This is a genomic window from Prochlorococcus marinus str. MIT 0919 (assembly GCF_027359375.1).
Taxonomy (GTDB): domain Bacteria; phylum Cyanobacteriota; class Cyanobacteriia; order PCC-6307; family Cyanobiaceae; genus Prochlorococcus_D.
The window spans coordinates 913,049-970,719 of record NZ_CP114779.1 but is presented as its reverse complement, the minus strand read 5'-3'; the positions used below and the strand labels follow the sequence as shown (position 1 = coordinate 970,719).

Annotated in this window: 50 protein-coding genes and 1 tRNA gene (2 of these 51 running past the window's edge); 32 read left to right on the top strand and 19 right to left on the bottom strand. The window is 39.5% G+C overall.

The annotated features are described in order from the left end of the window. Positions 1 to 185, top strand: the 3' portion of a protein-coding gene (gene lipA / locus O5635_RS05415; RefSeq protein WP_036901057.1) for a lipoyl synthase. The gene continues 685 nt to the left of window position 1, outside the view; only the last 185 of its 870 coding nucleotides appear in the window; the start codon falls outside the window, past its left edge; the stop codon is at positions 183 to 185. Here lipA and O5635_RS05410 read toward each other — a convergent pair. Next, positions 182 to 490, bottom strand: a complete 309-nt coding sequence (locus tag O5635_RS05410; protein ID WP_036900599.1) for a YciI family protein — start codon at positions 488 to 490, stop codon at positions 182 to 184. The genes lipA and O5635_RS05410 overlap by 4 nt on opposite strands. Before the next feature lie 3 nt (positions 491 to 493). Continuing rightward, positions 494 to 5,080, bottom strand: coding sequence for a glutamate synthase large subunit (gene gltB / locus O5635_RS05405; RefSeq protein WP_036900598.1), 4,587 nt, complete (start codon positions 5,078 to 5,080; stop codon positions 494 to 496). 268 nt (positions 5,081 to 5,348) lie between these two features. On the opposite strand from gltB, the gene rpsL reads away from it, so the two are divergent. The 7 genes from rpsL (at position 5,349) to O5635_RS05370 (ending at position 11,766) form a co-directional block, all read left to right on the top strand. Further along, positions 5,349 to 5,726 carry a 30S ribosomal protein S12 gene (gene rpsL, locus O5635_RS05400; protein WP_036900597.1) on the top strand — a complete coding sequence of 126 codons (378 nt, stop codon included), beginning with the start codon at positions 5,349 to 5,351 and terminating at the stop codon, positions 5,724 to 5,726. A gap of 34 nt (positions 5,727 to 5,760) precedes the next feature. Continuing rightward, positions 5,761 to 6,231: a 30S ribosomal protein S7 gene (gene rpsG / locus O5635_RS05395; RefSeq protein WP_036900596.1), complete on the top strand. Its 471-nt coding sequence runs from the start codon at positions 5,761 to 5,763 to the stop codon at positions 6,229 to 6,231. Positions 6,232 to 6,325: 94 nt separating this feature from the next. Beyond that, positions 6,326 to 8,401 (top strand): elongation factor G, encoded by a 2,076-nt coding sequence (gene fusA, locus O5635_RS05390; protein ID WP_036901054.1) that lies wholly within the window; start codon positions 6,326 to 6,328, stop codon positions 8,399 to 8,401. A 42-nt stretch (positions 8,402 to 8,443) separates the two neighbouring features. Then, the gene (tuf, locus tag O5635_RS05385; RefSeq protein WP_036900595.1) at positions 8,444 to 9,643 is read left to right on the top strand and encodes an elongation factor Tu; all 1,200 of its coding nucleotides are present in this window, start codon (positions 8,444 to 8,446) and stop codon (positions 9,641 to 9,643) included. A gap of 153 nt (positions 9,644 to 9,796) precedes the next feature. Then, entirely contained in the window at positions 9,797 to 10,117 is a 321-nt protein-coding gene (rpsJ, locus tag O5635_RS05380) for a 30S ribosomal protein S10 (RefSeq protein ID WP_036900594.1), read from the top strand. A 60-nt stretch (positions 10,118 to 10,177) separates the two neighbouring features. Next, positions 10,178 to 10,843: an LON peptidase substrate-binding domain-containing protein gene (locus O5635_RS05375; RefSeq protein WP_036900593.1), complete on the top strand. Its 666-nt coding sequence runs from the start codon at positions 10,178 to 10,180 to the stop codon at positions 10,841 to 10,843. Continuing rightward, complete coding sequence (locus tag O5635_RS05370; protein ID WP_036900592.1) at positions 10,843 to 11,766, top strand: methyltransferase domain-containing protein; 924 nt, start codon at positions 10,843 to 10,845, stop codon at positions 11,764 to 11,766. The genes O5635_RS05375 and O5635_RS05370 overlap by 1 nt, the downstream gene beginning before the upstream one ends. On the opposite strand, the gene pheA is transcribed toward O5635_RS05370, so the two are convergent. Further along, positions 11,763 to 12,614, bottom strand: coding sequence for a prephenate dehydratase (pheA, locus tag O5635_RS05365; protein ID WP_036900591.1), 852 nt, complete (start codon positions 12,612 to 12,614; stop codon positions 11,763 to 11,765). The two genes, O5635_RS05370 and pheA, sit on opposite strands and share 4 nt — an antisense overlap. A 53-nt stretch (positions 12,615 to 12,667) precedes the next feature. Here pheA and O5635_RS05360 point away from each other — a divergent pair, with 53 nt between their 5' ends. Beyond that, positions 12,668 to 13,180, top strand: coding sequence for a DUF1997 domain-containing protein (locus tag O5635_RS05360; RefSeq protein ID WP_036901051.1), 513 nt, complete (start codon positions 12,668 to 12,670; stop codon positions 13,178 to 13,180). A 26-nt stretch (positions 13,181 to 13,206) separates the two neighbouring features. Here the strand turns inward: O5635_RS05360 and O5635_RS05355 are convergent, their stop codons facing one another. The 3 genes from O5635_RS05355 to O5635_RS05345 form a co-directional block, all read right to left on the bottom strand. Beyond that, positions 13,207 to 13,794, bottom strand: coding sequence for a ribonuclease HII (locus tag O5635_RS05355; protein ID WP_152557254.1), 588 nt, complete (start codon positions 13,792 to 13,794; stop codon positions 13,207 to 13,209). A 9-nt stretch (positions 13,795 to 13,803) separates the two neighbouring features. Further along, on the bottom strand, positions 13,804 to 15,744 hold the full coding sequence (locus O5635_RS05350) for an Rne/Rng family ribonuclease (RefSeq protein WP_036900589.1): 1,941 nt from the start codon (positions 15,742 to 15,744) through the stop codon (positions 13,804 to 13,806). A gap of 246 nt (positions 15,745 to 15,990) precedes the next feature. Beyond that, positions 15,991 to 18,672, bottom strand: a complete 2,682-nt coding sequence (locus O5635_RS05345) for a TIGR03960 family B12-binding radical SAM protein (RefSeq protein WP_269607146.1) — start codon at positions 18,670 to 18,672, stop codon at positions 15,991 to 15,993. Positions 18,673 to 18,769: 97 nt separating this feature from the next. Here O5635_RS05345 and O5635_RS05340 point away from each other — a divergent pair, with 97 nt between their 5' ends. From O5635_RS05340 to O5635_RS05330, 3 genes are read left to right on the top strand one after another with little or no spacing between them, the layout of a single operon-like run. Continuing rightward, positions 18,770 to 19,996 (top strand): LL-diaminopimelate aminotransferase, encoded by a 1,227-nt coding sequence (locus O5635_RS05340; RefSeq protein ID WP_036900588.1) that lies wholly within the window; start codon positions 18,770 to 18,772, stop codon positions 19,994 to 19,996. 59 nt (positions 19,997 to 20,055) lie between these two features. Beyond that, positions 20,056 to 20,370: an ATP-dependent Clp protease adapter ClpS gene (clpS, locus tag O5635_RS05335; RefSeq protein WP_036900587.1), complete on the top strand. Its 315-nt coding sequence runs from the start codon at positions 20,056 to 20,058 to the stop codon at positions 20,368 to 20,370. An 8-nt stretch (positions 20,371 to 20,378) separates the two neighbouring features. Beyond that, on the top strand, positions 20,379 to 21,266 hold the full coding sequence (locus O5635_RS05330; protein WP_052042627.1) for a CPBP family intramembrane glutamic endopeptidase: 888 nt from the start codon (positions 20,379 to 20,381) through the stop codon (positions 21,264 to 21,266). Here the strand turns inward: O5635_RS05330 and O5635_RS05325 are convergent. Continuing rightward, on the bottom strand, positions 21,188 to 22,813 hold the full coding sequence (locus O5635_RS05325; RefSeq protein WP_036900585.1) for a photosystem II high light acclimation radical SAM protein: 1,626 nt from the start codon (positions 22,811 to 22,813) through the stop codon (positions 21,188 to 21,190). The genes O5635_RS05330 and O5635_RS05325 overlap by 79 nt on opposite strands. A 73-nt stretch (positions 22,814 to 22,886) precedes the next feature. Further along, positions 22,887 to 22,958, bottom strand: a tRNA-Thr gene (locus O5635_RS05320). 68 nt (positions 22,959 to 23,026) lie between these two features. On the opposite strand from O5635_RS05320, the gene O5635_RS05315 reads away from it, so the two are divergent. Beyond that, on the top strand, positions 23,027 to 23,263 hold the full coding sequence (locus O5635_RS05315) for a DUF3493 domain-containing protein (protein WP_036901047.1): 237 nt from the start codon (positions 23,027 to 23,029) through the stop codon (positions 23,261 to 23,263). Positions 23,264 to 23,419: 156 nt separating this feature from the next. Here the strand turns inward: O5635_RS05315 and infB are convergent, their stop codons facing one another. From infB to O5635_RS05295, 4 genes are all read right to left on the bottom strand, one after another. Next, positions 23,420 to 26,821: a translation initiation factor IF-2 gene (gene infB / locus O5635_RS05310; protein WP_036900584.1), complete on the bottom strand. Its 3,402-nt coding sequence runs from the start codon at positions 26,819 to 26,821 to the stop codon at positions 23,420 to 23,422. A gap of 63 nt (positions 26,822 to 26,884) precedes the next feature. Next, entirely contained in the window at positions 26,885 to 27,163 is a 279-nt protein-coding gene (locus tag O5635_RS05305; RefSeq protein ID WP_036900583.1) for a YlxR family protein, read from the bottom strand. Continuing rightward, a complete protein-coding gene (gene nusA / locus O5635_RS05300; RefSeq protein ID WP_036900582.1) occupies positions 27,160 to 28,611 on the bottom strand; it encodes a transcription termination factor NusA in 1,452 nt (483 codons plus the stop codon). Before nusA ends, O5635_RS05305 begins: the two co-directional genes overlap by 4 nt. Positions 28,612 to 28,667: 56 nt before the next feature. Beyond that, the gene (locus O5635_RS05295) at positions 28,668 to 29,138 is read right to left on the bottom strand and encodes a ribosome assembly cofactor RimP (RefSeq protein WP_036900581.1); all 471 of its coding nucleotides are present in this window, start codon (positions 29,136 to 29,138) and stop codon (positions 28,668 to 28,670) included. A gap of 214 nt (positions 29,139 to 29,352) precedes the next feature. On the opposite strand from O5635_RS05295, the gene O5635_RS05290 reads away from it, so the two are divergent. Further along, positions 29,353 to 30,465 (top strand): trypsin-like peptidase domain-containing protein, encoded by a 1,113-nt coding sequence (locus O5635_RS05290; RefSeq protein WP_036900580.1) that lies wholly within the window; start codon positions 29,353 to 29,355, stop codon positions 30,463 to 30,465. A 35-nt stretch (positions 30,466 to 30,500) separates the two neighbouring features. After that, positions 30,501 to 31,214: a ribose-5-phosphate isomerase RpiA gene (gene rpiA / locus O5635_RS05285; protein ID WP_036900579.1), complete on the top strand. Its 714-nt coding sequence runs from the start codon at positions 30,501 to 30,503 to the stop codon at positions 31,212 to 31,214. On the opposite strand, the gene hisD is transcribed toward rpiA, so the two are convergent. Then, positions 31,192 to 32,463, bottom strand: coding sequence for a histidinol dehydrogenase (hisD, locus tag O5635_RS05280; RefSeq protein ID WP_052042682.1), 1,272 nt, complete (start codon positions 32,461 to 32,463; stop codon positions 31,192 to 31,194). The genes rpiA and hisD overlap by 23 nt on opposite strands. Positions 32,464 to 32,643: 180 nt before the next feature. Between hisD and rpsT the strand changes: the two genes are divergently transcribed. The 14 genes from rpsT (at position 32,644) to O5635_RS05210 (ending at position 49,876) form a co-directional block, all read left to right on the top strand. Beyond that, the gene (rpsT, locus tag O5635_RS05275) at positions 32,644 to 32,946 is read left to right on the top strand and encodes a 30S ribosomal protein S20 (protein WP_036900578.1); all 303 of its coding nucleotides are present in this window, start codon (positions 32,644 to 32,646) and stop codon (positions 32,944 to 32,946) included. Between the two features lie 66 nt (positions 32,947 to 33,012). Next, a complete protein-coding gene (locus tag O5635_RS05270) occupies positions 33,013 to 33,798 on the top strand; it encodes a TatD family hydrolase (protein WP_036900577.1) in 786 nt (261 codons plus the stop codon). Between the two features lie 282 nt (positions 33,799 to 34,080). Further along, positions 34,081 to 37,371: a DNA-directed RNA polymerase subunit beta gene (gene rpoB, locus O5635_RS05265; protein ID WP_036900576.1), complete on the top strand. Its 3,291-nt coding sequence runs from the start codon at positions 34,081 to 34,083 to the stop codon at positions 37,369 to 37,371. Positions 37,372 to 37,420: 49 nt separating this feature from the next. Beyond that, on the top strand, positions 37,421 to 39,325 hold the full coding sequence (locus tag O5635_RS05260; protein WP_036900575.1) for a DNA-directed RNA polymerase subunit gamma: 1,905 nt from the start codon (positions 37,421 to 37,423) through the stop codon (positions 39,323 to 39,325). A 49-nt stretch (positions 39,326 to 39,374) separates the two neighbouring features. Beyond that, on the top strand, positions 39,375 to 43,472 hold the full coding sequence (locus O5635_RS05255; RefSeq protein ID WP_036900574.1) for a DNA-directed RNA polymerase subunit beta': 4,098 nt from the start codon (positions 39,375 to 39,377) through the stop codon (positions 43,470 to 43,472). 64 nt (positions 43,473 to 43,536) lie between these two features. Then, positions 43,537 to 43,689, top strand: a complete 153-nt coding sequence (locus O5635_RS05250; RefSeq protein ID WP_036900573.1) for a high light inducible protein — start codon at positions 43,537 to 43,539, stop codon at positions 43,687 to 43,689. Beyond that, entirely contained in the window at positions 43,686 to 44,756 is a 1,071-nt protein-coding gene (gene rlmN, locus O5635_RS05245; protein WP_152557253.1) for a 23S rRNA (adenine(2503)-C(2))-methyltransferase RlmN, read from the top strand. The genes O5635_RS05250 and rlmN overlap by 4 nt, the downstream gene beginning before the upstream one ends. 44 nt (positions 44,757 to 44,800) lie before the next feature. After that, a complete protein-coding gene (locus O5635_RS05240; protein WP_036900571.1) occupies positions 44,801 to 46,564 on the top strand; it encodes a sodium:solute symporter family protein in 1,764 nt (587 codons plus the stop codon). 51 nt (positions 46,565 to 46,615) lie between these two features. Beyond that, positions 46,616 to 46,741 carry a hypothetical protein gene (locus tag O5635_RS05235; protein ID WP_269607137.1) on the top strand — a complete coding sequence of 42 codons (126 nt, stop codon included), beginning with the start codon at positions 46,616 to 46,618 and terminating at the stop codon, positions 46,739 to 46,741. Between the two features lie 26 nt (positions 46,742 to 46,767). Next, on the top strand, positions 46,768 to 47,577 hold the full coding sequence (locus O5635_RS05230; protein ID WP_036900570.1) for a HEAT repeat domain-containing protein: 810 nt from the start codon (positions 46,768 to 46,770) through the stop codon (positions 47,575 to 47,577). A gap of 88 nt (positions 47,578 to 47,665) precedes the next feature. Beyond that, positions 47,666 to 47,869 (top strand): DUF2997 domain-containing protein, encoded by a 204-nt coding sequence (locus tag O5635_RS05225; protein ID WP_036900568.1) that lies wholly within the window; start codon positions 47,666 to 47,668, stop codon positions 47,867 to 47,869. Beyond that, positions 47,869 to 48,261: a DUF1257 domain-containing protein gene (locus O5635_RS05220; protein WP_269607136.1), complete on the top strand. Its 393-nt coding sequence runs from the start codon at positions 47,869 to 47,871 to the stop codon at positions 48,259 to 48,261. Before O5635_RS05225 ends, O5635_RS05220 begins: the two co-directional genes overlap by 1 nt. 9 nt (positions 48,262 to 48,270) lie before the next feature. Then, the gene (locus O5635_RS05215; protein ID WP_036900564.1) at positions 48,271 to 48,657 is read left to right on the top strand and encodes a ferredoxin; all 387 of its coding nucleotides are present in this window, start codon (positions 48,271 to 48,273) and stop codon (positions 48,655 to 48,657) included. Positions 48,658 to 48,670: 13 nt separating this feature from the next. Continuing rightward, positions 48,671 to 49,876 (top strand): aldo/keto reductase, encoded by a 1,206-nt coding sequence (locus tag O5635_RS05210; protein ID WP_036900562.1) that lies wholly within the window; start codon positions 48,671 to 48,673, stop codon positions 49,874 to 49,876. Here O5635_RS05210 and rsmG read toward each other — a convergent pair. Continuing rightward, entirely contained in the window at positions 49,865 to 50,605 is a 741-nt protein-coding gene (gene rsmG / locus O5635_RS05205) for a 16S rRNA (guanine(527)-N(7))-methyltransferase RsmG (RefSeq protein ID WP_036900560.1), read from the bottom strand. The two genes, O5635_RS05210 and rsmG, sit on opposite strands and share 12 nt — an antisense overlap. 56 nt (positions 50,606 to 50,661) lie before the next feature. On the opposite strand from rsmG, the gene O5635_RS05200 reads away from it, so the two are divergent. Further along, positions 50,662 to 51,168, top strand: a complete 507-nt coding sequence (locus O5635_RS05200; RefSeq protein ID WP_081934251.1) for a DnaJ domain-containing protein — start codon at positions 50,662 to 50,664, stop codon at positions 51,166 to 51,168. After that, positions 51,146 to 51,412, top strand: coding sequence for a DUF3143 domain-containing protein (locus O5635_RS05195; protein WP_036900559.1), 267 nt, complete (start codon positions 51,146 to 51,148; stop codon positions 51,410 to 51,412). The genes O5635_RS05200 and O5635_RS05195 overlap by 23 nt, the downstream gene beginning before the upstream one ends. Positions 51,413 to 51,420: 8 nt before the next feature. Here O5635_RS05195 and bioA read toward each other — a convergent pair whose 3' ends face one another. From bioA to O5635_RS05170, 5 genes are all read right to left on the bottom strand, one after another. Then, positions 51,421 to 52,692 (bottom strand): adenosylmethionine--8-amino-7-oxononanoate transaminase, encoded by a 1,272-nt coding sequence (gene bioA, locus O5635_RS05190; RefSeq protein WP_036900557.1) that lies wholly within the window; start codon positions 52,690 to 52,692, stop codon positions 51,421 to 51,423. 138 nt (positions 52,693 to 52,830) lie between these two features. Further along, a complete protein-coding gene (bioD, locus tag O5635_RS05185) occupies positions 52,831 to 53,481 on the bottom strand; it encodes a dethiobiotin synthase (protein ID WP_036901037.1) in 651 nt (216 codons plus the stop codon). Next, positions 53,478 to 54,236 (bottom strand): methyltransferase domain-containing protein, encoded by a 759-nt coding sequence (locus O5635_RS05180; RefSeq protein ID WP_036900555.1) that lies wholly within the window; start codon positions 54,234 to 54,236, stop codon positions 53,478 to 53,480. The genes bioD and O5635_RS05180 overlap by 4 nt, the downstream gene beginning before the upstream one ends. A gap of 2 nt (positions 54,237 to 54,238) precedes the next feature. Then, positions 54,239 to 54,949: a hypothetical protein gene (locus tag O5635_RS05175; protein WP_036900553.1), complete on the bottom strand. Its 711-nt coding sequence runs from the start codon at positions 54,947 to 54,949 to the stop codon at positions 54,239 to 54,241. Then, positions 54,946 to 56,076, bottom strand: coding sequence for an aminotransferase class I/II-fold pyridoxal phosphate-dependent enzyme (locus O5635_RS05170; RefSeq protein ID WP_036900552.1), 1,131 nt, complete (start codon positions 56,074 to 56,076; stop codon positions 54,946 to 54,948). Before O5635_RS05170 ends, O5635_RS05175 begins: the two co-directional genes overlap by 4 nt. Before the next feature lie 124 nt (positions 56,077 to 56,200). Here O5635_RS05170 and O5635_RS05165 point away from each other — a divergent pair, with 124 nt between their 5' ends. Then, a protein-coding gene (locus O5635_RS05165; RefSeq protein ID WP_036900550.1) for a DEAD/DEAH box helicase crosses the window boundary here: on the top strand, positions 56,201 to 57,671 show its 5' portion. The gene runs 1,316 nt beyond the window's last position; the window shows 1,471 of its 2,787 coding nt (coding positions 1–1,471); the start codon lies at positions 56,201 to 56,203; its stop codon lies beyond the right edge, outside the window.

Below are 57,671 nucleotides of genomic sequence, written 5' to 3'. Positions count from 1 at the left end.
AATACTTGTCTCCAGGCCCAAAACATTTACCTGTCGATAGATTTGTAACCCCAGATCAGTTTAAGAAATATCAACGAGAAGGAGAACGTCGATATGGTTTCCTGCAGGTAGTTAGCTCGCCTTTGACTCGTAGCAGCTACCATGCGGGAGAGGTTCAACGCCTTATGGCTACCCACCCACGTTAATTAAAGAAACTGCCTGCTACTGGTATCCATTCATGCAGCTCCCAAGTTACTAAATTGTTTTTGATCATAGGGTCTTGCTCAATCAGGGACTTTGCTTCCTCAAAAGAGGTTGCTTCTAACACCAGAAAACCACCACCACCTGGGTCTCTATTTCTATCTGCTAAATAGCCACTTGATAATTTCGCTCCAGAAGAAATTAGAGTTTTAACCCAATCTTTATGCTCCCGTAGAGATTTAATGAGTTGATCATTCGATAGAGCAGAGGTTTTTTTAGAAAACTTCTCTGTTTTGATAAATATCGGCATTACTTATTTGACGGCTGTTTCGATTGTTGCCAAGCCTACCTGAGCCTTTTCGCTAGGAGGAACTATTACCTTAAATAATTTTTTCCAATGATGCCAATCATTGAGAATTATTCCTGCCTTCGTACTTTTTGTTAAATCATAATGTTCTTTTAGTAAAGGCTTTAAAAGTTCTTCTTGCTCATTGGTAGATAACTGATGAATCTCAACAATTTCCTTGTTGATACGAGTATGAACTTTTTGATCTTCATCGAGTAGAAAGGCTACTCCTCCAGTCATTCCTGCTCCTACATTCCTTCCAGTAGGTCCAATTACAATCACTATCCCTCCAGTCATGTACTCACAGCAATGGTCACCTGCTCCTTCTATCACTGCTTTTACTCCACTATTTCTCACTCCAAAACGTTCTCCAGCACTGCCGAGTGCATATAATTTCCCACCAGTTCCTCCATAGAGGCATGTATTCCCAAGAATAACTTGGGTTGAGCAATTTCGACTATTAGGAGGAGGTATTAGTGTAAGTACGCCTCCATTGATACCTTTGCCTACATAATCATTCGCTTCACCTATTAGCAGGACATTCATCCCTTGCAATAAGAATGCTCCAAAGCTTTGTCCGGCAGAACCTTTAAAGATTAGTTCAAGCTTGCCTTGGAAACCTTTGTTACCATGCAATTCAGCAATCTCCCCAGATACTCGAGCGCATACACTTCGATCAGTATTAAGAATACGAAGCGTTTTACTAATAGTTCCATGAGAGACCATTGCATTCAAAAATTCCTTATCATTCAATAACTGGTCTTCAAGAATAGGCCCATTACTATGTGGCTTGATATTGTGCTTTAGCCAGGATCTATCATTAGAAGACTTTGCTGGTATCAAGAGAGATGACAAATCGACTTGTTGTGTTTTCGCAAGAGTTATTTCTCTAGGTTCAAGGAGCTCTGCTCTTCCAATTAAATCTTCTAGTCTTCTTATACCAAGCGTGCTTAAGATTTGCCTAACTTCCTCTGCAATAAAAAGGAAAAAATTCACTACATGTTCGGGTATGCCGGGAAAACGTTTTCTAAGAGCTTCTTGTTGAGTTGCTACACCTACTGGACATTTATTTGTGTGGCAAATACGAGCCATGATGCAGCCTTCCGCAATCATTGCGATTGATCCGAAACCATATTCTTCGGCGCCAAGCAGAGCTGCTATCACTACATCCCAGCCAGTTTTTAACCCGCCGTCCGTTCTAAGTAAAACTCTATTTCTTAAGCCATTTTCGAGTAGGGATTGGTGTACTTCTGTTAAGCCTAATTCCCAGGGTAAGCCAGCATGCTTAATAGAGCTAAGTGGCGACGCACCAGTTCCACCATCATGACCAGATATCTGTATTACATCTGCATTCGCTTTGGCAACTCCTGCAGCAATAGTGCCAATACCAATTTCAGCCACGAGTTTAACGCTTACTTTTGCTGCAGGATGTACTTGATGAAGGTCATGGATTAACTGGGCTAAGTCTTCTATTGAATAAATATCATGATGAGGGGGTGGAGATATCAAAGCGACTCCAGGCTTGCTGTTCCGGAGCTTTGCGATGTAAGAATCTACTTTAGGTCCAGGCAATTGCCCTCCTTCACCTGGCTTGGCTCCCTGGGCCATTTTAATCTCAAGCTGCTTGCCGCTGCGTAGATATTCAGGTGTAACGCCAAAGCGTCCGGATGCTATTTGTTTTATGGCAGAGCAGGCTGTATCTCCGTTTTGAAGACCTTTTAAATTAGGTAACGTTTGGGAAAGACTGTGATCATCTACATCATTAAGGATTTTAAATCTATCTGGATCTTCTCCTCCTTCACCACTATTGCTTTTCCCTCCTATCCGGTTCATAGCTATGGCTAGGACTTCATGAGCTTCTCTTGAGAGTGCTCCTAAACTCATTCCACCGGTACAGAATCTTTTGCAAATATTTTCTACACTTTCGACTTCATCAATAGGAATTGCTTTTTTAGTGAGACGTAGTGTCAGTAAGTCTCTCAAAGCAGTTGCTGGTCTGTTTTCTAGAAGTGATTTGTAAGTATTGAAGTGATCATATTGAGGCCCTTTCTTGACTGCATTATGAAGAGCTTTGGACATGTCAGGATTATTTAAGTGGTATTCTGCTCCACTTCTGTATTGAACAAAACCTAAAAATTCAAGTTTTTTTCGATCTAGTTCTGGGTAAGCTTTTGCATGAAACAAAAGAGTTTCAATTGCTAACTCTTTAAGACTTAGGCCAGCTATTCTACTAGTCGTTCCTTTAAAGGCTAAATCAATTATATCCGATCCTATTCCTACTGCTTCAAAGATCTGTGCACCATGATAGCTAGCTAAAAGAGATATACCTATCTTAGACAAGATTTTGCGGAGACCATCTTCAAGGGCTTGTTTTAAATTTCCTTGTGCTTTTTCAATGGTTAAACCAGGAAGTTTTTTGGTTTCAATCAGCTTTTGAGTCTTAGGGTGATTCCACCAATGCCTAGTACTTTCCCATGTCAACCAAGGGCATACTGCACTGGCACCATAGCCTATGAGGCATGCCAAATGATGAGTACTCCAGCACTGTGCAGTCTCAATAATGATGGATGTATCTAGGCGTAGTTGGTGCTTTAGCAAGTGATGATGGACTGCTCCTACGGCAAGTAAAGGAGGGATGTAAGTTTTGGTTGGACTTACTCCACGGTCAGATAAGACTAAAATTCTTACACCATTTTTGACTGCAGTTTCTGCTTCATTGCAGAGCTCTTGCAGACGCTGATTTAACCCCAGTACACCTTGGTTAATATCAACTAACGTTAATAACGTTTCTGAGGGGAGATTTTGCTTTGTTAATTCAATTAATTCATTCTCGTTTAAGATTGGTGATTTTAGATGGATGACGGAGAATGCATTCTCTTTTGGAGAAAGAGGAGAACCTTTTTTCCCTATATGCATATCAAGGCTCATCACGAGCTTTTCTCTTAGGGGATCTATAGGTGGATTGGTGACTTGTGCAAATCTTTGCTTAAAGTAGTCGTATAAAAGATGAGGCTTGTTTGAAAGAATTGCGAGTGGGATATCGTCTCCCATGCAATAAGTTGGCTCTTTGGCACTGCTTGCCATTGCATCCAAAATTAGATCTAAATCTTCAGCTGAAAAACCAAATGATGTTTGCAGTTGCAACAGATCTAGCTGATTGAAATGTGCTTTGATCTCCCAAGGTTGTTGCCTAAGAGTTACTCTATTTTTCAAGAGCCAATTCTTATAAGGATATTTATCAGCAACTTCTTTTTTGACATCCCAATTTCGAAGTAGACGTCCTTTGGTAAGATCTACTGCAAGCATTTGCCCTGGCCCAAGTCTGCCTTTTTCAATAATTCGGTCTTCGTCAATATCAACTACACCTGTTTCAGAGCCCATGATCACAAAATTGTCTTTTGTGACGCAATACCGTGCAGGGCGTAAACCATTCCTATCTAGTGTCGCACCTACTAAACAACCATCTGAAAAAACTAGGAGCGCAGGTCCATCCCACGATTCTTGTGTGCAGGCTGAGTATTCGTAGAATGCATTGATTTCCGTTTGCTCATTGAGTTCAGGTTGATCTCTAAAGGCTTCTGGAACAAGTGTTAGCAGACTTTCCGATATTGGTCTTCCGCTCCTTACTAGTAATTCTAGAGTTGCATCTAAATTTGCCGAATCACTATAAGTCTCATTGACAATAGGCTTTAAGTCTTCTGTCGCATTCCCCCATACTTCTTTTAGGTACACTTCTCTTGCTTTTGCCCAATTGAGATTCCCAAGTAATGTATTAATTTCTCCATTGTGACCTAGAAGTCGCATTGGTTGAGCAAGCTGCCATCTGGGGAGTGTGTTCGTGCTAAATCTTCGGTGGTATACAGCAAAAGCAACTTCAAATCTAGGGTCAACGAGGTCTTTGTAGAAAGCCGACAGAACCTCTGATCTCACCATCCCTTTGTAAACTACAGTTCGGCTACTTAAAGAAGCTATATAGATTTCAGTAGCTTTATCGCCTAAAGCCTCTAGACAATGTTTTTGAATTCTCTTTCTTAACTGATATAAAGTTCCCTCTAGATTGTCTTCAGTTACAAACCCTCCAACTAGCCATTGTTCAATAAATGGGGCTGTTTCTTTTGCTAAAGGTCCTAAAACTGATGGATCAATAGGCACATCTCGCCATCCTTCAGAGACCAGACCCAGGCTTTCAGCTTCCTTTACAAAAATATCTTTTACAACCTTTCTTTCCTTTTCATGAGATGGCATGAAAACCATACCAAGACCATAGGCTCTATCATTGCTTAGTCTTACTGAAGGCCAAATATTTTCAAGGTATTTCCAAGGTATTTCACATAAAATTCCTGCGCCATCTCCAGAATCACTATCCCCTCCACAGCCCCCTCTATGCTCCATGCATTCCAATCCGCGTAGAGCTTGTTGTAAGACCCAATGACTTGGATTGCCATCAATCTGCGCTAGGAACCCAACTCCACAAGCATCTCTTTCCCCGGTTAAGGCTTCTGGGGAGCTGCTATCGCAGTAGGGGAAATTAGTACTACAGGAGTCGAGAGGCATAAATTCAACTAAACTGTCTGCTTGAGGGAAACAAATCGAAAAGCAGTGCTAGGCGTATCAAATGATCCTATAAGCCTGTTAAAGAAATTATTTGACGCTGTGAGGGCTCCAAATAATTCTCTAGTGGCTTACTTAAATTAATAGCCCTTTATGAACATAAGTGCTTTTGATCAATTTAAATTAGAAAAATTGTTATTTAGGGAGGTTGACCGAGTAATGTGGAAGTTTGTGAATAAAGGTCCATTTCCTGGCCTCATGCCAATCGTCGATGCCAACCATTCAACAGCTAATTAGATCTGAGCGTAAGCGGCTCACTCGTAAGACCAAGTCACCTGCACTGCGCTCTTGCCCAGAGCGAAGAGGTGTTTGCACTAGGGTCTATACTTCCACTCCTAAAAAGCCCAATTCAGCGTTGCGAAAGGTCGCACGTGTGCGATTGACTTCTGGGTTCGAAGTAACAGCCTACATACCTGGCATTGGTCATAACCTTCAGGAGCACTCCGTCGTATTGCTTAGAGGAGGGAGAGTCAAAGACTTACCCGGAGTTCGTTATCACATTATTCGTGGCACATTGGATGCAGCAGGTGTAAAAGATCGTCGGCAATCACGATCTAAGTATGGTGCTAAGTCCCCTAAAAAAGATTAATTTTCACTCAATTATTCAAATTTAAAAATCACTTATGTCTAGACGTAACGCGGCAGAGAAAAGGCCAGTCTTGCCAGACCCACAATTTAATAATCGTTTGGCAACAATGATGATTGCGAGGCTTATGAAGCATGGCAAGAAATCAACTGCTCAAAGGATTTTGTCAGAGGCTTTTGGTTTGATTAATGAACGAACTGGTAACGATCCAATTGAATTATTTGAAACGGCTGTAAAAAATGCGACTCCTTTAGTTGAAGTTAGAGCCAGACGCGTTGGTGGAGCAACTTATCAAGTGCCGATGGAAGTAAGACAGGAAAGAGGAACTGCAATGGCCTTGAGATGGCTTGTCAACTTTTCTAGATCCAGAAATGGCAGGAGCATGGCTCACAAACTTGCTGGTGAACTTATGGATGCTGCTAATGAAGCTGGCAGTGCAGTCAGGAAGAGGGAAGAGACCCATAAAATGGCAGAAGCTAATAAAGCTTTTGCCCATTACCGTTATTGAGTTTTCTCCATATAGCGATGAAAAACTTCCATTTTTTGCCTGCTGACCTGTAGAGTCACATCCCCTTTTTTAATATTCCTACGGAGCGTTGATTGTGGCTCGCCCCTTTCCTTTAGAACGAGTAAGAAATATTGGTATTGCAGCGCACATAGACGCTGGAAAGACCACTACTACTGAAAGGATTCTCTTTTATTCAGGAGTTGTTCACAAAATTGGTGAAGTGCACGATGGTGCAGCAGTTACTGATTGGATGGCTCAGGAGAGAGAGAGAGGTATCACGATTACAGCCGCTGCTATTTCAACGAGTTGGCAGGATCACAGGATCAATATTATTGATACTCCTGGCCATGTTGACTTCACTATCGAGGTCGAAAGGTCAATGAGGGTGCTCGATGGTGTGATAGCAGTTTTTTGTGCAGTAGGCGGAGTCCAGCCCCAGTCTGAGACCGTTTGGCGCCAAGCTGATAGATATTCAGTCCCTAGGATGGTCTTTGTAAATAAGATGGATAGAACTGGGGCAGATTTTCTAAAGGTTTATGAACAAATTAAAGATCGATTGAAAGCAAATGCTGCACCAATTCAATTGCCAATAGGTGCTGAAGGAGAGCTCAAGGGAATTATTGATCTTGTCGGAAATAAAGCATATATCTACAAAAATGACTTAGGCACAGATATTGAGGAGGCAGAAATTCCTTCAGATATGTCATCTCAGGCAGCTGAATGGAGAGCTAAGTTAATGGAAACAGTTGCAGAGAATGATGAAGAATTAATTGAACACTTTCTCGAGAATGGAGAACTTACTGAAGAACAATTAAAACGAGGGATTCGAGAAGGAGTTTTAAAACATGGTTTGGTTCCTTTGTTATGTGGTTCTGCCTTTAAGAATAAAGGGGTTCAATTAGTTCTTGATGCAGTAGTTGACTATCTTCCTGCACCTGTAGATGTACCACCCATACAAGGTCTTTTGCCTAATGGTAAGGAAGCCAGTCGTCCTTCTGATGATTCCGAACCATTTAGCGCATTAGCTTTTAAGGTTATGGCAGATCCCTATGGGAAGCTGACATTCGTGAGGATGTACTCCGGAGTATTGGAAAAGGGAAGTTATGTTCTGAATTCGACAAAAGATGCGAAAGAACGTATTTCTCGATTGGTTGTATTAAAAGCAGATGATAGAGAAGAAGTAGATCAGCTTAGAGCTGGAGATTTAGGAGCTGTATTGGGTTTAAAAAATACAACTACTGGGGATACTTTGTGTACTACTGACGATCCAATAGTTTTAGAAACATTATTTATTCCTGAGCCTGTTATTTCAGTTGCAGTGGAACCTAAAACAAAAGGCGATATGGAAAAACTTTCCAAAGCACTTATTTCCTTAGCAGAAGAAGACCCTACTTTCCGAGTCAGTACCGATCAAGAAACCAACCAGACTGTAATAGCAGGTATGGGTGAGTTACATCTTGAAATTCTTGTTGATCGAATGTTGAGAGAATTTAAAGTTGAAGCAAATATTGGTGCACCCCAGGTTTCCTATCGAGAGACTATTCGTTCAAGCTCTAAAGGTGAAGGTAAATATGCTCGTCAGACAGGAGGAAAAGGTCAATATGGTCATGTTGTTATAGAAATGGAACCTGGGGAACCAGGCTCTGGTTTTGAATTTGTTAATAAAATTGTTGGTGGGGTTGTGCCCAAGGAATATATCGGTCCAGCCTCTAATGGTATGAAAGAAACATGTGAGTCTGGTGTCCTTGCTGGATACCCGCTGATTGATGTCAAGGTCACCATGGTAGATGGTTCTTTCCATGATGTTGACTCATCAGAAATGGCATTTAAGATTGCCGGCTCAATGGCTTTTAAAGATGGCGTCAAAAAATGTAATCCTGTACTTCTTGAGCCAATGATGAAAGTGGAAGTAGAAGTCCCAGAGGATTTCTTAGGTTCTATTATTGGGGACCTGTCCTCTAGAAGAGGACAGGTTGAAGGACAGTCCATTGATGAAGGACAATCTAAAGTTCAGGCAAAAGTGCCTTTGGCTGAAATGTTCGGTTATGCCACCCAGCTTCGATCCATGACGCAAGGTCGGGGTGTATTCTCAATGGAGTTCAGTAATTACGAGGAAGTTCCTCGTAATGTCGCTGAAGCGATTATTTCCAAGAATCAGGGCAATTCCTGATCTCTACACAATCAACTATTATTTCCCTGATTCTTTAAACAAATGGCCCGCGAGAAGTTCGAAAGAAACAAGCCTCACGTCAACATTGGCACTATCGGTCATGTTGACCATGGCAAAACAACCCTTACTGCAGCTATTACAAATGTTTTAGCTAAAAAGGGTCAAGCCCAAGCTCAAGATTATGGAGATATTGATGGTGCTCCTGAAGAGCGAGAGCGTGGTATCACAATTAACACCGCTCATGTTGAGTATGAAACAGATGGGCGCCACTATGCCCATGTTGACTGCCCAGGTCATGCTGACTATGTGAAAAATATGATCACTGGTGCAGCTCAGATGGACGGTGCAATTATCGTTGTTGCTGCAACTGATGGTGCAATGGCACAAACGAAAGAGCATATTCTCCTTGCTAAACAGGTCGGAGTCCCATCACTCGTTGTTGCTTTGAACAAATGTGACATGGTTGATGATGCAGAAATGATTGAACTTGTAGAGATGGAGATTCGTGAGCTCCTAAGTAGTTATGACTTCCCAGGCGATGATATTCCTGTAGTTCAAGTTTCAGCTCTAAAAGCTTTAGAAGGCGATTCTAAATGGGAAGAGAAGATTGATGAATTGATGAAATCTGTGGATGATTCAATCCCAGAGCCAGAAAGAGAAGTTGACAAGCCTTTCTTGATGGCAGTAGAAGATGTCTTTTCTATTACAGGTAGAGGAACAGTTGCAACTGGAAGAATCGAAAGAGGCAAAGTAAAGGTTGGTGAGGAAGTTGAGATAGTTGGCATCAAAGAGACTCGTTTGACAACAGTTACTGGAGTTGAGATGTTCCGGAAACTGCTAGACGAAGGAATGGCTGGTGACAATGTTGGATTACTTCTTCGTGGTATTCAAAAGGAAGATATTGAAAGAGGTATGGTTTTAGTCAAAAAAGGTTCTATTACACCTCATACCAAGTTTGAAGGCGAAGTTTATGTTTTAAAGAAGGAGGAAGGCGGACGACATACTCCATTCTTTGCTGGTTATAGACCTCAGTTTTATATAAGAACTACTGATGTTACCGGACAAATTACAGCCTTTACGGGTGATGATGGAAGTAATGTTGAAATGGTTATGCCAGGGGACAGAATTAAAATGACTGGAGAACTTATCTGCCCTGTGGCTATTGAGCAAGGGATGAGATTTGCTATCCGTGAAGGAGGCAGGACAATTGGTGCAGGTGTAGTGTCTAAGATTATTGAATGATCTTTTGCTAAATGATTGCTAGGTTTTTTGCCTGGCAATCATTTAGAGTTAGAAAGCTGGTCATTTAAGAAGTCCAGTTCTTCTTAAAGTTCTTTCTGAACCTTGAAAATCAACTTTTATTGCTTCTTATAGAGCAAGCTCGCAGGAAACCTTATGTCAACGGCTATTGCACAGCAGAAGATAAGAATCCGCCTTAAAGCTTTTGATAGGCGTATGCTTGATCTTTCTTGTGAAAAAATTATTGAGACCGCAGATAATACTGCTGCTACTGCTATTGGTCCTATCCCATTGCCAACCAAGAGAAAAATTTATTGTGTTCTTAGGTCCCCTCATGTTGATAAGGATTCCAGAGAGCATTTTGAAACAAGAACTCATAGAAGGATTATTGATATCTATAACCCTTCAGCCAAAACAATAGATGCTTTGATGAAGCTTGATTTGCCTAGTGGTGTAGACATTGAAGTTAAGCTCTAAATTGCAAAACCTCAATATCCCGAACATTTTATTAGGATTATTACAGTAGAGAGGTTACCTGTGGCAGATCTTGCAGTCAGGGAGTTACCGTTATTCCCTCTCCCTGAGGTTGTTTTATTCCCTCAGGAGTTCCTTCCATTACATATTTTTGAGTCAAGATACAGAATGATGCTTAAGAGCGTCCTAGAGGCCGATAGCCGTTTCGGAGTGGTTAGATTTGATCCAAACACAAAAAGGCTTGCTGAAGTTGGTTGTTGTGCGGAAATAATTAAACATCAAACTTCAGAAGATGGTCGCAGTAACATTATTACTTTGGGACAGCAAAGGTTTAGAGTTTTAGAGATAACAAGGAAAGCCCCTTTCTATACAGCTTTAGTTACATGGATAGATGATTATCCCGTAGAAAATGAAAATGAATTAAAAATTCTCTCCGAAAAAGTTTTAACTGCTTTACGAGATGTTGTTTCCCTTACTGGAAAGTTAACTGACTCTGAAAGGAATTTGCCTGAAGAATTGCCTGATATCCCTAGAGAGCTATCATTTTGGATTGCTGCTCATTTGGGGGGCCCCGTAGCTAATGAGCAACAGCATTTATTAGAAATTCAAGATACTACAAAAAGACTTCTTCGTGAGTATGAGATGCTTGATCAAACTCGAAAGCAACTCGCTGCTCGAACAGCTTTGAAAGATACTTTGAAAAACCCAGATGAGGCAAGCAGTACTTGATGTTTAGTTTGATTCTTTTATTATTAATAATTCTTTTAATATTCCTATTATGGAATAAAACTAATAGAAAATATAAGTCAAAAGAAAGTGTTTCTAAAGCATATGATTCTTGGACTAATGATCAACTTTTAGAGAAACTTTGGGGTGATCATATACATCTTGGCTACTACAATCAAAAACCTCATCAAACTTCTTTTCAGCAAGCCAAAGTTGAATTTGTTCATCAATTGGTAAGGTGGAGCGGACTTGATCAGTTGCCCAAAGGGTCAAGGATTTTGGATGTTGGGTGTGGGATAGGAGGAAGTTCTAGGATCTTGGCGAGAGATTACAATTTTGATGTCTTGGGAATAACTATCAGTAATGCGCAAGTTCAAAGAGCTAGACAGTTAACCCCAAATGATTTGATGTGTAGTTTCCAGGTTATGGATGCTCTTAATCTTGATTTTTCCAACGGGAGTTTTGACGGAATCTGGAGTGTAGAAGCTGGCCCTCATATGCCTGATAAGCAACTTTATGCAGACGAAATGCTTAGGGTATTACGTCCGGGCGGCATACTGGCGGTAGCTGATTGGAATAGAAGAGAGGAAAGTAGTAATAGTTTTGCATTTATGGAAAAAATGGTTCTTGAACAATTACTACATCAATGGTCTCATCCTCATTTTTCTTCCATTGAAGGCTTTAAAGAAAATTTGTCGAATAGTTCTTTCTCTGCAGGTTTGGTAGAAGTGGAAGATTGGACTAAATTTACAATTCCTTCTTGGAAAGATTCAATATTAGAGGGTATTAGAAGACCAAAAGTGTTTTTTGATCTAGGGCCTAAATCGCTATACCAAGGCCTTAGAGAGGTTCCAACTATTCTATTGATGCAATGGGCTTTTTCGACCGGGTTGATGAGATTTGGAGTATTTAGGACAAGAGGTTAAATTGATTCTAAATTCAATTCAGTGCTTTCATATGAGCCGAAATTAATTATATTTTCACAAAGAGGTTTTAATGCCTTGCAAAGTTTTTCATTGATATCTCTTGATGTATTATCTATTTCAATATCGATAAAAAATATATATTCACCTAGTTCTCTTTTTGAAGGGCGTGATTCTATCCGACTCATATTTAATCCTAAATTTGCAATACACTTTAGAACATTTAATAATGATCCTGGAGTATTCGAATGCAATGAAAATGCAATGCTAGCTACTGCTCCTTGCGTTTCATTTTTTATATTTTGTAAAAAAACGAATCTTGTACAGTTTCCTGGTACATCATTAATTGGATATGCAACTTGATTAAGACCTCCTATTTCGCTAGCAGCTTTTGAAGAACCTATTGCTGCACGAAATTTACTTCCTTTGACCATCCTCACTGCTTCTGAGGTCGAGCTAGTAGGCAATTGCAATGCATCTGGAAGATTGGTGCTTAGCCAAGTACTGCATTGGGCTAGTGCTTGGGGATGAGATAGTACTTCGGAGATTTCTTTGAGAGAGCCATTGCTGATTAGAGCGTGACGTATTGGAATTACTAAGGCTCTTTTTATGAACAAGTTTGGGTGATTCCATAGTGCATCAAGAGTGGTTGTAACCCCGCCTTCTACAGAATTCTCTATGGGGACTACTGCTGCTTCACAATGTTTTGTTGCAACATTTTCAATGACTGATCTGATTCCTAAACAAGGTAAAAACGTTGCAGCATCATGTTTTTCTAGCTTTGCCAACGCAAAAGCTGCTTTTTCTGCATAGGACCCTTTTGGTCCGAGATAGGCCACTTTAGTTGGCATTAGTTGAAAAAAGTGCGAGTGTCGATAGGATCATGTCGCGTCAGTTGCCAATTATGCCTCTGGCCTTCGATGCCCGGCAAAAATTAGATTTGCCAGTAAAAAACAATTCAGAGCGACTTCCTGATTATCTCCTACAGCAGGAAAGAGTTGTAGGTGCAATGCTTGATTCGAAAAAACTTATTTCCTTAGGGGATGGTAATTATCGCTATACAGTGACAAGCTTTAAGGTTTTTCAGTTGGAAGTTAATCCAATTGTTTCTATAGCAGTTCTTAATACTGAAAACACTTTGCAGATGAGTGCAACTGATAGCACCTTAGATGGATTGGGCTTGGTTGATGATTTTGAATTAATGCTTGATGCGACACTTACTGCCTCATCAAATGGTTTGGAGGGGATTGCTCATTTAGGTGTCACGGTTAGTCAACCACCTTTATTGAAATTTGTTCCATCCAAAATCCTTGAATCAACTGGTCAATCTATTTTAAACGGAATTTTACTTGGTATAAAAGCAAGGGTGGGTCAGCAATTAGTTCAAGATTTTGCACTCTGGTGCACTGAAAATTAACACCTTGTTCAATACAAAATATTCTTTTACGAGATAATTCTGCTGAGAAAAGATTTTCTATGAAGATCTGTAGTCCCAAGTTCTCTTAAAGCTTTTCTATGGTCCTTAGTGCCGTACCCCATATTTGTTTCAAGGCTATATTTAGGAATTTTTATTGCTAAACGTTTAATTAAAACATCTCTAGCTTCTTTGGCTAAAACGCTTGCAGCCGCGATCGAAGGTGACTTGCTTTCACCTCTAATTAAGTTGATTTGTTGGCCTGCCCATAAGCGAATAGGTAATGGTCCGTCTACCAATAGAAGCTCTGGCGTCATCAGTAAACCATCGATTGCTCTAAGCATTGCTTTCTCTGTTGCGCGCCGAATTCCGTAGAGGTCTATTTCTCTTGCGGATGCCTGACCAATTGCCCAACTTGCCGAAAGGCTTTTAATCAAAGGAACTAGCAGGCCTCTTTTTTTACTTGATAGCTTCTTGCTATCTTTTAGTCCCGCATTTAGCAATTCTTGTTCTGTTGAACTTTTTAATACAACAGCAGAAGCAAAAACTGGACCAAATAGACATCCTTTGCCAACCTCATCTATGCCAGCTATAACTTTTTGCCTTTCTTTATCCAAAATTATGCATTACGTTGCTGAAGACCTTCTTCTGCGTCTTCGGGGATCTTCAGCTTCAGCTTCAGCTTCTTTTTGAACAGGATCTTCTAATTCTCTTGAGTTTTCTTTTTGAGTTACATCTTTTTTTTCAATAGCTTCTTTTTTAGCAGCATCTTGCTCAATACCTTCTTGCTCAATAACTTCTTTCTGAATAGTATCTTCTTTATGCATTAGCTTTTCATTTGACGGTTCTTCTGTCGCAAAAGTAGAATTATTATCCGTTTCCTTATTGCTTGATTCTAGGGTTTCTAAGTTAGATTTATTGGATGCTCTATTAACTACATTTTTAGATTTCTTTTTTCGTTTATTACCAATAGAAGTAATTCTTTGCTTGGCTTCGTCAAGGATGATTTTCTCATCTTCTCCAGGCCTAACTATATGAACTAATAAATTTTCATTTTCTGGATCTTTATCTAATAATAATGTAGGATTTATTCCTAAAGAACTAAATACATATTCTTCATCTTGACTCATTTTAATTGCAATTAGATCTGGCTCTTGCTTTATAGAATTTTGCTCTAATTCATTTTCTTGATTATTAACTTCTGAATTATTTTGAGAACTTATAGCGTCATTAATTTGGGCAGACTCAATATTCTTACCCTTGCTAACTTCTTTCAAAGGCTGAAATTTTTTAGATGATTCTTCTTTTTGTATTAAACCTCCAATAGAAGCCAAAGGCTGTATTTCTTCTTTGATAGGTATTTCAGGAGTATGTCCCAACCCATTGCAATTAGAACATGGCTTGCTAAATAACTCATAGATATTTTGCCCTTGTCTTTTTCTTGTTAGTTCAACTAATCCAAGCTCAGTGAGCTGTGCTATTTGGGGCCTAGATTTATCATCTTTAATTGCTGATGAAAAATACTCTAATAATTGAAGTTGATCTCTTCTGGAATCCATATCAATAAAATCTATAATAATGACTCCTCCAATATTTCTTAATTTTAGTTGTCTTGCTATTTCGATAGCTGCTTCACAATTTGTCCAAAGTACTGTTTCTCTTGAATTGGCAGAGCTTGTAAATGAACCCGAGTTGACATCTATAACTGTTAGAGCTTCTGTAGGTTCAATTATTATATATCCACCTGAAGGGAGATCTACTCTTGGCTTTAGAGCATTAAAAATAGCGGCATTTATTTTATAATGCTCTAGCAGGTCTATGGGTTGATCATGACATTCAACAATTACATTTGTATGAGAACCTAGGAAATTTTTAGCTCGTTCGACTGCTTTAGAAGTTTCTACAATAATCTTGGAAAGCTCAGGACTAGAGTGGTCTCTAAGTATTCTATTTACAAAGTCTTCTTCTCTATTTAGAAGTATAGGTGGAGAGGAATTTTCTGCCGCTTGTTGTATTGATTCCCATTGCTTTAAAAGATTCTCTAGATCTGTAATTAATAACTCTTCGTTTACACCATCTGCTTCTGAACGCATTAGCAGGCCTGTTCCTGGAGGCTTAACTAAGACACCTAAAGCTCTTAGCCGGTTTCGTTCATTTTCAGAGTTAATTCGACGAGAAATATTCACCCCTTGCCCATTGGGTTGCAGGACAAGATATCTTCCAGGTAAAGCAAGATTTCCTGTCAGTCTTGGCCCTTTAGTACCCGTTGGTTCTTTCATTACTTGTACTAGAACCTTTTGTCGTGGCTCTAATAATTCAGTAATGCCTGCAGCATTCTTTTTTTTCTTTAATGGACCTAAATCTGTTACATGTATAAAGCCATTTTTTTCACTTGCGCCAATATTTACAAATGCTGCATCTATACCAGGCAGGACATTTTCTATTGTTCCTAGGTATACGTCGCCAATTTGGTAGCGACCTTGGGCGACGATTAACTCGTCTACTCGCTCATCGGTAAGCAAGGCTGCTATGCGCAGTTGCTCTGCGATGACAACTTTCTGCGGCATTTAATCAAAAGTGATAATTCTGCTTAGCTAAGTTCTTTCAAAACTTGCAGTATTGCAGCGATGAGCTAGATAAAAATAATGACCAAAGATCTTTGGAAGAAATAGAAAGAACCTCTTAACTGAGACTTTGCTCGAGAGTCTGCCTGGTTAAAGTAACCAGGCTCAATAAGGAGAGAACTACAACTTCCTTCCTAAAAACTAAGGTTGTAAGCTCAGGAGGAGCCTTTTACTAACCCTTTTATTATTTTAGCATCTTTTTAAGACCAATTGATCCCTTTTCAGTTCTGTTATCTCTAAAGGCTCTTCTAAATATTCTTCTATCCAGTGCTTTATATAGCTTGGTTTGATGCTTGTACCTTGAGGACTGATAAATGTATTTAATTGCAGTTTTATTTTGTTTAGAGAATTAGATGTATTTTTTTCATTGATACTTTGCTTTATAAAAAGGTCTTTTAATTCAGGCTTAAAATTCCTTGCACGCTTTCTACCTTTTTTATCAAGATCACACCATTCAAGTCTATTCTTATTTGAAATATAATTTATAGCTTCTTGGTATTTATCTATTGGTATTTGTCTTCCTGAAGTTAAATTTAAATTAAAAGACCAAATAGCTTCAGATAGTTCCTGAGAAAGACTAGTTTTGTTTATTGTTATTTTATTTGCATTAAGTAAATTGATTCCTATAGGCAGAAACTTTTGCATTACTTGCTTTATCACTTTTGGTTCAATATCTTCATGGAAATCAATATCCATCCACTCACCTTCAGCTTCTATCCCTAGTGGAAGTGCGAGTGCAACTTGCAATCTAGGAAGTTGATGAAAACCTTGGGAATAGCTAACAGGGAGTTGACTTCTTCTTAATGCTCTTTCTAATAATCTCAATAGATCTAAATGGCTTATAAGATGCATAGGGTTCGTTTTTGTAAATTTTAGTCTTATCCGACAATTCTTTTCTGATTTAGTTTCTTGACTTTTTTTCTGTAAGGGAATTTCAGGGGGCTTTGCGATTTGATTATGGCCTAACTCAGAACCACATACTCCGCAACTGCTGCATGCATTAAATGAGCAATCATCTACTACAATTTCTTTTAATGCTAATTGTAAATCTTGCATAAGCCATGTTTTCTCTACTCCAGTATCAATGTGGTCCCAAGGTAGAGATTGTGAGCAGAAATCGATTAATTCTTCCTTCTTAAATGTTTTTGCTTCATTCCAATTACCCATTTCAAGATTTCTAAAATGCTTATCAAGTCCTGCATTCTTAATTGCATGTGACCATGCTTGATATGCGCGCTCTTGCGATTCAAACCATGCATCCATTCCAGCTCCGGCTTTCCAGGCTTCCTCTATAACAGGCGCTAATCTTCTATTTCCCCGGCCAAGAAAATCTTCAATAGAAGAAATTCTTATATCAGTGAAATTTATTTTTATACCTCGAAGTGAGAAAAATGCTTCTTTTAAAAGTTTTTGTCTTCTATGGAACTCAACTGTTGAAACACTATGCCATTGGAAAGGAGTATGCGGTTTAGGAGTGAAATTGCTAATTGTTATTTTCAAATTCAAATGTCCAAGGTCTTTGCATTTGTTTTGAAGAGATTCGCAAGTTTTTGCAATGCCAATAACATCAAAATCCGTTTCCCCTGGCAACCCAATCATGAAATAAAGCTTGATCTTCTTGTAACCATTTCGCATTGCTTCACGAATTCCATTAAGCAACTCCTCATCTGTTAGCCCTTTGTTGACTATATCCCTGAGTCTTTGAGTCCCTGCTTCTGGCGCAAAAGTAAGTCCTGCTTTACGGTTTCCTCCGAGAATATGGGCGATGTTGTCATCAAATCTATCTACTCTTTGACTAGGCAATTGCAAGGTGACATTTCTATCAGCAAGACGATTTTTCAGTTCAACACCCACTGCAGGTAATGATAGATAGTCGCTGCAGCTAAGAGATAAAAGAGAAAAGTCGCTGTAGCCAGTTTTTTTCATCCCTTCTTCTACAGCATTTATTACTTCAGTCGGTTCAACATCTCTTGCAGGCCTTGTTAGCATTCCAGGTTGACAGAAACGGCATCCACGCGTACAGCCTCTTCTAATTTCGATTGTTAGTCTGTCATGCACTGTTTCAATATTTGGCACCAATCCCATCCCATAATGAGGAATTGGTTTTGATACACGTCGCTTTATTTTTTGCGGCGTAGATGAATGTATTGGTTCAACTAAATTGGAATTTTCTTTGAGTTTGTATAAAGCGGGTACATAGACTCCTTTTAACTCAGAGAGTAAAATTAGTGATTCTGAACGCTGAAGATTTGATTTCTTGCATTCTGATAAAACCAATCCAATCTCAGGTAAAAGCTCTTCTCCATCACCTAGTGCAAAAAAATCAAAAAATTCTGCATAAGGTTCAGGATTGCTTGTTGCTGTAGGACCTCCTGCGAAAACTAATGGGTGGGAATTAATTTCACTAAAGGCAAGGTTAGATCGATTCTTTGCATAAATAGGTATACCAGCAAGATCAAGCATCTCTAAAATATTGGTTGCTCCTAGTTCATAACTAAGACTAAAACCAAGCACATTAAATTCCTTAATGGGGATGCGAGATTCGACTGCAAATAAAGGAACTTCTCTTTCTCTCAGTCTTTGAGCGAAATCAACTTCGGGTAAATATGCTCTATCACAAAGTTGCCCTGGAATATTGTTTAATATTGAATAAAGGATGATATGACCTAAATTGCTGGCGCCTACTTCATAAAGCTCGGGATAACTTAATACCCAACGAATATTGTTTGACTTCCAATCTTTTGTTTTCACCCCAAGCTCATGTCCCATATATTGTGCAGGCTTATGAATATTTGGATCCAAAAGTCTCTGAAAGTCAATTGGTTCAAGTCGAGATGATTTTTCGCACTTACTTGTAGAGACAGTCGTCAAGGTAAAAAAGCGTTTTTATATCTACATGGTATGTATTTCTTATCTACATAGGTACCTATTTCATAGCAGGATGCAAAGGGTTACTTAAATTTATCTAGTGTTTAAGATCAACAGCAATTATCAAAAACTAAAGGCAGGCTACCTTTTTCCTGAGATTTCTAGAAGAGTTAATGAATTTACGATTACTAATCCAAAGGTAGATCTTATTAAGCTTGGGATTGGTGATGTAACACAACCTCTTCCTGAAGCTTGTTGCTCTGCAATGAAATTAGCCATAGAAGAAATGGGCACTGAGTCTGGTTTTCATGGCTATGGTCCTGAGCAGGGATATTTATGGCTAAGAGAAGCAATCTCTAAATTTGATTATCAAGCTAGAGATTGTGATATCAATGCCGAAGAAATTTTCGTTTCTGATGGCTCTAAATGTGATAGCAGCAATATTTTGGATATACTTGGTGAGAGCAATCGAGTTGCAGTAACAGACCCTGTTTACCCTGTGTATGTAGATAGTAATGTAATGGCAGGTCGCTCAGGTTCTGTTGAATCATCTGGGCAATATCAAGGGCTGACTTATATACCTATTAATGCATCGAATGGCTTTGAAGCCCAAGTTCCTTTCGAGCCTGTGGACTTGATTTACCTTTGCTTTCCTAATAATCCAACTGGTGCGATAGCAACCAAAGAACAATTGAGTCTTTGGGTTGATTATGCAAAGCAAAATGATGCTCTAATTCTTTTTGATGCAGCTTATGAGGCTTTTATTCAAAACCCTGAATTGCCTCACTCAATCTATGAAATTGAAGGCGCAAAAGATTGTGCAATTGAATTTAGATCATTTTCTAAAAATGCTGGCTTTACTGGTACAAGATGTGCTTTCACAGTAATCCCAAAATCTTTACGGGGCACAGATTCGAATGGAGAACTTGTAGATTTGTGGTCTTTATGGAATCGAAGGCAAAGTACAAAGTTCAACGGAGTTAGTTATATCGTTCAAAGAGGGGCAGAGGCCGTTTACTCCCCAGAGGGCCAATTGCAGGTATCGAAACTTGTCAAATTTTATATGGAAAATGCTGGATTAATTAAGAAACACCTAGAAACAATTGGTTTAAATGTTTATGGAGGAGAGAACGCACCTTATGTATGGATAAAAACTCCAGACGGAATGGATTCATGGAAGTTTTTTGATCATTTGTTAAATAAGGCAAATGTTGTAGGGACACCTGGGAGTGGTTTTGGAGCAGCAGGAGAAGGTTACTTGCGTCTTTCAGCATTTAATAGTAGGAAAAATGTTAACGAAGCTATGCATCGGATCACTAGTATTTGAAAGATATTTTGTCTAAGTGGTATGAAGGCTCGTAAATTAGTAATAACTAAACCACTTTGATGATGGTGGAAACTCCAGGACGTAACCCTGGCGGGGCGGCAGTCATTGAAAAGCAGCAAGAGACTGTGAGGAATAAATCTCCTCGATATAAGGTCTTATTGCATAACGACCCTGTCAACTCAATGGAATATGTAGTAAATACTTTGCGTGAAGTTGTTCCTCAATTAAGTGAGCAAGATGCGATGGCAGTCATGCTTGAGGCTCACAATACAGGCGTGGGACTTGTAATTGTTTGTGATTTAGAACCTGCAGAATTTTATTCTGAATCTTTAAAGGCAAAAGGTCTTACTAGCACAATCGAACCAGAAACCTGACTAATTCATTGAATTATTTTCTACAAAGGTGGCTAAAACAACGACTTTTTTGGCTGCCAACTATAGTTTTATTACCTTTTTTATACCTTTTAGGCTGGATTATTGTTCAACCTTTGGGGTTCATTGCTAAAGATCTGGAAAAAGATGATGTTGCTTTAATAGGCACAATAATTACGTTTATTTGCTTCTTGCTTATTCTGCCAATTTGGGTAAAGACTCGGTGGAAAGTGGAAAAACCATGGCTTGAATTTGGCTTTTCAAAGATAGACATAAATTTATTTTTCACAACTTTGACCAAAGGTATGACTTGGTCATTAATGTTGATTTTAGTTATTTTGACAACAATTTTCGTAGGGGGATGGGGAAATTGGCAAGGTAATTTCAATTTAGGAGTGTTAATTAATGCAATTTCACTTGGTATCGGAGTTGGACTAGCAGAAGAGTTGATTTTCAGAGGCTGGCTTTGGGGTGAAATGAATTTAATTTTTGGTTCTAAATGGGGTCTTTTTATTCAAGCTGTCATTTTTAGTATTGCTCATATCCCTTTTAATCTAGGTGCCATTCCAGTCATATTTCTTTCAATTGGCCTTTTTTTACTTGGGATAGTACTTTCGATAAGAAGAACATTAGATCGAGGCTCATTAATTGGTTGTATTGGATTTCACGGAGGCTTAGTAGGTATTTGGTTTTTATTAAATAATGGCTTAATTAGGCTTGATAAAGACTATCCCTCTTTGCTTTTGGGACCAGGAAATTCAACTCCTAATCCCATAGGTGGAGGGATAGCTATCATTGCCTTCTTGGGGATAATTTGTTGTTATCGAACTGCTGTTGCCATTGCTCGTGAGCCTTCAAGTGGTGCCCGCAATGCTTCTTCGAGAGGCGCAATTCCATAGTCTCTTTCTAATAATTCAAAAACTTTTCTTCCAAAGTTTTCTGGAGAGTTGTCAAAAGCTTCTAGACAGATCCTTCCAAAAATTTTCCCCATTGGCTCAGGATTCCATAGGAGTTTTCTTGCAGTCCAAGGCATCATGCTCATCGGGTTATAGCCGGGTTTTAAAAGACCTTGATCAAACCCATATTGTTCTAAATGTGTATGAGGTTGAAGCCCGATGAAGAAAATAGCAGGTTCAACTTTGCCTACTCCGAAAATTCGTTCAAGTTCTCTATGATAAGCAATAGTTTGTCTAATAGTCTCCGGCCTTTCGTCAATAACATTAAATGAGTAGTTAACTGAAACTTGGTCATTAAAACCAGCTTTTGCTAATAATTTGCAGTTATCCAATACTGTTTTTAGGTTATAACCCATTCGCATTTTTCTAACTAACTCTTGTGAACCTGACGTTATGCCAATTTCAAAATAAGTCATTCCTGTCTTAACCATTAGGTTGGCCAATTCATTATCTATATTGTCTGCTCTTATGTATGCAGCCCAATTAATACCAGTTAGCCTTTCTTGCAAGATTTCTTTTAGCAGTTGTTTGGCATCTTCTATATATTTCCTTGCTGGAATAAATTGAGCGTCTGTAAACCAAAAATTTCTAACACCTAAATTATACAATTGCCGCATTTCTTGCACAACTTCCTTTATAGGGTTTACACGTACTTGTTTACCTTCAACAACGGTATAAACGCAATAACAACAATTATGTGGACAGCCTCGCTTGGTTTGGACTCCTACATAGAAATCCCCCCCCTCTAGATACCAGTTTAATTGAGGCCAAATGGAAGCAATGTATGAATAGTTACATGCAGTTTTTGGAGAACTATTTGGTTGTTCATGAATAATTCCTGATCTAGGATTTTCTCCAGCAATGAAACATCTTTCTGTCTTAATACTTTCTCCTTTCAGTATTTTTTCCAGGAGTGGTTCCCCTTCACCTATAGAAATAATTGTCCCTTTTGGGAGAGATCTTGCTAGTTGCTCATAAAAAACACTTACTGCTCCACCCCCTATAAGTACTTTTGCATTTTTATTATATTTTCTAGATTCTTTTAGCCCTTGCTTGATTAATTTTGTATTACGCCATAACTCACCATAGTGACTTTTCATTAAACGAATGCCTCCTAAAGCACCTCTTATTCTTTTAAGAGGATTTAATGCATAAAAAGCTTCAAATGAATATTGAAGTGGGTTTCCACCTCGGCCATCAACGGGTGCGTATATTTGAATGTCTCTCCATGAGAAGACAAGTAATGAAGGTTTGAAATTTTGGATTACATCCAATAAGATTCTTTCAACATCTAGAACTGGGAGCGCGGCAAGATCGAGGATTTTCTGAGAGAGACTAGGGAAGGTTTTATGTAAATGATCTGCTAGATATACTGGACCAATAGGGAAAATAGGATTACAAGGCAGTCTAATGATTAGGACTTTCCCAAAGTTAACATTACAAGCCTTTTGCTCAGTTAATCTTGATTTCTTTTGCTTCGATTGGCTCATTTAGACAATCTTACTAGATTTAAAAGTTAGAAAGTGAAAAATTTGCATTAATGATTCAAGAAGGATTCGAAAGTGCCGGTGAATGGAATTGAACCATCGACCTACTGGTTACGAATCAGTTGCTCTACCCCTGAGCTACACCGGCTAAAATAGAATCCTTCTAACCCATTTTATGGTTTTTTTTCGTTGGACCATCTTTTAGAGGGACTTACAGTGAATTTAGATCCGAAAGTGCGAAAAAAGCTGATTAGAGAATCCAAGAATCCTTTTTACGGTATTCGCCGGATAATATGGTTTTCTTTATTTGCTTCTGCTGGGATTGGTTTCCTAATTATGATCTTTCGTTTAATTGCAAGAGAAAATGTTTTGATTGGTGATTTAGGGGTTCAGATATCTGCTTTGATTTTATTTGGAGCCCTTGTTTTTTTTGATAGGCGAAGAAGTAAATAAATACTTAGTGTTGAGTATATTCAAGAAATATAGACAGCGTTTAAGCCAATTATAGAGTGCGGATTATCAAGAATCATCTCTTTCTAGTAGTCGTATCCAGGTAATTGTTTTGTAAACTAGTGAATTAACTAAAGGCAATGAGTTGTCCTGTTTCTTTTAAGTGTTTAACTTGCGTCTTTGAGTTACTAGTTTATAGCCTTCAATAATGTCCCCTTCCTTCCAATTGGCAAATCGATCACAACCTACACCACATTCGAAACCATTCCCAACCTCTTTGACTACATCTTTGTTGCGTCGTAAAGAATCTAGATCCCCTTCAAATACTATTTGTGAATCTCGTTTAACACGGACTCTGCAATTGCGTTGTAACTTTCCATTTGTGATATAACAGCCTGCAACAGCACTTTTGCCAATGGTAAAGATTGCTCGCACCTCTGCTTCGCCTAGATTTTCTTCAACCATGTCTGGTTCTAGTAGTCCTTCCATAGCAAGTTGAATATCTTCCAGGAGCTTATAGATCACATCGTAATCTCTTACATCTACACCATTGGCATCGGCTGCTTTTTTGGCACCAGAGGCCATTGAAGTGTTGAAACTTACAATTACTGCACCGGATGCGGCAGCAAGATCTACATCTGTTTCAGTAACTTCACCAGGTGCAGAGAGGAGAACTCGAACTTGCACCTCATCTTTTGGTAGTTGTTCAAGTGAGCCCAAAATCGCTTCAATCGTACCTTGTACATCAGCTTTGAGAATGAGATTCAGCTCCTTCAAATCGCCTTCATTAGCTTGGCCTGACATGGAAGAAAGTGATACGCGTCTTGAAGCCATTTGTTGGGCAAGTCGTGTGGCTCGTGCATCAGATGCTCTATCACCGACAACAGTTCGTGCAGACTTCTCGTCTGGATACACTTCGAACTCATCACCTGCTGAAGGGACCTCATTAAAACCAAGTGCTTCGACTGGATATGACGGACCTGCGGCCTTGATTCTGTCACCATTCTCATTAACCATTGCCCGTACTTTCCCAAGAACAGGTCCAGCAGCAACAACATCTCCTGATTTTAGAGTTCCATTTTGAACTAGTAATGTTGCAACGGGTCCTTTTGCTTTATCAAGATGAGCTTCTATCACAGTACCCTTAGCTAAGCGGTCAGGATTTGCCTGTAAGTCTTCTACTTCGCTTACCAGTAAAATCATTTCTAATAGCTTGTTGATATTTTCTCCTTTAATTGCGCTCACAGGAACCATTACAACGTCACCACCCCATTCTTCTGCGACTAGTTCTTGTTCAGACAATTCTTGTTTAACACGGTCAGGAGATGCTCCTTCCTTGTCAATCTTATTTATTGCTACAACTATTGGAACTTTGGCAGCACGAGCATGGCTGATAGCTTCCAAGGTTTGAGGTCTTACCCCATCATCTGCAGCAACCACTAGAACTGCAACATCGGTTACTTTTGTACCTCTTGCACGCATTGCAGTGAAGGCTTCATGCCCTGGAGTATCTAAGAAGGTTAGTTTTCGTTTTTTGTTCTCGTGATTTATGTCAACTTGATATGCACCTATATGTTGAGTAATGCCTCCAGCTTCTCCACTAGCTACTCTCGCTTCGCGAATAGCATCTAAAAGACTGGTTTTCCCGTGGTCTACATGTCCCATAACAGTTACAACCGGCGGACGTTTGATGAGGTGATCTTTATCTGCTTCATCTAGCATGCCAGAGGTTTTTGTTGCTGCTTCTTCTACGTCATCTTGCAACACTGGAACTCCAAACTCTTCAGCAACTGTTTCGATTGTCTGTAGATCTAATGATTGGGTAACTGTTGCTGTAATACCTTTGAAAAATAAAGATTTAATAATCTCTGAACTTTCAACGCTCAATTTGTCAGCGAGCTCCTGAACTGTAAGATTATCTTCTGGAATAATTATCATTTCCGGTCTTACTTGCTTCGCTTCTCGGGCTTGTCGTAGCTCCATAGCTCTCCTACGTTGTCTTTGCCTAGTAGATTCTTTTTTACGCTTTCTTGTAACTACAGTTCTCTTTGAGTCAGATTTTTGAGAGGTTTTTGGCTTGGAAGGTCTTGCAAGACTGGCGGACAATAAAACTGCATCTTGCCCAGCTGCAAAACCACTTGTTTCAGTAGTTAAGGCGTCATCATTCTCACCGATAATATGTACTTTCTGTCGTTGCTTTTGAGGAGTTTTATTTCGTAGAGCTTCTAGTTTTGCAGCATCATCCCAGTCAGATCTTCTTCTAGGTGCACCAGAGCCAGTTGGCCTATGTGAAGGCTTTTTAGGAGCAGTGGCTGTTGAAGGACGATTAACCGGTTGCTTGGGCCCAGTGGGTTTGTTTTTGGTAGCATCTTGCCTTTGGGAAGGAGGTGCTCCTGGTCTCCTTGGCGATGGATTTTGAGGTGATCTTCCAGTAGGTTTTTGAAGCTGCATTAATTCACCAGGTGCCACAGGTTTTCTCATCCCTGAAGGCATCCCTGGCCCTGGACGCTGTTGACGCATAGGGCCTTTTAAGTCTCTCCTTTGTTGCCCTGATTGATTATTACTGGAGTTATTTCTATTTGGAGGACCAGATCTATATCCTCCATCCCGATACCCTTTGGGATTCCCTGGCTTATTGTTTCGTCTAATTGGTGCTCCTACAAGTTCAACAGGGTTGTTTTTTTGAAGAGGCTGACCAGGTTTTTTAGGAAAACGTTGACCATTTTGATTATTGGCTTGATTGAAGGGTCTTCGACCTAGATCATTCTTTTGAGGAGCGTTGCCAGAAAGAGGTTTTGAATGACGGGGAAAATCTTTTTGAAGTTGTTGTTTCTGTCTTGGGGCTGGTGCGATAGGACGATTAGGTTGGTTTGCTATTCGCTTCGGAGGAGTGCTAGCTTTATTTGGTAGAGGAGGCTTTTGAGCTAAAGGTGTATTGACTTTATTAGTTGGAGATTTTGGTTTCCCAAGGATATTTGGTTTTTGCTTAGGAAGATTTCTTGGCTGATTGGCTGTAACTGGAGGTTTTGATTTGGATTGGACAGGTATGTTGTTCGTTTTCGATGGTCGATCTTCTTGCACTTGTTTGTTAGTGCTCTTCAGAGAAGGTGAAGTAGGTTTTTGAGGTTGGATTAAATTTTGAACTGGTGGTTTTGGTTTTGATGTAATTGCAGGATTTGTTTTAGCAGTTGAAGTTTTTAGCGCTGGGTTTGCAGTAGAAGGTTTGGCAATTATTCGATTAGTCTTTGGCGGTTTTGAGTCAGCAGAAGGTTTTTTGGCTAAATTAATTTTTTGGTCGTTTTGTTGCCGAGGTGTTGGCAGTGCCTTCTTAACCGAAAGAATTTCTTTGCCTTGCTGTTGTGGTTTATTTTTCCCTGAGATAGTTCCTTTTTTTTGTTTACTTAGAAAAGCTTTTATTTGGTTTGCTTCTTCATCACTAATTGAACTGCTATGACTTTTTACAGCAATTGAGAGTTTTTTCGCGGCATTCAGCACGTCTTTATTGTCCAGAGTTAAATCTCTAGACAGTTCATAGATTCGGATTTTGCCGCTGCTGGTCATTAAGTTCTCCAGTTAATCCTGGCGAGTTTTGCTTAAGCCCTTTTATTAAGGTAGGCCAATTATTCATCTTTCCTCAGAGTTTGAATGTTTGTTTTCATTCAAACGATTTTGCAGCAGATCGAAAACAGTTAATGGCACTTGACATCTCAGGGCTTTTTGAAGACGTTTGCGCCGTAAAGCTTCTTCGAAACACTCCTTCTTAGGGCATATATAGGCTGAGCGACCCATACCCTTATCAAGGACTATGCCGTCCTGGAAGTCTCTTGTCACTTTCCAAAGTTTTTGGCGGTCGAAGAGAGTTCGACATGCAACACATCGACGCAGGACGGTACGTTGGTTCACCGGACCCCATCCTCTGAAGAATTAACTTCTTCTATTGCTTCTACTACTACTTCTTCTTCTTCTTCTCCTTCAGGTAAGTTACTATCCGTATTTACATAATTTTCTTCATTTATATCCACTTCTTCTTCCTTCTCGGATCCTTCAGTTAGTTCATCATCTTCAGGTAAAGGATAGAGTTCTCTTAACCTTGCATCTTCTTCAGCTCGAGCGGCTTGTTCAGCTTCTAATCTTTCTTCGGCTTGTCTTTGTAGGCTTTCTTCTTCTTCTCGCTGAGCAATTAGTTCCGCTACTTCTGCATCCTCCGAAGCTTGATCATATTCTTGTGAGTTTTTAATATCTATCTTCCAACCAGTTAATCTTGCAGCGAGACGGACATTTTGACCTTCTCGGCCAATTGCAAGGCTTAGCTGATCTGGAGGTACTAGTACATGCGCATGCTGGCCTTCAGGATCAACAAGTCTTACCACTTCAACCCTTGCAGGACTAAGTGAATTGCAGATGTATTGAATAGGGTCTGAAGACCAGCGAATAACATCAATTTTTTCACCTCGTAATTCATTTACTACCTGTTGAATTCTTGAGCCTCTTGCACCAATGCAAGCCCCAACAGGGTCTACTTCTCTTTCAATGCTATCTACTGCAACCTTCGTCCTTGGCCCTACAGATCTGGTGGGGGGATTAGCTTCGCGCGCAACAGCAACAATTCTTACTGAACCTTCTTGTATCTCTGGGACTTCGTTTTCAAATAAATAAACAACTAAACCAGCGTTAGATCTGCTTACAAATAATTGTGGCCCTCTTCTGGGTACCTCGCTAACTTCTTTTAGAAATACCTTAAATGTTGCATTTGCGCGATAATTGTCGTTAGGAAGCTGATCTCTACGGGGCAGCTCTGCTTCCACTTCAGGTCTGCCTAACCCTGAGCTGACAGCCATTATTACGGATTGTCTTTCGAAACGAATCACTCTTGCAGTGAGAACAGGGTCTTCTAAATCGGCAAATTCCTCTTGGATCATTCTTCGTTGTTGATCTCTCAATTTTTGAGCGAGGACTTGCTTTGTAGTAGCTGCTGCCATTCGCCCAAAATCTTCTTTTTCTGGGGTTACATCTAGAACTACTGTGTCACCGATTTGTGCATCTTCGGCAACTTCCATGACTTCATTTAAAGCGATTTGGTGATCTTCACTTTCTACTTCGTCAACAATAATTTTACTAGCTAAAACTCTATATCCTTCCTCATCCAGGTCTAGACCAACATCAAAATTACTGAAGTACTCCTCTTCAAATGGGTTCTCATTAATTCCAAGATATAGTGTCCTTCTGTACCTTTCATACCCTTTCAGCAAAGCTTCTCTTAGTGCGGTTTCAACGACCTGAGCGGGGAGTTTTTTCTCCTCACTAATGTCATCTATTAAGTTATTGAGTCCAGGGAGAAGAACTAGTGCCATCGAGGATGGGGTAAGAGAGTTTTCAGTTGAGTGGGGGGGAGTTAACCTTAGATTGATTAGCCAGTGGGGCTAGTCAATTGGACGGAGATAATATTTTTCCTAGGAATTTTGCTAATCCTCCCTTTTATGTTTACTAGCAAGTATTCCTTTGATCTTTCATGTAGCAAACCACTTTTTAAAAGCTCTGAGTTGTCTTTGTCTTTCAAGCGTACTTCAATAGGGAACCCTTTAAAAGTTTTAAAGTCTCTATCAGTTTCCAGCAAATCGCTAAGCCCAGGGCTGCTTATTTCCAGCACATAACCATTGTCGAGCAATTTTGACTGTTCAATAGCCTCATTCATGGGCTCGCTAAAATGAACACAGTCTTCAAGAGATATTTCTTCTTCACAGCTCATCTTTTTGATTTGAACTTGAATATTCATAGGTTTTTTATCAGTATTTATTGTAAAACCATAAACTTCTAAACCATTATTAGCAGCTGTATCGCAGGCTAGGGATTCTAAATTTGTGACGATTTGGTTAGACAAGGTAAAGCTTGGATCGGACCTTTAAGCCCGACAGCTTTCAGATATTACCTGCCTCCATTTCAGAGGAAACCGTCAGGCATAAGAATTCTAATAGATTATCTTTTCTTTTTCTATATTTAATAGGATTTGATTTTATTTAGAATTAAGGTTCGTCATTATTTCCTAGTAATACCCATACTCATTACTCAGGATCGTTAGTAAGTAGGAGAGCATCATGGAGATCATCAGAAAGTGGCCTTTATGGCTTGTTTTAATTTTTTGCTTATGGCAACAACCTGTTTTAGGAGAGGTACCATCCTTTGATAAAGATCGACATAGCTTTGTTTCTGAGGCAGTTAAAAACGTTGCGCACGCTGTAGTTCGTATCGATACGGAAAGGGTTGTGGAACGTGAGCAATTTGATCCATCGTTATTAGACCCACTATTAAAAGATTTATTGGGTGAGCCAACCTTTGGTCCAGAGCATGAGAGAGGTCAAGGCTCAGGAGTTTTAATAGATGACAATGGCTTGATACTGACTAATGCTCATGTTGTTGAAAGAGTAGACAATGTAACCGTCACGCTTCCTTATGGAGATGTTTTAGCAGGTGAAGTGGTGGGGACTGATTCTGTTACAGATTTAGCACTTGTTCGCTTGGAAAATACTTCTGGATTAACGTCTGCACCTCTTGGAGATTCAGAAGCTCTTGAAGTTGGTGATTGGGCCATAGCATTAGGCACTCCTTACGGGCTTGAGAGCACGGTTACACTTGGTATTGTCAGCAGCTTGCATAGAAATATTAATAGTCTCGGCTTTTCGGATAAGAGATTGGACTTAATACAGACTGATGCTGCAATTAATCCTGGCAATTCTGGAGGCCCTTTAGTCAATGAATATGGTGAAGTTATTGGTATTAATACTTTGGTGCGATCTGGACCAGGAGCTGGCCTTGGATTTGCTATTCCAATCAACCTGGCAAGAACAATATCTCAGAAACTTTTGACTACTGGAAAAGTCTTGCATCCATATTTAGGAGTTCAGCTTGTGCCTTTAAATGAAAGAATTGCAAAAGAGCATAATCAAGATCCAAATGCATTGATTCAATTGCCAGAAAGAGAAGGAGCCTTAGTTCAATCAGTAATTTCTGATAGTCCAGCTGAGCGTGCAGGCATTCGAAGAGGTGATTTGGTTATTTCAGCTGAGGAAAAAGCTATAACTAATCCTGAGTCTTTGCTGCAAAAAGTTGAGCAATCAGAAATAGGGGTTCCTTTTTCTGTAAGTGTCTTAAGAAATAACCATGAGATAAGACTTTCTATAAAGCCTGAGGCTTTGCCAGGAATTAGCTAGAAATCTTGCTACTGTCTTCCAAGGTTTTTTTTTTGATGGCAGATTTACAAACACAAATGAAACAGGCTGTAGCTGAGGCTGCAGTGGATCAAATCAACGATGGGATGGTTCTTGGGCTGGGTTCTGGATCAACTGCGGCATTAATGATTGAGGCTTTAGGACAAAAAATTTCATCAGGCCAATTGAAAAATATTGTTGGAGTAACGACGTCCTTTCAAGGGGAAGTTCTAGCAACTAAATTGCAAATACCGTTGAAAAATTTATCTGCGGTATCTCATATTGATTTAGCTATCGATGGAGCAGATGAGGTTGATTCTAAATTTCAATTGATCAAAGGGGGTGGAGCCTGTCATGTTCAGGAAAAGCTTGTTGCGTCGCTAGCAGATCGTTTTGTTGTGGTTGTTGACTCAACCAAGATTGTGAAACAGTTAAATCTTGAATTTAAACTTCCAGTTGAAGTTTTACCTTCAGCGTGGCAATTGGTTGATCAACAATTAAAACAATTGGGAGGTACTTCAGATCTGCGAATGGCAACAAAAAAAGCAGGACCAATAGTTACTGATCAGGGGAATTTAGTGCTAGATGTTACTTTTGAAAATGGCATTCATAGCCCTGAGACATTAGAGCCTTTAATTAATAATATTCCTGGCGTACTTGAGAATGGCTTATTCGTTAACCTTGTAGATGAAGTTCTTGTAGGGGAAATCCAGAATGGGAAGTCTACTGTTACTTCTCTTCGAAAGACTTAGAGCTTCTAATCCTTATTGAATTTGCGTGACTATAAAGACCTTCGCTGTTTGCAAGCTCAATAATGGCTTGTCTGTTATTTTCGAAAGCACTTTGATTAAATTCAATTATTGATGTATTTTTCATGAAAGTTTCCACACTTAGAGCACCGCTAAACTTTGCAGTCCCTGAAGTTGGTAAGGTGTGATTGGGTCCTGCAATATAGTCTCCAACAGCTTCTGGGCTTAAAGGACCTAAGAAAATTGCTCCAGCATTAATTATTTTATTTTCATATTGATAAGGCTTTTCTATTAATAATTCAAGATGCTCAGGAGCAAAATAATTGCTTAAATTAATACAAGTTTCAATATCATTGCAAAGAACTTTTAGACCCCATTCCTTCAGTGCGGTAAGACATATTTCTGCTCTTGGGTGTTGATTAAGCTGATCCAGTATGGCCTGATCGATATTGTCAGATAAACGTTTATCTGTTGTTAATAAAATAGTTGCAGCTAATGGATCATGCTCTGCTTGAGCTAGTAAATCTGCGGCTATAAAGTCAATATCAGCGCTACCATCTGCAATGATTAATACTTCACTAGGGCCTGCAAGTGCATCAATTCCAACTTCTCCATAAACATATTTTTTGGCCAAAGTTACATACAAATTACCAGGACCACTTATTACATTAACTTTCGGAATGGTTTCAGTGCCATAAGCCATAGCTCCAATTGCTTGCGATCCTCCAACACGAAAAACTTTTTTGATACCCACCAAAGAAGCAGCTGCTAAAACGGTTTTATTGATAATCCCATCCGAGTGTGCTGGAGAACACATAATTATCTCGTCAACCCCTGCCACGTAAGCAGGAATAGCATTCATTAATACTGTGCTTGGATATGAAGCTCTGCCACCAGGCACATAAATCCCAGCTCTTTGAACTGGTTTCCATCTTCTGCCAAGCTTCTCTCCAAACTTTCCTTTAAGAAGAATATTTTTTGGAACTTGGCTTTTATGGAAGCTTTCTATACGACTTTTGGCAATTGATAGTGCTTCTTGTAATGGCTGTGGAGTTAGTTTCCACGCTTGGTCAATTTCCTCATTTGTAACTGCTAGAGGATCAGGATCAAATCCATCAAATTGCAATGTGTAATGAGACAAAGATTTGTCTCCGTGATCTTTAATATCTTCAAGAATTTTTTCTACAGTTCGTGCAGCTTGCTTTTGCTTATCTCCTCTTGTTCTATTGGATATTCTTTCCAGAGCAGTCATTGCTGCCTGGAAATCAGTGGCGAAGGATAGTATTTGGCTTGACTCAGCCAAGTTTTCTAACCTGAACTCTATTATCAAACTAAAGCCTAGAGGCTTTAATTGTCTTGTATCTCTGTAAGATTTTTTTTTATTAGCTTGTTGAGGTAATGTAGAAAGCTAAATCAAAACTATTTGGCCGCAGTGGCAAATACCAATTCAGCTAAAAAGCGAATACAGGTTGCAGAGCGCAATCGTTTACAAAACAGATCCTATAGGTCTGCAATAAGGACTTTGATGAAGAAATGCTTTGCATCATGTGGTACTTATATGAACAAGCCAGGGGAACAAGCCAAAGTAGATGTCCAAAAAAGCATGAATGATGCATTCAGTAAAATTGACAAAGCTGTTAAGAGAGGGGTCTTACATAGCAATGCAGGTGCAAATCAAAAGTCTCGTTTAAGTGCTGCGGTAAAAAAAGCAATTGAACCAGTAGTAAATAATTGAATTACAGGGATCTCCACCCTTTATCCTTGTTTGGATAGAGAAAAATGAAAATAAAGCTTTCAGTAAATGACTAATTACTCTTTTATAGATAGCCATTGTCACCTTATATTTAAGAATTTTGAGAAAGACTTGGATGAGGTTTCAGAAAGGTGGAGAAATGCCGGAGTTACGAACCTTATTCATGCTTGTGTAGAAACTGCTGAGATCCCAGCAATTCGTGCATTGGCTGATCGTTTCCCAGAGTTAAATTACTCAGTAGGTGTTCATCCGCTTGACACGAAATCTTGGAGTGATAAAAGCATCAATGTTCTGCGCAAAGCTGCAATTGATGACCCTAGAGTCGTAGCTATTGGAGAACTGGGATTAGATCTTTTTAGAGATAAAAATCTTCAGGAACAGTTAAATATACTGCGACCTCAATTGCTTTTAGCTAATGAATTAGATTTGCCCGTAATCATTCACTGTAGAGACTCTGCTGACCCAATGATCACCTTGCTTTCTGAATTAAAAGATTCTGATAAGTGCCCAAGAGGAGTAATGCATTGTTGGGCTGGGAGCTCCACAGAGATGGCAAGTTTTGTAGATCTAGGTTTTTACATTAGTTTTAGTGGATTGGTAACTTTCCCTAAAGCCCAAGAAACTCATGATTGTGCTCGAAGAGTACCTCAAGATCGATTTTTAATTGAAACAGATTGCCCTTTCTTAGCACCTGTTCCTTGGAGAGGGAAACGCAATGAACCGGCCTATGTTGCAGAGGTGGCTAAAAAGCTCGCTGAACTAAGAGAGGAAACCCTGATATCGATCGCAAATCAAAGTACTGCTAATGCTAAGAAATTGTTTAATTTGCTCTAATACAGATTTTTAGTGGATAAAAAAATCATCCAAGTGTAATATCTAGAATTGTCCTGGTCTTGGTGCAGGTTTACTGTGCCTTTTTTAGAAAAGAATGGTCCTCCTTTTCAGAGGTTTGTCGAATTTCGCAATTTTCAACCGCGTTTACTGAGTCATTGATGTCAATTAGCTCCCTCATTTTGTGAAGGAGTACATGGGTACTTTTGCTCTTTGATTAACCGGCTTGAAGACCAAACTTTTCAGTCCAGCTATCAATTCACCCTATTAACCGCAGGTTCTCGCATGAGTAGAAGCGCGATTCAGGTCGCTAAGACCGCTACACACCTGCCTGATCTGGTTGAGGTGCAGCGAGCAAGTTTTAAGTGGTTTTTGGAAAAAGGCTTAATTGAGGAGTTGGAGAACTTCTCCCCGATAACTGATTACACTGGCAAGCTAGAGCTTCATTTCATAGGCAGTGAATATCGCTTAAAGCGACCTCGTCATGATGTAGAAGAAGCTAAGAAAAGAGATGCAACTTTTGCTTCTCAGATGTATGTCACTTGTCGTCTAATTAATAAGGAAACAGGCGAAATAAAAGAGCAAGAAGTTTTTATAGGTGAATTGCCATTGATGACTGAAAGAGGAACTTTTATTATTAATGGAGCAGAGCGAGTAATTGTTAATCAAATAGTTAGAAGCCCAGGAGTTTATTTTAAAGATGAGCAGGATAAGAATGGTCGAAGAACTTACAATGCAAGTGTTATTCCAAACCGTGGTGCATGGTTGAAATTTGAAACAGACAAGAATGATCTACTACATGTAAGAGTTGATAAAACTAGAAAGATAAATGCTCATGTCTTAATGAGGGCAATGGGTCTTTCAGATAATGATGTTATAGATAAATTACGACATCCTGAATATTATAAGAAATCTATAGAGGCAGCTGATGAAGAAGGTATTAGTTCAGAAGATCAAGCTTTGCTTGAACTTTATAAAAAGTTAAGACCAGGCGAGCCGCCTTCGGTAAGTGGGGGACAACAACTTTTGCAAAGCAGATTCTTTGATGCTAAGCGTTATGATTTAGGTAGAGTAGGAAGATATAAAATTAATAAGAAATTAAGACTAACTATTCCAAACTCAGTTAGAACACTTACTCATGAAGATGTTCTATCAACAATTGATTATTTAATTAATCTTGAGCTTGATGTAGGCGGTGCTACATTAGATGATATAGATCATCTTGGTAATCGTAGAGTTAGATCTGTAGGAGAGTTATTACAGAATCAAGTTCGGGTTGGATTAAATCGTTTAGAAAGAATAATTAAGGAAAGAATGACTGTTGGAGAGACTGATTCTTTAACTCCAGCACAATTAGTAAACCCTAAGCCTTTGGTAGCGGCTGTTAAAGAATTTTTTGGTTCAAGTCAATTGAGTCAGTTCATGGACCAAACTAATCCTTTGGCTGAGTTGACACATAAAAGGCGTATTTCGGCATTAGGGCCAGGGGGACTAACTCGAGAAAGAGCAGGATTTGCAGTTAGAGATATTCATCCTTCCCATTACGGAAGACTTTGCCCAATTGAGACTCCAGAGGGTCCCAATGCTGGTTTGATAAATTCCCTCGCTACCCATGCAAGAGTTAATGATTATGGTTTTATTGAAACACCTTTTTGGAAGGTAGAACAAGGAAGAGTAATTAAAGAAGGTAAGCCAATCTATTTATCTGCTGACTTAGAAGATGAGTGCAGAGTTGCGCCTGGGGATGTTGCTACTGATAAGGAAGGAATGATTCTTGCAGATTTAATTCCAGTGAGATATAGACAGGATTTTGAAAAAGTACCACCAGAGCAAGTGGATTATGTTCAACTTTCACCTGTTCAAGTTATTTCTGTTGCCACATCTTTAATTCCATTCCTAGAGCATGATGATGCTAATAGGGCGTTAATGGGATCAAATATGCAGCGCCAAGCTGTTCCTCTTTTACGTCCAGAACGTCCTTTGGTGGGGACTGGATTAGAAACGCAAGTTGCAAGAGATTCTGGGATGGTTCCTATATCTCAAGTAAACGGAAAAGTTACTTATGTTGATGCTAATTCTATAGTCGTAACGGATGAGGAAGGGATTGAGCACGTCCATTATTTGCAGAAATACCAGCGTTCTAACCAAGATACTTGCTTAAACCAAAGACCAATAGTTAATAATGGTGATCAGGTTATCATTGGGCAGGTATTGGCTGACGGTTCGGCATGTGAGGGGGGTGAAATAGCTTTAGGACAAAATGTTTTGATTGCTTATATGCCTTGGGAAGGATATAACTACGAAGATGCAATTTTGGTTAGTGAAAGATTAGTCAAAGATGATCTTTACACCTCTGTTCATATAGAAAAGTATGAGATTGAAGCTAGGCAAACGAAGTTAGGACCTGAGGAAATCACAAGAGAGATCCCTAATATTGCTGAAGAAAGCCTGGGTAATCTTGATGAAATGGGTATTATTAGAATCGGTGCATTTGTAGAGAGTGGAGATATTCTTGTAGGCAAAGTAACTCCTAAGGGTGAGTCTGATCAGCCTCCTGAGGAAAAGCTTTTAAGAGCTATTTTTGGTGAAAAAGCTAGGGATGTAAGAGATAACTCTTTGCGTGTTCCTAGTACCGAGAGAGGACGCGTGGTTGACGTAAGAATCTATACAAGAGAACAAGGTGATGAACTGCCTCCTGGTGCAAATATGGTTGTACGTGTTTATGTTGCTCAGCGAAGGAAAATACAAGTAGGCGATAAAATGGCTGGCAGGCATGGGAACAAAGGAATTATTAGCCGGATACTTCCTAGAGAAGATATGCCTTATTTACCCGATGGGACTCCTGTAGACATTGTTTTGAATCCTTTAGGCGTCCCTAGTCGTATGAATGTTGGTCAGGTCTTTGAGCTTTTAATGGGTTGGGCAGCGTCTAATTTGGATTGCAGAGTCAAAGTAGTTCCCTTCGATGAAATGTATGGTGCTGAAAAGTCTTATCAGACTGTTACCGCTTATTTAAAAGAAGCTGCTAGTCAGCCAGGGAAAGATTGGGTATATAACCCTGAAGATCCAGGAAAACTACTATTAAGAGATGGAAGAACAGGTGAGCCTTTTGATCAGCCAGTTGCTGTTGGGTATTCTCATTTTCTTAAATTAGTTCACTTAGTAGATGACAAAATACATGCTCGTTCTACTGGTCCTTACTCATTGGTTACTCAGCAACCTTTGGGTGGAAAGGCTCAGCAAGGTGGGCAGCGTCTTGGAGAGATGGAAGTATGGGCTTTAGAGGCTTACGGCGCAGCTTATACATTGCAAGAATTGTTGACAGTAAAATCCGATGACATGCAAGGTAGGAATGAAGCCTTAAATGCCATTGTTAAAGGCAAGCCAATACCTAGACCAGGTACACCGGAATCTTTCAAGGTATTAATGCGTGAATTGCAATCTCTAGGTCTTGATATTGGGGTTTATACAGATGAAGGGAAAGAAGTTGATTTGATGCAAGATGTTAACCCACGCCGAAGTACTCCTAGCAGGCCTACTTATGAATCATTGGGATCAGATTATCAAGAAGAATAATTGTTTTAAAAATTTTCTTCTACTTATTAATTAACATTTTTATACTCTCATGACTAACAGCAACCTTCGAACAGAAAATCATTTTGATTATGTCAAAATCACCTTGGCTTCGCCTGAAAGAGTAATGTCTTGGGGGCAAAGGACTTTGCCTAATGGTCAAGTTGTTGGTGAAGTAACTAAACCAGAAACTATTAATTACCGAACTTTAAAGCCAGAAATGGATGGGCTTTTTTGTGAAAAAATATTTGGTCCTTCAAAAGATTGGGAATGTCATTGCGGTAAATATAAGAGAGTTAGACACCGTGGAATTGTATGTGAAAGATGTGGTGTTGAAGTTACCGAGAGCAGAGTGCGGCGTCATAGGATGGGGTTTATTAAACTGGCCACCCCTGTATCTCATGTTTGGTATTTAAAAGGAATTCCAAGTTATGTTGCGATTTTGCTTGATATGCCTCTCAGAGATGTTGAGCAGATTGTTTATTTTAATTGTTATGTTGTTTTGGATATAGGGGATCATAAGGATCTTAAGTATAAGCAACTGTTAACGGAAGATGAATGGTTGGAAATTGAGGATGAAATCTATGCAGAAGATTCAACAATAGAGAATGAACCAGTTGTTGGAATAGGAGCAGAAGCTTTACAGCAACTTCTCGAAGATCTTGATCTTAATGAGATAGCGGAAACCCTTAGAGAAGAAATCACTGGTAGTAAAGGGCAAAAAAGGGCTAAATTAATTAAAAGGCTCAGAGTTATAGATAATTTTATTGCTACCAATGCTCGCCCTGAATGGATGGTTTTAGATGCAATTCCCGTTATTCCACCTGATTTGCGACCAATGGTTCAATTAGATGGAGGACGTTTTGCTACTTCTGATTTAAATGATTTATATAGACGAGTCATCAACAGGAATAATCGATTAGCGCGTTTGCAGGAAATATTAGCGCCTGAAATCATAGTCAGGAATGAGAAAAGAATGCTTCAAGAAGCCGTTGACGCTCTTGTTGACAATGGAAGAAGAGGTAGGACTGTTGTTGGAGCCAATAACCGTGCTTTAAAGTCTTTAAGCGATATAATCGAGGGTAAGCAGGGACGTTTCAGGCAAAATTTATTAGGTAAGCGTGTTGATTACTCAGGAAGGTCAGTAATAGTTGTTGGACCAAAGTTAAAAATGCATCAATGTGGTTTGCCAAAAGAAATGGCAATAGAGCTCTTTCAGCCTTTTGTTATTCATCGACTCATTCGCCAGAATATTGTCAATAACATTAAGGCTGCTAAAAAACTTATCCAGAGAGCTGATGATGAGGTTATGCAAGTTTTGCAAGAAGTGATAGATGGGCATCCAATTTTGTTAAACAGAGCACCAACTTTGCACAGACTTGGAATTCAAGCTTTTGAACCTAAATTAGTTGATGGCAGAGCTATTCAGCTTCACCCATTAGTTTGTCCTGCTTTTAATGCTGACTTTGATGGTGACCAAATGGCTGTTCATGTCCCTTTAGCAATTGAGTCGCAAACTGAGGCTCGGATGTTAATGCTTGCTAGTAATAACATTCTTTCACCAGCAACCGGAGAACCGATTGTGACCCCTTCTCAGGATATGGTTTTAGGTTCTTATTACTTGACAGCTATTCAGCCTGATGCACCGAAGCCTGAGTTTGGTAATCAATCAAAAACTTTTGCAGCACTAGAAGATGTCATCAATGCTTTTGAAGATAGAAGAATTCATTTGCATGATTGGGTATGGGTCAGATTTAATGGTGAAGTTGAGGATGACGATGAGAATATAGAGCCTACTCATTCTGAAAAACTGCAAGATGGAACTTCAATCCAACAATGGCCTTTAAAGCGTGACCGTTTAGATGAGAAAGGGGTTCTAATCAGTAGATTTGTCCTAACTACTGTTGGCCGTGTGGTCATGAATCATACGATTTTTGATGCTATAGCAACAGCTTGAATTCTTTTTAATCCATCTTCTCAATTAATCATTTAACTTAGTTATCACCATGACACCAACCTCTCCAAAATCCCGTAAAACTACAGGTAAGGGTAGAAAGGGCAGTAAGAAAAAGAACAAACGTGCAAATGAGATACCACCTCTTTCCAAAACGCCTCCTTCATTTAGGAATCGTGTAGTTGATAAGAAAGTTTTAAAACACTTAGTAGCCTGGGCCTATAAAAATCATGGAACTGCTGTAACCGCAGCAATGGCAGATAATTTAAAAGATTTAGGCTTCAAATATGCAACTCAAGCAGCCGTTTCTATTTCCGTAGATGATTTAAAAGTTCCAGAGGCTAAGCAAGACTTACTTGGAGAGGCAGAACAACAAATAACGGCTACTGAGGAATGTTATCGACTTGGAGAGATTACAGAGGTTGAGCGCCATACAAAGGTCATAGATACTTGGACTGAAACCAATGAGAGGCTTGTAGATGCTGTTAAAAAGAATTTCAATCAAAACGACCCTTTGAATTCCGTCTGGATGATGGCGAACTCTGGAGCTAGAGGAAATATGTCTCAGGTTAGACAGTTGGTTGGGATGAGGGGACTAATGGCAAACCCACAGGGAGAGATTATTGACTTGCCTATTCGTACAAATTTTAGAGAAGGTCTAACAGTTACAGAATATGTGATCTCATCTTATGGGGCTCGAAAAGGTCTTGTTGATACTGCTTTAAGGACTGCAGATTCAGGCTACTTGACCAGGCGATTAGTTGATGTTGCTCAGGATGTAATAGTTCGTGAAGAGGATTGTGGAACAAGTAGGTCAAAATTAGTGAAAGCTGAAGATGGGCGTTTTGGGAATAGATTAGTTGGACGTTTGACTGCAGAGCAGATTGATTCTGCAGATGGAGTTGTTATAGCTAAGAAAAATACAGCTATTGACCCAGAACTATCTAAACGAATTGAGGATGCGCGTATAGAAGGAGTGATGGTTAGATCACCTTTGACTTGTGAGGCTACTCGTTCAGTTTGTAGAAAGTGCTATGGATGGGCTCTTGCTCATAACCATCTGGTTGATTTAGGAGAAGCGGTAGGCATTATTGCAGCTCAGTCAATTGGTGAGCCTGGTACACAATTAACAATGAGAACATTCCATACAGGAGGTGTTTCCACTGCAGAAACTGGCGTTGTTCGATCTACTGTTGCAGGAAAAGTTGAATTTGGATCAAAGGCGCGTGTCCGTGGTTATAGAACACCTCATGGGGTAGAAGCACAGCAAGCCGAAGTAGACTTCACTTTGAAAGTAAAACCATCAGGTAGTGGTAAGACTCAAACAATAGAAATTTCAAATGGCTCACTGATTTTTGTTGATAATGGCCAAGAGATAGCTTCTGATGTAACGGTTGCTCAAATTGCTGCTGGAGCAGTTAAAAAGAGTGTTGAGAAAGCAACAAAAGATGTTATTTGTGACCTAGCTGGCCAGGTTCGTTACGAGAGTGTTATCCAACCAAAAGAAGTCACCGATAGACAAGGGAATATCACTCTTAAAGCTCAACGGCTTGGTCGTCTTTGGGTATTAGCTGGAGATGTGTATAACCTGCCTCCAAATGCACGTCCAGTTGTCGAAAGAAATGTCGAGGTTAAATGTGGACAAGTCTTGGCTGAAGCAAGTCAGGCAAGTGAATTTGGTGGTCAGATACGTTTACGAGATTCAATAGGTGATTCGCGGGAAGTGCAAATTGTCACTACATCTATGACACTCGATGATTTTAAATTATTAGAAGAGTCGACTCACTCAGGAGAGATATGGAATCTTGAAGCTCAAGATGGCACAAAATATCGTTTAAACACGGCCCCTGGCAGCAAAATTAGTAGTGGTGAAGTGATCGCTGAGCTGGCAGATGATCGGTTCCGCACAAAAACTGGTGGATTGGTCAAATATGCACCTGGGCTGGCAATTAAAAAGGCAAGATCAGCCAAAAATGGCTTTGAAGTTAGTAATGGTGGAACCCTAATTTGGATCCCTCAAGAAACACATGAAATTAACAAGGATATTTCGTTGTTGATGATTAAGGACCGTCAATGGATTGAAGCAGGTACAGAAGTTGTTAAAGATATTTTTAGCCAAACTGCTGGCATAGTCACTGTTACTCAGAAAAATGATATCCTTCGGGAAATTATTGTTCGTAGTGGAGAATTTCACCTTTGCAATGAATCTAAAGCTTTAGAGCGATTTGAAGATGAAGGGCAGATGGTTAATCCTGGAGAAACCATTGCCAAAGGACTTAAAGCAGAGTTTATGTGTCTTGTTCAAACTGTTGAATCTAAAGAGGGTAAAGGACTTTTATTACGACCCGTCGAGGAATATACAATTCCTGATGAGGCTCAATTGCCTGAACTTTCCCATGTCAAGCAAGAGAAAGGACCTCACTTAGGTCTTAAAGCTACACAGAGACTTGCTTTTAAAGATGGGGAATTAATTAAGTCTGTAGAAGGAGTTGAGTTGTTGAAAACACAATTGATCCTTGAGACATTCGAAACAACTCCTCAGATGACGGTTGACGTTGAAGTCTTACCAGACAAAAAAGCGAAGACAATTGATCGATTGAAGTTGGTTATTTTAGAAAGTATTTTGGTTAGACGAGACACAATGTCTGATTCAAGTCACGGTTCGACTCACACTGAACTTCAAGTGAAGGATAATCAGATTGTCAATGCAAGGGATGTAGTAGCAACAACTCAGATTTTGTGCAAAGAAGAGGGAGTTGTACAATTGCCTCAGACTGCGGAAGGGGACCCTATTCGTCGACTTATTGTTGAACGAGTAGAAGACACTACAGTCTTAACTGCTAAAAATTCACCTCTTCTTAAAGTTGGTCAAAGAGTCGTTGATGGGGAGCTCCTTTCAGAGGGAGAACCAATCCAATGCTGTGGAGAAGTCGAAAATGTCAAAGGGAATAAGGTTACTCTCCGATTAGGAAGGCCTTATATGGTCTCCCCAGATTCAGTGTTGCATGTTCGTGACGGAGATTTAGTACAGCGTGGTGATGGATTGGCATTGTTAGTTTTTGAAAGGCAAAAGACTGGAGATATTGTTCAAGGTTTACCTCGAATTGAAGAGCTATTAGAAGCTAGAAGGCCAAGAGATTCAGCTGTGTTATGTAAGAAGCAAGGCGTTGTCGAGATCAAGCAAGAAGATGACGAATCAATAGTTTTGAAAGTTATAGAGAGTGATGACTCCTTGTCTGAATATCCAATACTGCTTGGAAAGAATGTAATGGTAAGTAATGGACAGTCAGTTAATGCAGGCGAATCTTTGACAGATGGACCAATTAATCCTCACGAACTTCTTGAGTGTTATTTCGGAGATTTTAGAGATAGAAAGCCACTTATGGAAGCAGCTCAAGAAGCAATTGCAAAACTTCAGCACCGATTAGTTAATGAAGTTCAGAACGTCTACAAATCTCAAGGGGTTTCTATTGATGATAAACATATCGAGGTAATAGTACGCCAAATGACCAGTAAGGTACGAATAGAAGATGCTGGCGACACTACTCTTTTACCTGGGGAACTAATTGAGATTAGACAAGTTGAAGATACTAATCAGGCTATATCCGTCACTGGTGGTGCGCCTGCAGAATTCACACCAGTTCTTTTAGGTATTACTAAGGCCTCATTGAATACGGATAGCTTTATTTCTGCTGCTTCATTCCAAGAGACGACTAGGGTACTTACAGAAGCTGCGATTGAAGGTAAGTCTGATTGGTTAAGAGGCTTAAAAGAGAATGTGATTATTGGCCGACTTATTCCAGCAGGTACAGGTTTTAGTGGATTTGTCGAAGAATTAAAAGCAGAGGCAGGACCTCATCCAGATATTCTGGCCGAAGATCCTGCAGGCTATAGAAGGATTCAAAATTTAAGACCTGATTATACGGTTGATATGCCTGCATCAGCTGCTGTAAGTTCTACGTCAGTACTAGATGACCCTAGTGATGAAGATCTAGAAGCCACAAGAAGTAGGCATGGTATAGATCCTACTGCGAGTAATTTTGCTGCATTTGTAAGACCTGATGGAGAAGATCAAACACAGGAAGATCAGATGCCAGATCCAGCAGCATTAGAGGGACTTCAAGAAGAGGGCTTACTTTCAGATGAGTAAGAAAATTGAATAGGCATTAAAACTATGTTTTAACCTTAACTTAATTGTAGCTATCACAAATTAAATGCTTAAACCAAAACTAATTCCAAAAAGGACTTTGCCTAAATATGGTTTTCATGGACATACCGAGAAATTAAATGGTCGGTTGGCAATGATAGGATTCATTGCTTTGATTATATTAGAAGTTAAATTGGGACATGGTTTATTAGTAAGGTGATTGCTTCAGTATCAAAAGCAGAAAAGATTGTTTTACTAGGCAGAAATATTAGTCAGCTTGAGAAGCTTGCAAAGGATCATGGAGAGTCAACTTATAGAGGACGTCAATTGCATGAATTTGTGTATGGAAAGGGTGTAAAAAGTATAGAAGATATTTTTGTTTTACCAAAGTCATGGCGTAATTCTCTAAACAATCAAGGTTTTCAAATAGGACGTCTTAGAGAAATTAAACGGTTGGAAGCAAATGATCAAACAATAAAATTATTACTTGGAACTACTGATGGAGAAATTATTGAAACTGTTGGTATTCCTACAAAGAATCGTTTGACTATTTGTGTTTCCAGTCAAGTTGGTTGTCCTATGGGATGTAAATTTTGTGCTACTGGGAAAGGAGGTTTACAACGTTCTTTGGAAGTCAATGAAATTGTTGATCAAGTTCTGAGTACTAGAGAAGCATTTCAGCGACGAGCTTCCCATGTTGTTTTTATGGGGATGGGGGAACCTTTATTGAATATTGAATCTGTTTTGGATTCAATTAGTTGTATGAATACTGATTTGGGTATTGGCCAACGTCGTATTACTCTCAGCACGGTTGGTGTGCAAGGCACTCTTTCTCAGTTAGCTGAATTAGCTTTAGAACGTTTAGGTCGTGTGCAATTTACGCTCGCGGTCAGCCTTCATGCGCCAAACCAAAAACTGCGTGAAATGTTAATACCTTCTGCTAAGTCGTACCCGATTAGAGACTTACTTGATGATTGCAAGCATTATTTCTCTGTTACTGGGAGGAGAGTAAGTTTTGAATACATTTTATTAGGAGAAATTAATGACCAGATTCAACATGCAGAAGAATTATCTGATCTCATAGGTGGCTTTCAGAGTCATGTGAACTTAATTGCCTATAACCCAATAGATGAGGAAGATTTTCAACGACCTTCACTTGCAAGAATAAGGAAATTTATGGAAGCTTTAAGAAATAGGGGAATTGCAGTAAGCCTTAGATCTAGTCGAGGGCTGGATAAGAATGCAGCCTGTGGTCAACTACGGCGACAACATGCGTCTTTGATTTAGCTTTTCTTAATCAAGCTTTACCTCATGGGTAATTAAACAAATTTATGGCATTCATTGATTGGTTAATTCTTTTTGGCTATTTAGTAATCACTTTAATATTGGGTGTAGGGCTTTCCCATAAAAATCGTTCTGATACTGATTATTTCGTTGCAGGCCGCAGTTTGACAGGGTGGCTAGCGGGTGCTTCGATGGCAGCGACTACTTTTTCAATTGATACTCCTCTTTATGTGGCTGGAGTTGTTGGGACTCGAGGACTCCCTGGTAATTGGGAATGGTGGAGTTTTGGCTTTGCTCATATCGCCATGACTATTGTCTTTGCTCCTTTGTGGAGGCGTACTGGTGTAATGACTGATGCGGCTTTTACAGAGCTGCGGTATGGGGGCTCCTCTGCAGCATGTTTGCGAGCTGTCAAGGCTTTTTTACTTGCTATACCAATTAATTGTATAGGCATTGGCTATGCATTCTTGGCTATACGTAAGGTTGCAGAAGCATTAGGAATAGTAGATGGTCATCTTGTATTTGGACCCATCAGTGACACTCTGCTTTTCCTTATTGCTGTAGCAACACTATTGCTTGTTTATACAGTTGTTGGAGGGTTATGGGCTGTTGTTGTTAATGACTTTATTCAATTGATTTTAGCTCTCATAGGTGCATTTGCACTTGCTTTTGTAGTGATTCATGCTTCAGGAGGGATGGGACAAATGCTATCTCAACTTAAAGATTTAGAAAGGCCCGAACTACTCTCGATTTTCCCTTGGAGATGGACAGAAAACCGTTTTGAATGGATTGGTGGAGCTGGTATGAGTGTCTCAACGTTTTCAGCATTTATTGCTTTGCAATGGTGGAGTTTTAGACGCAGTGATGGGGGAGGAGAGTTTGTTCAAAGATTGCTTGCCACTAAAGATGAGAAACAAGCAAAGTTTGCAGGATGGGTATTTCTAGTTGTCAATTATCTAGTGAGAAGTTGGTTGTGGATTATCGTTGCTCTTGGTGCGATTGTGCTTCTTCCAGCGCAACAGGACTGGGAGATGAGTTATCCCACGCTTGCAGTTCAATATCTGCCTCCAGCCATATTGGGGATAGTAGTTGTGTCACTGGTGGCAGCGTTTATGAGTACTGTGAGCACTTCAATTAATTGGGGAGCAAGTTACTTAACGCATGATCTTTATCAACGGTTTTTAAGACCATCAGCTCGGCCAAAAGAATTGCTTTTTTTAGGCCAAATAACTAGTTGCATGTTGCTTGCTTTAGGCATTCTTACCGCTTTAATAAGTGACAGTATCGGAACTATTTTTCGTTTAGTAATAGCTATTGGAACTGGTCCAGGAGTTGTGCTTGTCCTGAGGTGGTTGTGGTGGCGGGTTAATGCGATAGCCGAATTGGCAGCAATGATATCTGGTTTTGTTGTAGGACTTACAACATCCATAGTCCCAATTTTCAGGATAGAAGACTATGGCGTCAAACTGCTTTTTACAACTGGATTTACAGCAATTATTTGGTTAATGACGATGATGTTAACCCCCCCAGAATCAGATGAGGTTTTAGAAAAATTTGTAATCCAAGTTAAACCACCAGGACCTGGATGGAAGGTCTTACGAAGGAAGTTAAATGTTGAACCAGTTGATTCTCTAAAAGATTTATTTATAAGCTTTCTTATGAGTATTGGAATACTTTTTGGTGCTCTTTTTGCGTCAGGGTCTTTCTTGCTACATCAGGAAAGGGGAGGTTGGATTGGGTTAATAGTGTGTGGTTTTTGTCTTGTTTCTACCAATAGAAATCTATTTAGAAGAACTTTTTTTAAATTATAAGTTTGGATATTTCTAAGATTGAAGCAAAATGGTTGAAAATGTATTTCAATTGTGAGTTTTCTTCGTTCAACAATCTTGCCAATACTAATTGTAGGTCTATTTGCAGTGGCCTTCTTGGCCGTAAGTGCTCGGATTTGGCTTCCTGGTGACATGCTTGCTCCCGCACCAGTTGGTTGAGTTGCTAAGACTTTTAGAATGAATTTATGACTCAAGAGAATTTCAACTTGAATGATGATGGTCTTTTGAAAATGACCATTGATCCGGAAGTCCTTGCTAAAGAATTAGCAGCTGAACTTCAAGGGGATCCTTTGGATGATATTGATTTAGATGCTCTAGATTCAGATCAAGCAAAAGTTGCAAATGATTGTGAAGCAGGTCTTAAATGGTTGCAACAAGGTCATGAAGAACGTTTACAGGGATTAAGAGTGTTTTGCGAGCACAGAGATCCCAGGTCTTTGCCTTTGTTAGTACCTTTATTGTCAGAACCTTGTCCAGTGGAGAGGATGAGCGCTGTTTATGCCCTTGGTAGGAACCCTTCAGCTCGTGCAGTGAATATTCTTCTTGAACTCTTAGAGAAAGACGAGAATGCATATGTAAGGAAGGCTGCTGCATGGAGTTTGGGTAATTATTCAAATGCACCAGTCATGAAGCCTCTTATTAATTCTTTAAAAACAGATATAGCAGCTGTACGTTTATGGGCGGCTAGCTCTTTAGCTGAAGTTGGCTTAAGTTCTACTGCTAATGCCACTGAAGTTGTGACTGAGTTATTAATAAGCTTGAAGATTGATGATGAACCAGTTGTGCGAAGTAATTGTATTTGGTCACTTGGGAGATTATATGAACTAATTTCTGAAAACTTCAAGGTTGAATTCATGGATGCTTTAATTTTCTCTTTGCTTAATGATTCGGAAGCTTCTGTTAGAGATGAGGCTCGAGTTGTATTGGAGCAAATAGATACACCTGAGGTTCAGGCTCGAGTAAAATTGGCCCTTGAGGAAAGGAGTTTGTTTTGATTTGTGATTTTTAATATTTCGATGTTACAAATGAACTCACTACTTTGACCCATTTTATATAGCATTTAGTACCTTCATTTTCTGATGCATGCCTCAGCGCATTTTGCGATTTCGAATTCGTCAAGATGGCGTTGTTGAAGAATCGGTTGATGGAGTGGTTGGAAAGTCATGTAATCAGTTGACAGAGAGGATCGAGGCTGCAATTGGCAGCGTTGAAAATCGAGCTCTGAAAGCAGAGGCTTATCTTGAAGAAGAAGTTCAATCTCAGTCAATTTCACTAGAGATCTCCTGATGTCCCACTTCAGTACTGTCAAAACTCAGCTACGTAAAAGAGAGCCCTTGCTTCAAGCACTCCATAATCTTGGATATGTCCCGCAAGAGGGAGAACAGCTTGTTAGAGGCTATAGAGGCCAAACAGTGAAGGCTCAAATGTCAATTCAAATGCCTCATGGCGGTGATATAGGTTTTCGTTGGAATGAAACTTCAAAAGCTTATGAACTAGTAACAGATTTAGATCTTTGGAAACAGCAAATTCCCGTAGATAGGTTTTTAGCAAAATTAACTCAACAATATGCTTTAACAACAGTACTCACCGCAACAGCTGAAGAAGGATTTGAAGTAGCAGAAACAAAGAATAATGTTGATGGTTCAATTGAAATAGTTGTTACACGCTGGGACTCTTAAGCTTAACTCTTGACTAATAATTCTTCGATAGCTTTTGAGGTAAAGGTTTTCGAGGATCCCTCTATAAATGGTAGAGAACCCATCCTGGGAGGGAAGCTTCGCACAAAAGCTGTATGGGTTGATGAATCAACTTGTATAGGTTGTACTTATTGCAATTCAGTTGCGACTAATACATTTGCAATGGAAAGCATTATGGGGAGAGCAAGGGCTTTTCGTCAGGATGGAGATACTACAGAGGTTATTCAAGAGGCGATAGATACTTGCCCCGTAAATTGTATTCATTGGGTTAAATTTGAAGAACTAGATGATTTACGAGCAAAGTTGGAAGAAAATGGTGTACATCCCTTAGGAATGCTTCCAAAAATTTCAAGGCGGGTGCAGCCTTCGAGCAATTGATAGATTTTGATTAATGCAGATCAAAGTACCAACAAGACGTTTTGGACGTACTCAGATAAATATGCCAATCCTTTCTGTAGGTGGGATGCGTTTTCAGCAGAGCTGGACGGATTTATCGATTAATGCAATAGAAAATAAAAATCAATGGGAATTGGAGGCTGTATTAGAACATGCTAAGGCACATGGCTTGCACCATATAGAAACAGCTAGGCACTATGGAAGTTCTGAGCTTCAATTGGGTTTGGCAATGCAGAAAGTTGACGACTCAGAACGTATCATTCAAACAAAAATCCCACCGAGAGATGATGCTAGTGAATTTGAGCGAGAACTAGAGTTGAGTTTTCAGAAATTAAACTGTAAGAGGATTGATTTACTTGCTATACATGGTCTAAACCTTGATGAACATTTAGATCAGACAATCAGGCCTGGTGGATGCCTAGAGGTTGTTCGAAAATGGCAATCTAGAGGGTTAATAGGTCATGTTGGATTTTCGACGCATGCTGCGACGGACTTAATTATTAAAGCTATTGAGACTAACGAATTTGATTACGTAAACCTGCATTGGTATTTTATTTTTCAAGATAATGAACCTGCAATTAAAGCTGCTAATAAATTGGATTTAGGAGTATTTATTATTAGTCCTACTGATAAGGGTGGTCACCTACATTCACCATCTCCAGACCTTTTAAAATTATGTTCCCCATTGCATCCAATTGTCTTTAATGACCTTTTTTGTTTGCAAGATAAACGAATTCATACGATTAGCATAGGAGTAGATAGCCCTGCAAATTTTAAAAAGCATTTAGAAGCAGTTGATTTGCTAAATACATCTATGGAATTGATCCCAATAATTCAAAAACGTCTACTTTATGCTTCTAGAGTGGCATTGGGTAGCAAATGGCTTTCCACATGGAAAGTAGGCTTGCCAAGCTGGAATGAAACCCCAGGGGAAATTAATATACCTGTGCTGCTTTGGCTTTATAACCTTATGGAATCATGGGGGATGGAAAATTATGCTAAAACCCGTTACAGGTTGTTAGGTCAAGCTAATCATTGGTTTCCAGGAGCTAATGCTGACCATTTAGACCAAGAGGTTTGTGAAAATGATTTAAAAGAGGCTTTATATAGAAGTCCTTGGCAAGATGAAATTCCTAATTTGCTACGCAAATTAAAATATCATTTGGGAGGTGATTCTATAAAAAGATTATCAGGTACCTAACGGCCTTTTTGCTGGTATTCCAATTGATCTAGGGTAATTTAAAGGACATTTTTCTACACTCATGAGTGTGATTGCATGTCTAACTCCTTTCTCTTCAGGAAGATAAATGCTTTCTATATTTGTTATCTTTGCCTTTAAATGCTTGAGAGCGCTGTTTAGGTCGTTGTGATCACTTTGGCTCCACTGCCCTTTATATAGGATTGCTTCACCAGTTGATGTTAAAAGTGGAACTAGATATTCGGCTACGATAGGAGCGGACGATACGGCTCTGGCAACCGCTATATCATAAAATTCTCTACAGCAAGCATTTTGCCCTGTGATTTCTGCTCTTTCCGTTCTAATACGTACTCTTTCTCTTAATCCAAGTGAATCTACAATGGATTGAAGTACTTTTGTTTTTCGACTAGTTGAATCTACCAAAGTCAAATCCGCATATGGCAAAGCTATTGCAATTGCCAGCCCGGGGAAACCGCAACCTGTTCCGATGTCAACAATTTTTTTAGATGATGTTGTTTGCAATTCATTTTTTATAGGCCATAGACTATCAATAACTTGTGAGACCCAATAGTCACTTCCATAAAGAAGACGGGTTAGATTGATAGAATTATTCCATTCTTGTAAATGAGATTGCAGTTGAAGAAACTGTTGAAATTGCTTTGAGGATGGTACCCAGTTGATTGTATCCCAGATGAAGCAGGCTTTATTTGAGTAATTGTCCTTAATGGGCATAAATAAAATGCGATTTCATTTCATGCTTGTAAATTAAATATGTCATACATAAGGCTTTGATTCACTCTGGTAGCTATTACGAATTGTTGGGTGTTTCTCCATCAGCTGATCCTCAAACTTTGAGGAAGGCTTTTTATCGATTAAGTAAAGAGTTGCATCCTGATACTACTTTGTTACCAGTCGAAGAAGCAGCGCGAAAATTCCAAGAGGTATATAAGGCTTATGAATTGTTGTCAGATCCTAAACGAAGGGAAAATTATGACCGAATCCTTCGTCATGAAAACTTGGCACAAGTCAGTTCTACTAATTTCCCAGGATTGTTATCTAAGCTTTCTACTACGAAGAAATTCGAAACTTCCCCTCGGAGGAGCTTATCTGGTGGTGAGTTGCTTTCCTTATTTCTTTTGTGTGCAGCTCTTTTAATTAGTTTGTTCTTAGGTGTAGGGTTTGCTTTAGTTAATGGCCGGGAATTACAAGTTCATCCCAGCTGGCTTAGTACTCAAGAATCTTTGATTGTTATTACTCCTTTGAGACCTAGATATGCTCTCACTTCCCCCAGCTAAAACCCCTTTGAATCAACATTCTTTAGGAGCTTTAGAATTTTGGCTCTCTGAGCTTGGTGCTACAAAAAGTGAGGAAGACCCTTGCATTTGGTTTTGGGTCTTCGCGCAATGGTCAGCAGAGATAGAGGTTGGGCAAGATGAATTACGTGTAATTTGGATTAAAGGTGAGCAAAAAAGTCAATTTGGATTTCCTTATGGTCTTTCAAGGCAAGATGTGGAAGATGCCTTGAAGCAAGGACCATAAGATTTAACTTAGAGCTCCTCAAGACCTTTCTCGATAGTTGTATAACACTTTTCTAATTGTGAATCACTAATACAAAGCGGTGGGAGGAGGTATACAACATTACCAAGAGGTCTAATAAATACATCATGATCTAGTGCGTATTTTTTTAAGGCTTTCCCCGCAGCATTTAAATAGCCTCCTCTCCCGTTGGCTTTGATGTCAAAAGCAGCAATAGTCCCGGTAAGTCTGGGTTTTGTTACTTTTGGAGTAGAGACTAATTTCTGTAAATGAGGTAAGTGGCGTGATTCAAAGCTGGTGTAGGCCAAGGGAGTTTTTTCCAGAAGATCTAAACTTGCATTAGCAGCAGCACACCCTAAAGGGTTAGCTGTAAAACTATGGCCATGCCAAAATGTTAGACGTGGGTCTTCGCCTATAAATGTTTGAAAAATTTCCTCCTTCGCCATCGTGACCCCCATTGGCAAGAAACCACTAGTCAATCCTTTTGAAAGGCTCATGAGATCAGGTGATATATTTGCACGATGGGATGCAAATAAACTGCCACATCTACCAAACCCCGTCATTACTTCATCAGCTATAAGAAGTGCTTTTGATTCTTTGACAACTTTTTCAACTTTTTTTAGAAACTCTGCTCTCACCATTGCCATACCTCCAGCACCTTGTACTAAGGGTTCAAGAATTACGGCAGCAGTAGGTTTTTGTAATAGTCGTTCTAGAGATTCAATGACATTATTTTCTTTTTTTTCAACATCTGCATCTCCCCACCATGTCGCTGGCCATGGGACTCTGCTAACGGGGAATAGCTTATCTTCGAATGATTCATTAAATAAGTTACGCTCTCCAACTGCCATGGCTCCAAAAGTGTCGCCATGGTATGCGCCTTCAAAAGCAATGATTTGATGCCTTGGCTCATTTTTGTTTTGCCAATATTGGCAAGCGATCTTAAGAGCTACTTCAACAGCAGTTGAACCGTTATCAGAAAAAAACAATCTTTGGAGGCCGGTTAAATTTCCCAATCTTTTAGCCAGTCTTTCAGCTTGAGGATGCTTGAAATCAGCAAAAATGACTTGTTCTAGTTGCTTGGCTTGCTCGGCAATTGCATTTGCGACATATTTGTTTGAATGTCCGTGAAGTGTTACCCACCAACTACTTATCGCATCAATAACTGATGGCTGCCCCTCTAGTTCTAGGAGCGCATTTTTACCACTTAGTACTCGCCTCTGGGGTGTCGAAGATGCAATTTGTGTAAATGGTGGCCAGATGTTTTCATCCCAGCTAGTCATTGTTGAGTTAATTAGATTCTTAAGTTGATTTCAAGGGGCAGAGCAGTATGTTCCTAACCTTTTTAGAGTTATGTGAAGAGCTCTCTATTGATACTAGTAGTTCTTCAAATGTTTTTACCTCTTAATTATTAGCTAAAATTATTTCTCTAGCAGATTTCTAAGGCAAGTTCCAATATCTTGTCTGAGCCATTCTTTTTGAAGTACTTCTGGAGAGACGGTTTTGAATTGAGGTAATTCAGCGAGAACAGGGATATTGCCTAGTTGCTTTAAAGTTTTTGGGTTGTCTTCATGTGAAGGCCCATTGAGAACAAGACCTAAGATTGGAATGCTGCGCTTATTTAATGCCTCAATACTAAGCAATGTGTGATTCAGAGTCCCAAGCCCGCTCTTTGCAACCAGTACTATTGGTAAATCCCATTTTTTAATTTGATCAATTTGAAGTAATTGACGATTGAGAGGGACCATCAAGCCTCCTGCAGTTTCAATAATTAGGGGTTTGTTACTCAAAGGTAGTGTTAATTTGCTTTGGTGGATTAATTGATTTTCTTTTTCTGCAGCCCAATGAGGCGAAACGGGAGCTTTAAATTTATAGGCCTCTGGCAAATATCTTTCTTTAGGGAGGTTTAACAGATCGCATATTCTTTTAGTGTCCCCACCACCTTCTAGTCCACTTTGAATTGGTTTCCAATAAATACCTTCTAAACCCTGTACAAAGAGACTGCTAACTATTGTCTTCCCCACATCAGTTCCAGTGCCACAAATGATGAGATGAGGAGGCTTTGAATTCATTTTTGAGCCAAAAGTATTTGTACTAACCATGTGAGCTGTGGCTTATTAGAGTGGGTAGATTTTGGCCAATTATTATATAGCCTTCGCCAATGACTAATTTTAAGAGACTTCTTTGGGGTTGTGTGAGCTCCTACTTTTATTATTGGTTTTAATAATGAAGCAATTTCAACCTCTGTTTGAGTATACCTTTCTAATTCGTTAAATCGAATATTTTCGGTTGGGATAGCATTGGCTAGTGAAATGCTTGAAGGGAAGTTCATTGCGGTACAGATTACTTTCGCTGACTTTGCCGCAGCATGCCATTCTGGGAAGCACCCTTTGACTGGAAGAGCAATCGCTAGCCAACCGCCAGGTGCTAAAGCAGAGAACCATTGCTGAATTTTTACTCTGGGTTCGGTTAGCCAATGGAGTGCAAAGTTAGAGGCAATTAGATTTGGAGATCTTGATAAGTTTGTTGGTAGGCCTAATTCAAGATCCCACAGCTTTAGTTGCTTTTGAGGAGAATGTTGTTCAAGCATTTCCTTTGCTCCATCTACTCTAATAACTAATTGGCTAGGGTGTAAATCCTCTAAGATATCTGCTAATAAACCTGTCCCGGAACCCAGATCAAGCCAAATTCCTGGATTGATATTTTGATGTAAACATTGCTTCGCTAGCTTGTGTGCAAATATTTTTTGAATAACAGCAGATTGGTTGTAATTATCGGATGCCTCCTCAAAGTTTCTAATAATATTGCTATGCAAGTCTTTCCCCATTTTTAAGACTCCAACCAAGCTCTTACTTTTATTATTAAGTCTGATGAAATGATTGAATGTCCTTGCCCCTCTATAGTCCAATTTTCAGGTTCTTTGTTGAGGTATTTATTGAGATCTTTTAACAGATTATTTATAGTTATGGGCAGCAAAATGCGATCTTGATCTCCATTAATCACAAGAACCTTTACATTCTTTGATAATCCTTTTGGTAAAGAACTCGTATTAATTAGTAAGTTTAAGTCTGATTGAAGTCTTGCTTTCCCTTCATCTGTGATTCCCTGTTGGATTGGTCCTTCAGGTATTTGGTTTATTGAATGAGGACTATTAGCTTTTTCTAAAAAAGATAAAAGCATTGTGTTCATTGAGGACTGCTCCAAATGCTTTTGCATGCCAAGCAAGCCTATTTTCAAGGCCCGGTTCTCTTTACCGGTGGGGAGGAAGCGACTAAAACTATTTAATAAAACAATATCTGTAGCTTTACTATATATTTCCTTTGAGATGAGATGTGTACCTAGAGAGTGGCAAATTAGGACTCTCTTTGTATCCATGCCTTTGCAAGTGTCGTTAACCCATGATGGATTTAAAGGCTTCCTTTGCCCGTAGCCTCTTTCTCCACTTTGCCAAAACCATTTATTTGCAATGAAATAAGGTTTCCACTTTGCCCATTTATTGCTATCACTGCACCAGCCATGCATAGCTATTACTTGTTTCATTTTGAGCCTAGTGAAGACAATAGCTTTTCAAGAGTGTCTGACGGGAGATCTTTTCTTAGTACAAGTCTTAAGCGTGATGTCTCTTCTGGAACAGTAGGGGGTCTTATCGCAAAGCTTAGTAGACCTCTTGTTTCTAATTTATCTTGATATTCAAGAGTAAGTTTATCTTCTCCAATAATTAACGAGAGTATTGGTCCACTGCCAGGGGGTGTGTTCCACCCTTGTTTTGCTAAAGCCTTTCGCCAATTTTGAGATTCTTTTTGGAGAAGGTGTCCCCAATGTGGATTCTTTTTAATTAAATTCAAAGCTTCCAATGCCGCCGCTGCTAATGGAGGAGCAAGTGCTGTTGTATATCGAAACGCCCCACTAGTTTGAATAAGAATATCTCTAATTGACTTGTTACTTGCTAAAAATGCTCCACCACTGCCAAAGGCTTTCCCAAATGTTCCACTAATGATCTTTACTGGTTCTGAAATCTCGAAGCATAAACCCCGTCCTTTAGATCCCATAACCCCAAGAGCATGAGCTTCATCAACTATCAGATTCGCATTGTATTGATTGCATAAGTTAGAAATTTTCTTTATTGGAGCAGTAGTCCCTTCCATGCTGAAAAGACTTTCCGTGAGTACTAAAGGATTCTGATCAATATGCTCTTTAAGAATTCTTTCTAGATGATTCATATCATTATGGATAAATCGTTTCAGTCTTGCCCCACTTGCTTGTACACCAACTAATAAAGAATGATGTATCAAACGATCTGCTATTACTATTTTGTTCCGATCTGTCAATGCAGTAACAGCTGCAATATTTGCTTGGAATCCACTTGGGAAAAGGAGAACCGATTCTCGCTGTAACCATTCGCTTAATGCATTTTCAAGCTCTAAATGTATTGGTCTACTTCCAGTTAAAAGACGCGAACCACCAGAACCAACCCCTTCAGATTTCATGATCTTGTTGGCTGCTTCAATGACATTTGGGTGCCGACTTAAGCCCAGGTAGTCATTACTTGCAAGGTCAATAAGAGTAGTTTTTTCTTTGTCAGGATAGATGGTGGTTAATTCTGTTGAGTTCTTTCCTAGAGCAAGGGTCCTTAGCTTTCGAATTCTTGATGGAGGGATTTTGTACATTTTTTTAGTTTGATGTCAAAGGCATTACCCGTTTCAATGGATGAATTCAAATTTAGTATTTGGATACCTTAATCTTCTTGGAATAATTCAATTAGAATAATTGCTCTTAGCTCACTAAGATTAGATTAATGAGTTCAGGGGGAGTGTTACGACTTCAGGCGACGTCGTTAATAAGATTCTTGATCCTCAAGAAATCTTCCCATTTGAATTGGATGATTTCCAGTTAGAGGCTATCGATGCTTTAAATCAAGGTCATTCAGTAGTGGTGAGTGCTCCTACTGGTTCTGGAAAAACATTGATTGGTGAATATGCTATTCATCGGGCTATTGCTCATCGTCAAAAAGTTTTTTATACAACCCCCTTAAAAGCACTTTCAAATCAGAAGCTTCGAGACTTTAGAAATCAATTTGGCCCAGAGAATGTTGGGCTGATGACAGGTGATCTAAGCATGAATAGAGAAGCATCGGTTGTTGTGATGACTACTGAGATTTTTCGCAACATGCTTTATGCAGAAATTAATGACGATGTTGACCCTCTCCTGGATGTTGAAACAGTGGTGTTGGATGAGTGTCATTATATGAATGATTCTCAACGAGGTACTGTATGGGAAGAGTCAATTATTCATTGCCCCTCTACTATTCAGCTTGTTGCGCTCTCTGCCACTGTCGAGAATGCTGGTCAACTTACAGATTGGATAGAAGAAGTTCATGGCCCAACAGAATTAATTTTTAGTGATTTTCGACCTGTACCATTGGAGTTCAGTTTCTGTAGTGCGAAAGGTTTACATCCACTGCTAAATAATAATGGCACTGGTTTGCATCCAAATTGCAAGGTGTGGCGCCCTTCAAAAGCTCACAAAAGGAAGAGTCGTTTTTCAAAGCCACCTCAACCTGAATCACCACCTTTAAAATTCGTAATTAAAAAAATTGCTGAAAGACAAATGCTTCCAGCAATTTATTTCATATTTAGTAGACGTGGATGCGATAAAGCTGTTCAAGAATTGGGATCCACCTCCTTGGTAAATGTTCAGGAGAAGCAAGCGATTCAAGAACGTCTTAATTTATATGTAAGGACTAATTCAGAGGCTGTCCGTGAAGGTATTCATTCAGAGGCTTTACTTCGGGGGATTGCTTCACACCATGCAGGTGTTTTGCCAGCTTGGAAGGAGTTGATAGAAGAGCTTTTTCAGCAAGGATTAATTAAGGTTGTGTTTGCAACTGAGACTTTAGCTGCAGGGATTAACATGCCAGCACGCAGCACAGTTATCTCTGTGCTTTCTAAACGAACAGAGAATGGGCATCGTCAACTAATGGGGAGTGAATTCCTGCAGATGGCCGGCCGGGCAGGGAGGAGAGGCCTTGACTCGCGTGGAGATGTTGTAACAGTACAAAGCCGTTTTGAAGGAGTTCGAGAAGCAGGTCAATTAGCTACTAGTCGTGCTGATCCTTTGGTCAGTCAATTTACGCCTAGTTATGGAATGGTTCTTAACCTTTTGCAAAGATACGATCTCGACAAATCAAAGGAGTTAGTTCAAAGAAGCTTTGGACATTATTTGGCGGGCTTAGATTTGGTTGAGGATGAAGCGATAGTGGAGG

What these genes read in the sequence shown, in the direction of transcription:
- O5635_RS05410 (WP_036900599.1), bottom strand. Translation starts at nt 490, where the DNA reads ATGCCGATATTTATCAAAACAGAGAAGTTTTCTAAAAAAACCTCTGCT.
- gltB (WP_036900598.1), bottom strand. Translation starts at nt 5,080, where the DNA reads ATGCCTCTCGACTCCTGTAGTACTAATTTCCCCTACTGCGATAGCAGC.
- rpsL (WP_036900597.1), top strand. Translation starts at nt 5,349, where the DNA reads ATGCCAACCATTCAACAGCTAATTAGATCTGAGCGTAAGCGGCTCACT.
- rpsG (WP_036900596.1), top strand. Translation starts at nt 5,761, where the DNA reads ATGTCTAGACGTAACGCGGCAGAGAAAAGGCCAGTCTTGCCAGACCCA.
- tuf (WP_036900595.1), top strand. Translation starts at nt 8,444, where the DNA reads ATGGCCCGCGAGAAGTTCGAAAGAAACAAGCCTCACGTCAACATTGGC.
- rpsJ (WP_036900594.1), top strand. Translation starts at nt 9,797, where the DNA reads ATGTCAACGGCTATTGCACAGCAGAAGATAAGAATCCGCCTTAAAGCT.
- O5635_RS05370 (WP_036900592.1), top strand. Translation starts at nt 10,843, where the DNA reads ATGTTTAGTTTGATTCTTTTATTATTAATAATTCTTTTAATATTCCTA.
- pheA (WP_036900591.1), bottom strand. Translation starts at nt 12,614, where the DNA reads ATGCCAACTAAAGTGGCCTATCTCGGACCAAAAGGGTCCTATGCAGAA.
- O5635_RS05360 (WP_036901051.1), top strand. Translation starts at nt 12,668, where the DNA reads ATGCCTCTGGCCTTCGATGCCCGGCAAAAATTAGATTTGCCAGTAAAA.
- O5635_RS05350 (WP_036900589.1), bottom strand. Translation starts at nt 15,744, where the DNA reads ATGCCGCAGAAAGTTGTCATCGCAGAGCAACTGCGCATAGCAGCCTTG.
- clpS (WP_036900587.1), top strand. Translation starts at nt 20,056, where the DNA reads ATGATGGTGGAAACTCCAGGACGTAACCCTGGCGGGGCGGCAGTCATT.
- O5635_RS05325 (WP_036900585.1), bottom strand. Translation starts at nt 22,813, where the DNA reads ATGAGCCAATCGAAGCAAAAGAAATCAAGATTAACTGAGCAAAAGGCT.
- infB (WP_036900584.1), bottom strand. Translation starts at nt 26,821, where the DNA reads ATGACCAGCAGCGGCAAAATCCGAATCTATGAACTGTCTAGAGATTTA.
- nusA (WP_036900582.1), bottom strand. Translation starts at nt 28,611, where the DNA reads ATGGCACTAGTTCTTCTCCCTGGACTCAATAACTTAATAGATGACATT.
- O5635_RS05290 (WP_036900580.1), top strand. Translation starts at nt 29,353, where the DNA reads ATGGAGATCATCAGAAAGTGGCCTTTATGGCTTGTTTTAATTTTTTGC.
- rpiA (WP_036900579.1), top strand. Translation starts at nt 30,501, where the DNA reads ATGGCAGATTTACAAACACAAATGAAACAGGCTGTAGCTGAGGCTGCA.
- hisD (WP_052042682.1), bottom strand. Translation starts at nt 32,463, where the DNA reads ATGACTGCTCTGGAAAGAATATCCAATAGAACAAGAGGAGATAAGCAA.
- O5635_RS05270 (WP_036900577.1), top strand. Translation starts at nt 33,013, where the DNA reads ATGACTAATTACTCTTTTATAGATAGCCATTGTCACCTTATATTTAAG.
- rpoB (WP_036900576.1), top strand. Translation starts at nt 34,081, where the DNA reads ATGAGTAGAAGCGCGATTCAGGTCGCTAAGACCGCTACACACCTGCCT.
- O5635_RS05260 (WP_036900575.1), top strand. Translation starts at nt 37,421, where the DNA reads ATGACTAACAGCAACCTTCGAACAGAAAATCATTTTGATTATGTCAAA.
- O5635_RS05255 (WP_036900574.1), top strand. Translation starts at nt 39,375, where the DNA reads ATGACACCAACCTCTCCAAAATCCCGTAAAACTACAGGTAAGGGTAGA.
- O5635_RS05250 (WP_036900573.1), top strand. Translation starts at nt 43,537, where the DNA reads ATGCTTAAACCAAAACTAATTCCAAAAAGGACTTTGCCTAAATATGGT.
- O5635_RS05240 (WP_036900571.1), top strand. Translation starts at nt 44,801, where the DNA reads ATGGCATTCATTGATTGGTTAATTCTTTTTGGCTATTTAGTAATCACT.
- O5635_RS05230 (WP_036900570.1), top strand. Translation starts at nt 46,768, where the DNA reads ATGACTCAAGAGAATTTCAACTTGAATGATGATGGTCTTTTGAAAATG.
- O5635_RS05225 (WP_036900568.1), top strand. Translation starts at nt 47,666, where the DNA reads ATGCCTCAGCGCATTTTGCGATTTCGAATTCGTCAAGATGGCGTTGTT.
- O5635_RS05220 (WP_269607136.1), top strand. Translation starts at nt 47,869, where the DNA reads ATGTCCCACTTCAGTACTGTCAAAACTCAGCTACGTAAAAGAGAGCCC.
- O5635_RS05210 (WP_036900562.1), top strand. Translation starts at nt 48,671, where the DNA reads ATGCAGATCAAAGTACCAACAAGACGTTTTGGACGTACTCAGATAAAT.
- rsmG (WP_036900560.1), bottom strand. Translation starts at nt 50,605, where the DNA reads ATGCCCATTAAGGACAATTACTCAAATAAAGCCTGCTTCATCTGGGAT.
- O5635_RS05195 (WP_036900559.1), top strand. Translation starts at nt 51,146, where the DNA reads ATGCTCTCACTTCCCCCAGCTAAAACCCCTTTGAATCAACATTCTTTA.
- bioA (WP_036900557.1), bottom strand. Translation starts at nt 52,692, where the DNA reads ATGACTAGCTGGGATGAAAACATCTGGCCACCATTTACACAAATTGCA.
- bioD (WP_036901037.1), bottom strand. Translation starts at nt 53,481, where the DNA reads ATGAATTCAAAGCCTCCTCATCTCATCATTTGTGGCACTGGAACTGAT.
- O5635_RS05180 (WP_036900555.1), bottom strand. Translation starts at nt 54,236, where the DNA reads ATGGGGAAAGACTTGCATAGCAATATTATTAGAAACTTTGAGGAGGCA.
- O5635_RS05175 (WP_036900553.1), bottom strand. Translation starts at nt 54,949, where the DNA reads ATGAAACAAGTAATAGCTATGCATGGCTGGTGCAGTGATAGCAATAAA.
- O5635_RS05170 (WP_036900552.1), bottom strand. Translation starts at nt 56,076, where the DNA reads ATGTACAAAATCCCTCCATCAAGAATTCGAAAGCTAAGGACCCTTGCT.